The organism is Novosphingobium sp. MD-1 (assembly GCF_001014975.1).
In the GTDB taxonomy this organism is placed as follows: domain Bacteria; phylum Pseudomonadota; class Alphaproteobacteria; order Sphingomonadales; family Sphingomonadaceae; genus Novosphingobium.
In genome coordinates this window covers 1-57,671 of the sequence record NZ_BBXA01000033.1, presented here as the reverse complement: position 1 = coordinate 57,671, position 57,671 = coordinate 1, and the positions used below count along the sequence as shown (strand labels likewise).

Annotated in this window: 38 protein-coding genes and 2 pseudogenes (1 of these 40 running past the window's edge); 24 read left to right on the top strand and 16 right to left on the bottom strand. The window is 64.8% G+C overall.

All coding sequences use genetic code 11. The annotated features are described in order from the left end of the window. The 8 genes from NMD1_RS17970 to NMD1_RS17935 form a co-directional block, all read right to left on the bottom strand. Nucleotides 1–1,031: the 5' portion of an aldehyde dehydrogenase gene (locus tag NMD1_RS17970; RefSeq protein WP_125956173.1), read on the bottom strand. Its footprint begins 460 nt before the window's first position; 1,031 of the gene's 1,491 nt are visible here — the first part of the coding sequence; its start codon is at nt 1,029–1,031; its stop codon lies off the left edge, out of view. Then, nucleotides 1,028–2,659 (bottom strand): GMC family oxidoreductase, encoded by a 1,632-nt coding sequence (locus NMD1_RS17965; RefSeq protein WP_233497784.1) that lies wholly within the window; start codon nt 2,657–2,659, stop codon nt 1,028–1,030. The genes NMD1_RS17970 and NMD1_RS17965 overlap by 4 nt, the downstream gene beginning before the upstream one ends. A 29-nt stretch (nt 2,660–2,688) precedes the next feature. Next, nucleotides 2,689–3,159: a hypothetical protein gene (locus NMD1_RS17960; RefSeq protein ID WP_125956171.1), complete on the bottom strand. Its 471-nt coding sequence runs from the start codon at nt 3,157–3,159 to the stop codon at nt 2,689–2,691. Continuing rightward, complete coding sequence (locus NMD1_RS17955; protein WP_124809610.1) at nt 3,159–3,557, bottom strand: cytochrome c; 399 nt, start codon at nt 3,555–3,557, stop codon at nt 3,159–3,161. The genes NMD1_RS17960 and NMD1_RS17955 overlap by 1 nt, the downstream gene beginning before the upstream one ends. A 17-nt stretch (nt 3,558–3,574) precedes the next feature. Next, nucleotides 3,575–5,116, bottom strand: coding sequence for an FAD-binding oxidoreductase (locus NMD1_RS17950; RefSeq protein WP_125956168.1), 1,542 nt, complete (start codon nt 5,114–5,116; stop codon nt 3,575–3,577). A 155-nt stretch (nt 5,117–5,271) separates the two neighbouring features. Further along, nucleotides 5,272–6,006, bottom strand: coding sequence for a sulfite exporter TauE/SafE family protein (locus tag NMD1_RS17945; protein WP_125956166.1), 735 nt, complete (start codon nt 6,004–6,006; stop codon nt 5,272–5,274). Continuing rightward, nucleotides 6,007–7,284: an MFS transporter gene (locus tag NMD1_RS17940; RefSeq protein ID WP_125956164.1), complete on the bottom strand. Its 1,278-nt coding sequence runs from the start codon at nt 7,282–7,284 to the stop codon at nt 6,007–6,009. Between the two features lie 189 nt (nt 7,285–7,473). Then, nucleotides 7,474–9,033 (bottom strand): FAD-binding oxidoreductase, encoded by a 1,560-nt coding sequence (locus tag NMD1_RS17935; protein WP_158454002.1) that lies wholly within the window; start codon nt 9,031–9,033, stop codon nt 7,474–7,476. Between the two features lie 209 nt (nt 9,034–9,242). Here NMD1_RS17935 and NMD1_RS17930 point away from each other — a divergent pair, with 209 nt between their 5' ends. The 3 genes from NMD1_RS17930 to NMD1_RS17920 all read left to right on the top strand — a co-directional run bounded on the left by NMD1_RS17930 (nt 9,243) and on the right by NMD1_RS17920 (nt 11,944). Next, nucleotides 9,243–10,691: a 4-hydroxyphenylacetate 3-hydroxylase N-terminal domain-containing protein gene (locus tag NMD1_RS17930; protein ID WP_124809615.1), complete on the top strand. Its 1,449-nt coding sequence runs from the start codon at nt 9,243–9,245 to the stop codon at nt 10,689–10,691. Between the two features lie 76 nt (nt 10,692–10,767). Continuing rightward, nucleotides 10,768–11,289, top strand: a complete 522-nt coding sequence (locus NMD1_RS17925) for a flavin reductase family protein (RefSeq protein WP_158454001.1) — start codon at nt 10,768–10,770, stop codon at nt 11,287–11,289. Then, nucleotides 11,282–11,944, top strand: coding sequence for a TetR/AcrR family transcriptional regulator (locus tag NMD1_RS17920; protein ID WP_158454000.1), 663 nt, complete (start codon nt 11,282–11,284; stop codon nt 11,942–11,944). The genes NMD1_RS17925 and NMD1_RS17920 overlap by 8 nt, the downstream gene beginning before the upstream one ends. An 80-nt stretch (nt 11,945–12,024) precedes the next feature. Here the strand turns inward: NMD1_RS17920 and NMD1_RS17915 are convergent, their stop codons facing one another. Then, nucleotides 12,025–13,500, bottom strand: a complete 1,476-nt coding sequence (locus NMD1_RS17915; protein WP_125956155.1) for a carotenoid oxygenase family protein — start codon at nt 13,498–13,500, stop codon at nt 12,025–12,027. 325 nt (nt 13,501–13,825) lie between these two features. Between NMD1_RS17915 and NMD1_RS17910 the strand changes: the two genes are divergently transcribed. The 5 genes from NMD1_RS17910 to NMD1_RS17890 all read left to right on the top strand — a co-directional run bounded on the left by NMD1_RS17910 (nt 13,826) and on the right by NMD1_RS17890 (nt 20,761). Further along, nucleotides 13,826–16,177: a TonB-dependent receptor gene (locus tag NMD1_RS17910; protein WP_233497783.1), complete on the top strand. Its 2,352-nt coding sequence runs from the start codon at nt 13,826–13,828 to the stop codon at nt 16,175–16,177. A gap of 268 nt (nt 16,178–16,445) precedes the next feature. After that, a complete protein-coding gene (locus NMD1_RS17905) occupies nt 16,446–17,336 on the top strand; it encodes a fumarylacetoacetate hydrolase family protein (RefSeq protein WP_125956150.1) in 891 nt (296 codons plus the stop codon). Between the two features lie 2 nt (nt 17,337–17,338). After that, nucleotides 17,339–18,286: a cupin domain-containing protein gene (locus tag NMD1_RS17900; RefSeq protein ID WP_125956148.1), complete on the top strand. Its 948-nt coding sequence runs from the start codon at nt 17,339–17,341 to the stop codon at nt 18,284–18,286. 40 nt (nt 18,287–18,326) lie between these two features. Continuing rightward, on the top strand, nt 18,327–19,523 hold the full coding sequence (locus tag NMD1_RS17895; RefSeq protein WP_125956146.1) for an FAD-dependent monooxygenase: 1,197 nt from the start codon (nt 18,327–18,329) through the stop codon (nt 19,521–19,523). Nucleotides 19,524–19,525: 2 nt separating this feature from the next. Beyond that, entirely contained in the window at nt 19,526–20,761 is a 1,236-nt protein-coding gene (locus NMD1_RS17890; RefSeq protein WP_125956143.1) for a CaiB/BaiF CoA-transferase family protein, read from the top strand. A 56-nt stretch (nt 20,762–20,817) separates the two neighbouring features. Here the strand turns inward: NMD1_RS17890 and NMD1_RS17885 are convergent, their stop codons facing one another. After that, nucleotides 20,818–21,531 carry an IclR family transcriptional regulator gene (locus NMD1_RS17885; protein WP_125956141.1) on the bottom strand — a complete coding sequence of 238 codons (714 nt, stop codon included), beginning with the start codon at nt 21,529–21,531 and terminating at the stop codon, nt 20,818–20,820. A 114-nt stretch (nt 21,532–21,645) separates the two neighbouring features. Here NMD1_RS17885 and NMD1_RS17880 point away from each other — a divergent pair, with 114 nt between their 5' ends. Together NMD1_RS17880 and acnA are read left to right on the top strand one after the other, a co-directional pair. Beyond that, the gene (locus NMD1_RS17880) at nt 21,646–22,608 is read left to right on the top strand and encodes a hydroxymethylglutaryl-CoA lyase (RefSeq protein WP_125956138.1); all 963 of its coding nucleotides are present in this window, start codon (nt 21,646–21,648) and stop codon (nt 22,606–22,608) included. A 31-nt stretch (nt 22,609–22,639) separates the two neighbouring features. Then, the gene (acnA, locus tag NMD1_RS17875) at nt 22,640–25,177 is read left to right on the top strand and encodes an aconitate hydratase AcnA (RefSeq protein WP_125956136.1); all 2,538 of its coding nucleotides are present in this window, start codon (nt 22,640–22,642) and stop codon (nt 25,175–25,177) included. A 46-nt stretch (nt 25,178–25,223) separates the two neighbouring features. On the opposite strand, the gene NMD1_RS17870 is transcribed toward acnA, so the two are convergent. Both NMD1_RS17870 and NMD1_RS17865 read right to left on the bottom strand, forming a co-directional pair. Continuing rightward, nucleotides 25,224–26,276 (bottom strand): amidohydrolase family protein, encoded by a 1,053-nt coding sequence (locus NMD1_RS17870; protein WP_125956133.1) that lies wholly within the window; start codon nt 26,274–26,276, stop codon nt 25,224–25,226. Between the two features lie 28 nt (nt 26,277–26,304). After that, on the bottom strand, nt 26,305–27,735 hold the full coding sequence (locus tag NMD1_RS17865) for an NAD-dependent succinate-semialdehyde dehydrogenase (RefSeq protein WP_125956131.1): 1,431 nt from the start codon (nt 27,733–27,735) through the stop codon (nt 26,305–26,307). A 117-nt stretch (nt 27,736–27,852) separates the two neighbouring features. Here NMD1_RS17865 and NMD1_RS17860 point away from each other — a divergent pair, with 117 nt between their 5' ends. Next, entirely contained in the window at nt 27,853–29,298 is a 1,446-nt protein-coding gene (locus NMD1_RS17860) for an aldehyde dehydrogenase (RefSeq protein ID WP_125956129.1), read from the top strand. A gap of 113 nt (nt 29,299–29,411) precedes the next feature. Here NMD1_RS17860 and NMD1_RS17855 read toward each other — a convergent pair whose 3' ends face one another. Further along, complete coding sequence (locus tag NMD1_RS17855; protein WP_125956126.1) at nt 29,412–30,875, bottom strand: phosphotransferase; 1,464 nt, start codon at nt 30,873–30,875, stop codon at nt 29,412–29,414. A 490-nt stretch (nt 30,876–31,365) separates the two neighbouring features. Here NMD1_RS17855 and tehA point away from each other — a divergent pair, with 490 nt between their 5' ends. The 4 genes and pseudogenes from tehA to NMD1_RS21780 form a co-directional block, all read left to right on the top strand. Continuing rightward, complete coding sequence (gene tehA, locus NMD1_RS17850) at nt 31,366–32,364, top strand: dicarboxylate transporter/tellurite-resistance protein TehA (protein ID WP_125956124.1); 999 nt, start codon at nt 31,366–31,368, stop codon at nt 32,362–32,364. Between the two features lie 148 nt (nt 32,365–32,512). Then, complete coding sequence (locus tag NMD1_RS17845) at nt 32,513–34,129, top strand: serine hydrolase (protein ID WP_158453998.1); 1,617 nt, start codon at nt 32,513–32,515, stop codon at nt 34,127–34,129. Nucleotides 34,130–34,139: 10 nt separating this feature from the next. Further along, nucleotides 34,140–34,925, top strand: a complete 786-nt coding sequence (locus NMD1_RS17840) for a transcriptional initiation protein Tat (protein WP_125956119.1) — start codon at nt 34,140–34,142, stop codon at nt 34,923–34,925. A gap of 274 nt (nt 34,926–35,199) precedes the next feature. After that, nucleotides 35,200–35,598, top strand: a pseudogene (locus NMD1_RS21780) (ATP-binding protein); the annotation flags it as partial. An 82-nt stretch (nt 35,599–35,680) separates the two neighbouring features. Here the strand turns inward: NMD1_RS21780 and NMD1_RS17830 are convergent. Next, a complete protein-coding gene (locus tag NMD1_RS17830; RefSeq protein WP_125956116.1) occupies nt 35,681–36,400 on the bottom strand; it encodes a cysteine hydrolase in 720 nt (239 codons plus the stop codon). Between the two features lie 441 nt (nt 36,401–36,841). On the opposite strand from NMD1_RS17830, the gene NMD1_RS17825 reads away from it, so the two are divergent. The 7 genes and pseudogenes from NMD1_RS17825 to NMD1_RS17795 all read left to right on the top strand — a co-directional run. After that, nucleotides 36,842–37,354 carry a hemerythrin domain-containing protein gene (locus NMD1_RS17825; protein WP_125956114.1) on the top strand — a complete coding sequence of 171 codons (513 nt, stop codon included), beginning with the start codon at nt 36,842–36,844 and terminating at the stop codon, nt 37,352–37,354. A gap of 549 nt (nt 37,355–37,903) precedes the next feature. Continuing rightward, on the top strand, nt 37,904–38,569 hold the full coding sequence (locus NMD1_RS17820; protein WP_125956112.1) for an NAD(P)H-dependent oxidoreductase: 666 nt from the start codon (nt 37,904–37,906) through the stop codon (nt 38,567–38,569). Nucleotides 38,570–38,745: 176 nt separating this feature from the next. Beyond that, nucleotides 38,746–39,684, top strand: a complete 939-nt coding sequence (locus NMD1_RS17815; RefSeq protein WP_233497781.1) for a metallophosphoesterase — start codon at nt 38,746–38,748, stop codon at nt 39,682–39,684. 47 nt (nt 39,685–39,731) lie between these two features. Further along, the gene (locus tag NMD1_RS17810) at nt 39,732–40,094 is read left to right on the top strand and encodes a cytochrome c family protein (protein WP_233497780.1); all 363 of its coding nucleotides are present in this window, start codon (nt 39,732–39,734) and stop codon (nt 40,092–40,094) included. A 22-nt stretch (nt 40,095–40,116) separates the two neighbouring features. Further along, complete coding sequence (locus tag NMD1_RS17805; RefSeq protein ID WP_125956109.1) at nt 40,117–40,713, top strand: sigma-70 family RNA polymerase sigma factor; 597 nt, start codon at nt 40,117–40,119, stop codon at nt 40,711–40,713. Then, nucleotides 40,710–41,474: an anti-sigma factor gene (locus NMD1_RS17800; RefSeq protein WP_125956107.1), complete on the top strand. Its 765-nt coding sequence runs from the start codon at nt 40,710–40,712 to the stop codon at nt 41,472–41,474. Before NMD1_RS17805 ends, NMD1_RS17800 begins: the two co-directional genes overlap by 4 nt. 68 nt (nt 41,475–41,542) lie before the next feature. After that, nucleotides 41,543–41,647 (top strand): annotated as a pseudogene (locus tag NMD1_RS17795) (IS5/IS1182 family transposase); the annotation flags it as partial. Between the two features lie 5 nt (nt 41,648–41,652). On the opposite strand, the gene NMD1_RS17790 reads toward NMD1_RS17795, so the two are convergent. Next, a complete protein-coding gene (locus NMD1_RS17790) occupies nt 41,653–43,443 on the bottom strand; it encodes a hybrid sensor histidine kinase/response regulator (protein ID WP_125956105.1) in 1,791 nt (596 codons plus the stop codon). A gap of 35 nt (nt 43,444–43,478) precedes the next feature. Beyond that, entirely contained in the window at nt 43,479–44,060 is a 582-nt protein-coding gene (locus tag NMD1_RS17785; protein WP_158453997.1) for a response regulator transcription factor, read from the bottom strand. Between the two features lie 304 nt (nt 44,061–44,364). Here NMD1_RS17785 and NMD1_RS17780 point away from each other — a divergent pair, with 304 nt between their 5' ends. Both NMD1_RS17780 and NMD1_RS17775 read left to right on the top strand, forming a co-directional pair. Continuing rightward, entirely contained in the window at nt 44,365–46,104 is a 1,740-nt protein-coding gene (locus NMD1_RS17780) for a ShlB/FhaC/HecB family hemolysin secretion/activation protein (protein ID WP_125956100.1), read from the top strand. Nucleotides 46,105–46,114: 10 nt separating this feature from the next. After that, the coding region (locus NMD1_RS17775) for a hemagglutinin repeat-containing protein (protein WP_158453996.1) at nt 46,115–57,671 on the top strand (11,557 nt) is incomplete at its 3' end.

The window sequence follows — 57,671 nt, the reverse complement described above, 5'->3', positions numbered from 1 at the left end:
GAGATCAGCGGACCAAGATGGACGCCATCCCGCGTGCCGGGGCCGACCACCAGCTTGGCGGCGAAGGCGGCCAGGCCTTCGAGGAACTGGTCATAGACGGCATCGTGCAGGAACAGGCGCGATCCGGCTGCGCAGACCTGCCCGCTGTTGCCGAAGATGCCCATGGCGACGCCCGGGATCGCCTTCGCCAGATCGGCGTCGGCAAACACGATGGACGCCGACTTGCCGCCCAGTTCGAGCGAGACGCGCTTCAGCGAACCCGCGCTTTCGCGCAGGATGGACTGGCCGGTGGCCGTCGAGCCGGTGAACGAGATCTTGTCCACCCCCGGATGCGCCACCAGCGCCGCGCCGGCCTGCGTTCCGAGACCGGTGACGACATTGACCGCACCATCCGGAAAGCCGGCTTCGGCGACGAGTTCGGCAAGGCGCAGGCCCGACATCGGCGCCAGTTCGGCGGGCTTCAGCACCACCGTGCAGCCCGCCGCCAGCGCGGCTGAAACCTTGGTGCAGGTGATCGCGAACGGGGCGTTCCACGGCACGATCAGCGCGGCCACGCCCAGCGGATCGTGCGTGGTGTAGCCGTGCCAGTTGCCGGGGACCGAGACGGGCGTGGTCTCTCCGTTCAGGCGGCGCGGCCAGCCGGCGTTGTAGCGGATCGAACTGATCGCGGAGCCGACCGCCATCTGCCGCGCGATGGCATAGGGCATGCCATTGTCGAGCGTTTCGATCGCGGCGATCTCGTCCTGATGCTGTTCGACGATATCGGCGAGGCGGAGCAGCAGCCTTTCGCGCTGGGCAGCGGGCATCGCGCTCCATTCCGGGCGTTCGAAGGCAGCGCGCGCGGCGTTCACGGCTGCATCCACTTCCGTCGCGCCGCCGGACGCGATTTGTCCGATCACCGTTTCGGTCGCGGGATCGATCACGTCGATCGGGGCGGCGTTTCCACGCTGCCAGGCGCCGTTGATGAAGTGCCCGGAAAGCTGCCCGATGCGCGCGGCGGCGCGGTCGAAGACAGGGGAAAGCTCGTTCATTGCACGGACTCCGGCGCGTGATTGCCAAGAATGAGGTCGGCCGCCTTTTCGCCGATCATTACTGCGGCGGCATTGGTGTTCGCCCCGACCAGCAGCGGCATGATCGAGGCATCGACCACGCGCAGACCCTCGACGCCGTGGACGCGCAGTTGCGGATCGACCACCGCGTCCGGTCCGGTGCCCATGGTGCAACTGCCGACGGGATGGTGGACGACGCCGGCCAGATCGGCCTTCATCGCATCGAGCTGGGTATCGTCCTGCACATGCGCGCCGGGCAGGATTTCCCGCAGCACGTAGTCTGCGATCGGACCGCCCGAGAATATCCTGCGCGAGATCGCGAGGCCCTTCTTCAGTGTCGCCCAGTCGTTGGGGTGTTCCAGCAGGTTGAGCTGGATGCGCGGGGCGGATAGCGGGTTGCGATCGCGCAGCGTAACCGAACCGCGGCTTTCGGGGCGCAGCAGGCAGATCGAGTTGTAGAAGCAATCCTGTTTCGGCTTGGCGAAGCCGGGAAACCAGATGTTCGCATCGACCCTGACCGGGCTGGACATGATCTGGAGATCGGGCCGGTCGAGATCGGGTTCCGACCGGGCGAGAATACAGCCGGCGGCGATCTGGTTGGCGAAGCGGCCCGTGCCGGTGAAATACCAGCGCAGGAACGAAACGGTCGCGCGGTCGAAGCGCAGTTCGCGCGCGAAACTGTGGGGCGGAGCCGCGTCGTACTGGTGGGCAAGGCGGACGTGCTCCTGCAGGTTCTGCCCGACGCCAGGCAGCTCGTGGACCGGAGAGATGCCGTGGCTGGCTAGCTCTCCGCCCGGCCCGATGCCCGACAGCATGAGGATCTGTGGCGAGCCGTATGCACCGGCGCAGAGCAGTACCTCGCGTTCCACAGTCGCCTGCTGGCGCACTCCATGGCGTTCGAACTCCACGCCGGTGGCGCGCTTGCCGTTGAACAGGATGCGGTGAACATGCGCGCGCGTCATCACCTTGAGGTTGCGGCGCGAACGGATGGGCTTGAGGTACGCCGCCGCCGATCCGCAGCGTTCGCCGTTGCGTAGCGCGATCTGCACGTCGGCGCAGCCTTCGTTGCTCTCGCCGTCATAGTCCGGGTTGTAGGGATAGCCGCAGAGTGCTGCCGAGGCGCGCAGTTCGTCCGCCATCAGGCGCGAGGTATCGACCGGCTGGACCGAGATCGGCCCGCCGCGCCCGCGCCAGCGGTTGCCGCCGGTCCAGTGGTCTTCCGAGCGCTTGAAATAGGGTAGCACGCTGGCATAGTCCCAGCCGGTGCACCCCGCCGCCGCCCAATCGTCGAAATCGCGCGGATGCCCCCGGAAATGGACCATGCCATTGATCGACGACGATCCGCCGAGCATCCGCCCGCGCGGCAAGGGAAAGCTCTTGCCGCCCACATGGGTTTCGGGTTCGGAGGCGAATTGCCAGGCAAGGTCGGAACTGCGCAACGCCTGGAGGAAACCCAGCGGCATCCGCACATAGGGATGGTTCGCCTCGCCACCCGCCTCGAGCAGCAGCACGCGCACGGCGGGATCGGCACTAAGCCGGTTGGCGAGTACCGAACCGGCCGAACCGGCACCGATCACGATGAAATCGAATTCCAGGGTGTCCACGGCCACAAGCCTTTTTGTTGAAAATGCGAAACCGGTCAGGCCAGCCAGAGAAAGCTGGTCGCCCGCGTGTTTTCGCGCCACGGCGCCGGACCCAGCAAAGCGTCCAGCGTGCGGGTGGGGCGGTTGCCGCCGTCCAGGGTGGTTTCCATCTGCGCCATGCCGTTGAGGGAAACGGCATGGCGCACGGGGCGCGATGTTCCGCGCAGGACATCGCGCGCCAGCACGAAATCGGAATATCCGGTCAGCCCCACGATCATGCCATTGGCGGACAGCCAGCGGCCATGCGGGGCAAGCAGCAGCGCCACGACTTCGCCCTGCGGATCAGCCAGCGTGTGTCCGCCCGCGCGGGCCTGCGCGATCAGGCGAGGGGCTTCCGGCAGTCTGCCATCGACGATGAAGCGCGGATCGCCGGAGAGATCGAGTGCAGACGCCAGGCCGGGCAGGCCCGCAAGGCCGGCCGCCCCCAGCGTCACGCCGCCTTTCAGGATATCGCGACGAAGCGGCATCACGATTTCTTCCGCGCGAGATAGGCGGCGATCTTGTCGAGTTCCGCGTCGGTCACTTCGACCCGCGAGAAGGCCGGCATGTTCATCAGCCCGTTGCGGACCACGGCCTTAACGTAGTCGGCGTCAAGGTCGGTGCGGTGGATCAGCTCGGCCTTGTCCTTGCCCAGCCGACGGCCCAGCATCATCGCGCCGGTGCTTTTGCCGACATGGCAGAAAGCGCATTCCTGTCCGAACAGGCGTTCGCCCTCGTCCTTCGATCCCGACCCGAACAGCGCGGCGGCGATCGGGGACGCGGGCTTCGGCGCGGGCGGAGGAGGGACATCTCCCGCCGTGCCGCACGATGCCGCCAGCAGCGCGGAGAGCCCGGCCAGCGGCAGGAGCGATCGCGAAAGTTTCATGGGCGTTCTCCCTCTGCTCAGCGGCGGGTGCCGATGCCGTTGCGGCCGGGCGCGATGATGTTGTTGGGATCGAGCGCGGCCTTCACCTTGTCGTTGAGCCTGCGCAGCGCGCCGCCCCCGAAACTGTAGGTTTCCGCCACAGCATCCATGTAGGAGATATGGCCGCGATATTCGGCGAAGCCCTGGCTTGCGGCTTCGGCAAGCAGGTGGCGATAGAGCTTGTCGGCGCGGGCGACCATCTCCGGTTCATCGCGGTTGTAGAGAATCAGGCTGACGTTGTTGATGTGCCGCCGGCCGATGGTGAAGCTGGCGTAATAGTCCTGGCCGATTTCCTCGTAATAGGCCTTGATCTTCTTGGCGTAATTGAAGGCGAGCGTGCCGTCTTGCGGCAGCACCGGCGCGAAGCTGAGGTGGCCGCCGCGTCCGCCGTACCAGTTGACGCACTGAAGCCCCATCGTGGTGGGAACGCCCTGGGCAGACTTCTCCTCGGGATCGCCCTTCTTCCACAGCTCGAATTCCAGCGGACGGCCCAGCTTCGGCTCGAACAGCTTGCGGATCAGGTCCACTTGCGCCGTCACCGTGCCCTCGTGGCCGAACAGGCTGATCTTGGCGTTCCACCAGCCGAGTCCGAGCTTCTTCATCATGGTCTCGCTGACCGAATCCGGCAGCGCCCCGGGGCCGTCGTACCAGTCCGCCCGTTGCGACATGGTGGAGGCCGCGCGCACCGGCGATCCGAACACGATATTGTGCTGGATCACGTCACGCCGGCGCAGGTCGCACAGGATGTCGATGGCCCACGCGGCATCGTCGAAATTGGGCAGGGCCAGTTCGATCTTGGCGGTCATTTCCGGTTCCGGCTGGAGCCAGACGCCGGCCTTGGTGACTACGCCTAGGTTCGACTGCATGAACATCTGGTCCCAACCGGGGCCATATCCGTACTTGTAGGCTTGCCACCCGGCGGAACCCTGCATCGCGCCCATGCCGGTGCGGACGACCGAGCCATCGGGAAGCACCACTTCCATGCCGCAGATCTGTTCGCAGTGATCGCCATAGGGTGTGTAACCGATGCCCCGGTCGAGCGCGTTGCCGATGACGCTGCCCCAGGAGTTGCCGGGAACGGACATCCACAACGGATGGTTGTTTTCCTTGAGGTGGCGGAACAGGTCGAAATAGCCGACGCCCGGTTCCAGCAGGCAATAGGCCTGCTTGTCGTTGACCTCGAGCACGCGGTTCATGCGGCTGAGATCGAGGATGACATCGCCCTTTTCCGCCGGCGAGGCCGCGCCATAGCCCAGGTTCTTGCCCCGCCCGACGGGCCAGAGCGCGACCTTGATTTCGTTGGCCACGCGCACGATCGCCTGCACTTCCTCGACCGAGGCCGGCGCCACGATCGCGGAGCAATCGTGATCCAGGCCGTCGCCCATGGCATAGGGATCGATATAGGACGCGCGGTCCTCTTCGCTGTCGAGCACCCACTGGTTGCCGATGGCGGCGCGAAATCCGGCGAGGGCTTTCTGGAACCCGGTGCTGCCTACGCCCTTGGGGAGCAAGGAGGCCATATCCACTCCTGATGATTTGCTTGCACGCGGCGGAGGCAGGCTCCAGTGCGCGAGGAATATTCTGTCTGACGGATCGATATTCTATAAAAATGCGTATGGCAGTCGCCGGGGCCTGTCAACGGTCATGGCGGTGCCAAGGACAGGAAGGGGGGCTGTCAGGCGGTCCATCCGATCGTTCCCTTCTGCATGAACCGTATGCCGAGCACGCTGATGAACAGGCGCAAGGCCGTGCGGAAAACATGGTCCGGAATGATCGGTGTAGCGCGCTTGCCGAGGTAGGTGCCGGCCAGGCCCGTGACCGTCGCAACGAGGATTTCTGGCACGTATTGCCGGTAGTCGAAGCCCGCTGCGGAATAGCCCACCGTCCGCAGCACCTCGAGCACGATGATGCAGGTGGCGAAGGTGCCGACGATCGCGGTGCGGGTCAGCTTCGTGCGCAGCAGCGCGGGCTGCAGGATCGCGCCGAGGCCGAACAGCGTTCCCACCACGGCATGCAGGACGCCGACCGAGAAGAACGACTTGCCGGGCGAGATGCGCAGCCGGAGCGGCGGCAGCCATGCCAGCACCAGCAGCAGGACGCCCAGCAATATTGCCAGCAGGTTTTCCGGCGCGCGGCTGAACAGCCACATGCCGCCGGCCACGCCGGCCAGCGAACCGGCGGTGAAGGTGCGCACGATCGCCCAATCGATATCGGCCCAGAAGGCATGGGTACGCGAGAACAGCGAACCGAACGACAGCACCGATTGCAGCGCGATCGCGCTCGGCAGCGGCAGAATCCACGTCGTCGCGCCGAACAGGATGTAGCCGCCGCCGACCGAAAAGCAGGCGCTGAGAAAGGAGGCCGCGAAGCTTGCCCCGGCAAGCAGCAGCAACCGCGTTGGTTCCTGCACCTAGCGCTCCGTATAGCCGGCCCAGTAGCGGGGTTTGAAGCTGAGGGCGATGAAGGCGGCGGCGAAGGCGATGCACGTCACCACGACGAACGGCAGGGTGAAGCCGCCGGTAAGGTCGACGCCGAAGCCAATCGCCGCGATACCCGCCGAAGCGCCGAGGTGGAACGCGGCGCTGAGCAGCGAGATGACCTGCGGCAGCGATCGCACGCCGTACATGTGCCGTGCGAGGACGGGGGCCTGCACGATCACGCCGCCGTGCGACACGCCGCGCACGATCGTGAACATCAGGAACGTGGCGAGGCCGGCCAGCGGGAAGGTGAGCAGCGCGGCAACGCCGCACAGCGCCCAGCACAGCGCCACGCCGCGCGTGGAAAGGCGATCGAACACCCAGCCGAACAGGATCTTGCCGAGGCCCGAGATCACGATGACGATGGTGAATCCCAGCGCCGCGACATAAGCGCCAAGGCTGGTGTGGCGTTCGATGAACAGCGGGATGTATTCGTTGATACCGTTGCTGATCACGCCCGACATCGCCGCGGCGACGATCAGCAGGATGAACTGGCGGCTGCGCAGGAACGAGGAAAACTCCGGCCCCGGATCGGGAGCCTGCCCCGCAACTCCGGGCTTGCCGGGAGCAGCCTTGCCAGGGTCCAGTTCGTCGGCGGTGTAGCCGTAAGCTTCGGGCGTCTCGTGGACGAGGAAGTTGACCGCGAGCGACAGTACCACCAGCACGATAAGGCCCGCCATTCCGGCGGTGGCATGCCACCCAAGCTGGCGCAGGCCCAGGGTCGTCGCCATCGGAACGACGGTACCAGCAACGGCGCCGCCCAGCATGGCAATCCCGGTGATCCGGCCAAGGCTCGCCGAATACCAGCGTGCGAGCGTGACCTGGATGGCAATCAGGGCCAGGATCGAGGCGAAGCCGGAGACGGCGGCAAGCGCATAGTAGACCGGCAGGTTGCGGACGAAAAAGAGCAGCGTGGTGGCGATGCCGATCGTGACGACCGAGGGCATGAATACGCGCTTGAGGCCGAAACGCACGAACATGCCGCCCGCGAACAACCCGCCCACCGCCGACACGGCGGACTTGATCGCCATGAAGCTGGTGGTCTGCGCGACGCTCCAGCCCATGTCTTTGGCGATCGTGTTGTACATGATCGGCATCATCATCGAGACGCCGGCCAGCGCGATGCCCCAGATCAGGAAACCGGCCACGATATTCATGCGCGCATAGCGCCGGACCTGCGCGATCGCGATCCGCTCCCCACCCGTCATCATTGTCTCCTCGTCACCGTGTGACGCCCTGGTGGCGCGCCGGTCGTGATGTCTCCGACGATCCGTCGTGCAGATCGTTCTTTCATACAGAACATCGTTCTTTTATTTTTAGTGCGCAGACGAGTCAATCCGACTGGAGGCAAAAGGCTCCGACGCAGGGGCCGGAGTTCCGCCGACAGGGGACATGGCCGGTCAGCCATCGCGTGATGACTGGCCGGCGGGCCAGATGCCGTGGTTGCCCGGCGAAAGGATACCTGCCGGATCGAACGCCTGCTTCAGCCGCGCGTAGATCTTACCGAGCGCGTGATCGTTGAAATCGAACTTTGCGGCGACGTGGTCGACCAGCGAAACGTGCGCGCGATAGCCGGTGCAGCCCCACTCGGCGGCGCGATCGTACATCTCGCGCACCGCGTTGCGGGTGGTTTCCACCTGTTCGGCATCCGCGGTGTCAAACAGGATCATGCTGGCGCTGACCATGCTGCGGCCGGTCAGCAGCAGGCCGAACGGGCCGACCAGTCCGTACCGGTCCAGCGTTTCGCGCACCAGCGCTTCGGCTTTCAGCGCCGCTTCACCGGTAAAGGGCAGGACCGGCGAGAAATCCATGTGGCCGATGCGCGGGCCGAAAATGCCGTGCAGGCGTTCGAGCAGGACTTGATTGGGAATGCCCGCCGAAATCAGGTCCCGCGGTTCCACCTCGTCCGGGCCGGCCTCGCCGGAATAAGTGCGCAGTTCCAGTACCGCGCCGGGCAGGGTGGCGCAGGCTTCTTCCAGAAGGGCGCGCCGCGCTTCGACCATGCGGGCGGGGCCATAGAGGCCGATGCGCGCGTTCCAGCGGCCCGGGCGCAGTACCTGCCGCAGGTTGCGCATGGTGAAGGCGCCGTTGCCGGCTTCCTCGCTTTCGGTATCGGCGGGCGTGCCGACGATCATGGGCACGCCTTGCAGCACACCTTCGTGCATCAGTCGGCGCAGCATGTCGATCATCGGCACGATATCGCCGTCACCCTCGCAGCGGACGGTGCCGGTGACGATCGTTTCCGGGCGCGGCATCAGCCACAGGCCGGCCTTGGTGACCACGCCGAAGTTCGATTGCTTGAACAGTTCATCGAGCGAAGGACCAAAGCCGCGTCGATGACATGACCACACCGGGCTGTTGCTGATCGCGCCTTGACCGGTGCGCAGCAGCGTGCCGTCGGCCAGCACAGCCTCCAACCCGCACAGCGCCGAGGCATGATCGCCGTGGACGTTGTAGCCGTAGCCGTGTTCGAGCGCATTGCCGATGATGCTGCCCCATCCGAGATCGGGAACCGACATCATCAGCGGGGCGTCCTGCGCGCGCAGTTCCTCGTAAAGCCGGTGAAAGGTGACGCCTGGTTCGATCAGCGCGAAGCCCTGCTTCGCATCGATGTCGAGGATGCGGTTCATCCGGCGCAGGTTGAGCACGATGCCGCCGCTGACGGCAGGCGCCGATCCGCCGTAGCCGAAGTTGCGGCCCATCGATGATGTCCAAAGGTGGACGCCCAGTTCGGCGGCGATCTGCACGGCCGCCTGCACCTGTTCCACCGTTTCCGGCTGGATGACGAAAGATGGCTGGTGTGCCGTCGCCGCGGGGCCTTCGAACGGATCGCGGAATTCGGCGAGATTGCGACCTTCGCGATGGACCGCATCGGTTCCCAGCAGTTGCGTGAAGCGGTCGGCCGCGCGTTCGATCAGCGCGGGGGAGGGCGTGACGGCAGGAACGGCTTGCATGGGCATGGATCGCATCTCCCGTGGGTTTTACGGCCGGGGCCGGTTTCGCCGGAGCCGGGCGCGGACGCATTCTGTTATGAAAAATAACATTCTATTTTTACCTCTCGCCGCCTGCATTGGTCAATGCCAAAGTTCTGATTGACAGAATGACGTTTCATTTGCATCTAGCCAGTTGATTCGTGAATACATGTGTTTTCGATTGGGGAGAAGAGGCTATGGCAGTCCGGACTGGCGACCAGTACAAGGCAGGCTTGAATGACGGCCGGGTGGTTTGGCTCGGCGAAGGCAAGGTCAGCGTCGCGGAAGACCCGTTGCTGGCGGGCTCGCTGAACGGCATGGCCGGCTATTTCGATTGGCAGAACGAATACGCTGACGAATGCCTCATCGACGATCCGGAACGCCCCGGCGAGAAGATGAACGTCAGCCTGATGCTGCCCAAGTCGAAGGAAGACCTGATGGTGCGCCATCGTGGTCTGGAGCGACTGGCGCGCTATTCCAACGGCATGCTCGGTCGCACGCCCGACTATGTGAACGTCGTGCTGGCGGGTCACACCGCGCGCGCGGACATATGGGCGAAGGGCAAGCCCGAGGGGTATGAGCGGCTGAAGAACTTCCATCGCGAAGTCATCGACGGCGATCTTTCGATGACGCACACCATCGTTCACGCGAATATCGACAAGGGCGCGCCGCCGCTGGCGGGGATGAACTCTGACCTGACGCTGCGCGTAGTCGGCCGCAATGAAAACGGCGTGATCGTGCGGGGCGGCAAGGTGCTGGCGACGCTCGGCCCGATTGCCGACGAGCTTTACGTCTATTCCTCGGCCCCGATCCCTTCGGGCGCGGAACAGTATGCGCTGATCTTCTCGATCCCGGTCAGCACCAAGGGCGTGATCCAGATCTGCCGCGATCACTATGGCGTCGATCGCAGCGTGGCCGACGCCCCGTTCTCATCGCGCTTCGACGAGCAGGATTCGTTCGTGATCTTCGACGATGTGGAAGTGCCCTACGAGCGGCTGTTCTGCGATGGCGACCTCACGGTCTATAACACGCTGAACCAGGGCGTCTCGCCGGGCAACACGCTGCAGCAGACGGCCATCCGCGCGATGGTGAAGCTTGAATTTGCCTATGACCTGTGCAGCAGCATCGCCAAAGTCACCAACAGTCTGCATGCGCCCGACGTGGCGGTGCAGTTGGGCGAGATCTATTCGTACCTGTCGATGACCCGCTCGATCATCCATGCCGCCGAAGAACGGGCCCACGACTGGGGCGCAGGCGCGTTCTTCCCGCACCGCGACCTGTCGGTGCTGCGCTGCGTAATGCCAGGCTGGATGACGCGCGTGAACCAGATCATTCGCGCGATCGGTTCGCACAACCTGCTGTGCACGCCTTCGCTGGCGCTGTTCGATAATCCCGAGATCGGCGACTTGCTGCGCAAGTATCTGCCCGGCTCCAACGGCATCGCCGCCGAGGAGCGCGCACGGATCATGCGAATGGCCTGGGATTTCGCCGGTTCGGCGCTGGGCAGCCGTATCGAACTGTACGAAATGTTCTACCTGACCAGCCAGACGCGCGCGCGCATTGGCGACCACATGATCGCGCAGCGCGACTACGAATGGAACCAGGTGCAGGAGTTCATGCAGAAGTCCGGCATCCTGCCGGGCTGATCGGAGCATCTCCGTCATGCCATCGGAAGCGGCCGCCGGGCAACGGGCGGCCGCTTCCTGTTTTGGGGAACGCACCATGACTGTCACGACATCGCACGCCAACGTCTCGGCGCAACCGCCGCTCGACGCCTTGTTCAAGGGCGCGATGCGGCGCCTGGCCAGCGGGGTGGCGCTGGTCACCACGGCGGATGCGGCCGGAACGCCCTATGGCATCGCCATGACCGCGTTCATGTCGCTGAGCATGGAGCCGCCGTCGATGCTGCTGGCGATCAATACCGGCGCGTCGCTGTGCGCGCCGCTGCTGGCGCAGGGGGCGTTCGCCGTCAACATTCTGGCATGGGAGCAGCGCGAAGGCTGCCAGACGTTCGTCTCGACGCCGGCCGACCAGCGTTTCGCGACGATGCCCTGGCGGATGGAGCGGGGTGTGCCGGTTGTGTCGGCCTCCGTCGCCACTATCATCTGCGCCGTCGATCAGGCAGAGGCCTTCGGCAGCCATACCATCGTGAAAGGCCTGGTGGAGCGCGTGATGCTGGGGGATGATACCGTGCCGCTGACATATCTGGACGGGCGCTATGGCCGGGTTGGCTTCGATGTCTGAAGAGCCGCTCCGCGCCATCGAGGCCGCAACGGACGAGGCCCCGCGTGAAAGCTCCAGCCGCCAGCGTTTTCTCGAAGCGGCCGATGACCAGTTCATCGCCAATGGCTATGACCGCTGCACGATCCGGGCGATCGCCGCGCAGGCAGGGACCAGCCTCGCATCGCTGAGCCGGAACTGGAGCAGCAAGCGCCATTTGTTCGAGGAAGTGTTCAAGCGGCACTTCGACCCCATCCACGCCGCGCAGAACGCCGGCTTCGACGCCATCGAGGCGAGCGGGGACATCACCGTCCGCGCGATCGTCGCCGCATTCTTCGGCGCCGCGCTGGCGCGGGAAGAGGCCGCCTTGCGCAAGAGCCATCGCGTCTATTGCATGGCGCTGCTCGATCCGTCTGACGAGGCGCGTGGCATCACGCGCCCGTTGGCCGCACCGGTCCGCGCGCGCCTGATCGCCTTGCTACGCCGCGCGCTGCCGCAACTGGACGAAAAGCGCTTTTTCCTGGCGATGAACGTGGTGCTGGGCGCCTATATGTATCCGCAGGCGCATGGCGAGCGGCTCGCGGGAATCATGGGGTTCGATCTCGCGTCGATCGACTGGAGCGAGGCGGCGGACATTCTGGCGGACATGATCGGCCACGGATTGGCCGCAAAGCCCTGACTGCAGCAGACTGGAGAATCGAAAAGAAGAAAGCTCGGGAAGCGAACTTCCCGGGCCTTTCTGTTTCCGGCGGAGCGTGGTCAGGCTGCTTCGCTGAGGGTGTGGATCTGCGCCGCATCCGCCCAGTTGCCGTGCAGGCCGAAGCGCAGGCGCACGGGAATGTTGATCGTGGCGATCGGGCCTTTGGCGATTTCGGTGGCGTCGAAGATCAGCAGGTCGCTGCTGCGGGTTTCGAGGCGATTGCACACCATCACGATCCACCCGTCGCCTTCCGCCGCGTCGGGCGAACGGGGCACGAAGCACGGTTCCTGGATGCTGGAGACGGGGCCGGCCCACCACTTCTGTTCCTGGCCAGTCTCGAGGTCGACGAAGCCTAGTGTGTTCATCACCCAGCCGCCGGCACTGCCGCCCTTCAGCTCGACCGGCTGGCTGGGATCGATCACGACCATCCAGCCATAGCGGTTCTTCTGGCCGGTGAAGCGATCGTCGATCTTGGGGAATTCGCCGATCATATCGGACAGGCGGACGGCCTTGAACTCTTCCTCGTTCTGGCTGAGATCAACCGTCCAGCGCGTCAGGAACGTGCTGCCGGCGACGGGATCGAACGGCGCGTCGTCGATGTCGGGGAAGAACGGCATCATGTTGTTGGCGGCTACCGGCAGGTCGAGGTGCAGCCTGGTGCCCTCCTGGAACGCGTTCATGACGTGCGCGGTGAAGCAGTTTCCGCCCTTGAACCAGCGGATATCGGCGGCGGTGGTGCCGGGCTTGCGCGGCATCACGGCAAGGTAGCTCGGCAGAGAGGTGTCGAAGCCGAAATGCGGCTTGCCGGCTTTCAGGCGATCCCAGTTGCTGGTCATGCCCATGACCGAGAACAGTGCGTAGTCCGGCGTGATCGCGAAATCGTGCATCATGCAGTAGTAGGGTGTTTCGAACCACACATCGTAGAGCAGCTCGCCTTGGGGGCTGATCTCGTAGTAGGCCATGTCGCGGGTGAGGATGCCCTTTGAGGCATAGCCGAAGCCGCAGAGATTGCCGGTGGCGGGGTCGGTCTTGGGATGCGCGGTGAAGGTCTCGCCCTTCATCTTGCCATCGAAATCGGTGTAGCCGGCGGTTTCGAGCGTGACGGCGTCCATCACCAGGGCCGGGGAATCCTCCTTCAGCGCATAGAGCCGGCCACCGTGAATATAGGCATTGGTGTTCGCCGTGCCGCGGATTTTGCCCTTCACCGCTTCGTCGTCGGTCAGCGGATTGCGATAGGCGCCGAACACCGCGCGCCCGGCTTCGTTTTCAAGCTTCCACTTGTCGGTCTTGGCCCAGCGCTGGGTGAAATCCACCCGGCCGTCCTTGAACCGGAACATGGAGATCATGCCGTCGCCGTTGAACGCGATGTCGTCGCCCAGCTTGGGCGGGAACTGATGTTCCGGCTGCACGCGATAGAACGCGCCGTCCATTTCCGCGGGGATCGTGCCGACCACGTTGAGGTCATGCACATTCGCCTCGACGCGGGAAGGCGTGTTGAAACCGGTGAACGCGGGAACGTCAGGAAAAGTCGTCATTCATCATCTCCCAGAGGCCGCGTGGCGCCGTTGGTGCGAATCTGGGCCTCCGCGCCTGATCCACGCAGCAATAAAACAGAACGATGTTCTATGTGATGGATCGACCTTTGTCCAGTGACTGTGAAGCCGCAAAAACGGCATCCCTGAATCGTTCAATATCAATCGGATGAACAGGATCGAGAGACGGTGGCCGCCTGTGCCGGCCCTATGCGTTGACAAGCACCGCAATTCTGGATTAAAAGAACGTCGTTCTGTCTGGAAGAACCTCTGCATCGGAGGGCTTGCCGGACTTGTTCCGATAACTGACGATCAGGGGAGGACATCGATGCGTCGACGCGATTGCTTCACGAAATTCATGCTGAGCGCTGCAGCCTGTGCGCTGCTGCCGACGGCTGCCATGGCGGAAACGGCGACCGCGGAATCAGGGGCCGAAGCGGGGGGTGCCGAAGATCAGGCAGCGGCACCGTCCGACGGCGAAATCGTCGTTACCGCGCAGTTCCGTCAGGAAAGCGCGCAGAAGGCCGCCGTTTCGATCGACGTGCTTTCGGCCGAGACGCTGGCGCGTGCCGGTGTGGCGCAGGCCACCGATCTCGCGCGGCTTTCGCCCGGCGTGCAGATTACGCAAGGCGGCAGTTCGCTGCAGATATACATCCGCGGCGCCGGCGATTTCTCGACGACCGCCTACAGCAACTCGGCCGTTGCGCAGAACTATGACGGCGTGTTCGCCGCGCGCAGCCAGTACGTGGCCGGCGTGTTCTACGATCTGGAGCGCGTCGAAGTGCTCAAGGGGCCGCAGGGCACGCTCTATGGCCGCAACGCCACCGGCGGCGCACTGAATATCCTTCCTGTGCAGCCCAAGCTGGGCGTGTTTGAAGGATACATGTCGGCCGGCTTCCAGAACTACAACGGCTTCTCGGCCGAAGGCGCGCTGAACATCCCACTGGGCGACAAGGTCGCCATCCGCGCGGCGTTCCAGGGGGTTTCGCGCAACGGTTATATCAGCGACGGCACCGACGACGACAAGCACCATTCGTTCCGCTTGCAACTGAAGGCGGAGCCGACCGAGGATCTGACCCTTCGCCTCGGCTTGAACTACCAGCACCTCGGCGGGCGCGGTCCCGGCAAGGTGGTCTATGAGCCGACCGCGCCGACCGCGCCGGGCCTGACCAACAGCCAGCCGATCATCCCCGCCGATCGCTGGACATCGATCAATGGCACGCTGAACAGCCTGATCTCGAAGGTTGTCGCGCCTCCGGGCATCTATCCGCTCGATACCAGCAAGACCTACCAGAACATCGATATCTGGGGCATCAACGGACATCTGGAATGGAATCTTGGTCCGGCCACGCTGACCGTCATCCCGGCCTACCAGCACGTCAAGCTGGATTCGCTGGTGATGCCGGCGCTCTATTTCAGCACCACCAACTACTTCACCGGCGCGCCTTCCACGTCTGATGCGGAAACGGTTGAAGTCCGTCTCGGCAATGCGAACGAGAAGCTCAAATGGGTGCTGGGCGGCTATTTCTTCAACGAGGATCAGGACAGCTTCAACGCCGTCCGCCTTGGCCGCGCGTCCGACACGGCTTTCGTGGCCACGCTCAACACTCGCGCCTACGCCGCCTTTGCTGAGGCGACCTATTCGCTGACCGACCGTTTCCGCCTGACCGGCGGCATCCGTTACACCGACGAAACCAAGAGCGTCGATGGCTATCGCTATGCCATCGCGGGCAGCCTGGCCTGCCCGAATGGCGGCACGGCGATCGGCGGCAGCTGTGAACTGAAGACGGCGGCGGGCACCAACGTGCGGGGCACCTATTCGGCGCATCGGGTCAATTACAAGGCTGGCTTTGAATTCGATGCCGGGCCGCAGAGCATGATCTACGGCAGCGTGGTCACCGGCTTCAAGTCGGGCGGCCAGTCGAACGCCGACATCGATCCCTACAAGCCCGAGGACGTGACGGCCTATACGATCGGCGCGAAGAACCGCTTCTTCGGCCGGCTGCTGCAGCTCAACCTCGAACTGTTCTGGATGGACTACAAGAACCGCCAGGAAAACTTCTCGCAGCTCGATCGCGGCGGCGCGCAGGTTTCCTCGCTGTTCAACGCGGGCAAGGCCGTGGCCAAGGGCGTCAGCGCCGACGTGACGCTGCGTCCGACCGCCAACGACAGCCTGCGGGTGGGCATCGAGTACACCGAGAGCAAGTACAAGGAATTCAGCTACCGGAACTACAGGGCGGGCAATCCGTCGGCCTCGACAGCGTGCGATGTCACGGCGATCACCGGTGGCAACGCCCAGATCGGCTTCTGGAACATCAACTGCAACGGCTTCCAGTTGCCGCGCACGCCGAAGTGGTCGGGCACGGTGGGTTATACCCACACCTTCGATCTCGCCAACGGCGCGAAGATCGAGTTCGCGCCTGACATGACGTTTGCCTCGTCGCGCTGGTTGAGTGCCGAATTCGTCGAGAACGCGCGCGCGCCGGCCTATGCGCTGGTGAACGCCAGCCTCACATACCGTTCGCCCGAGGACAAGTACTCGGTCCAGCTGTTCGTGCGGAACATCGGCGACAAGGCGGTGTACACCGGCACGCAGCAGTATCCGTTCATCGCCAACTACAACGGCCAGGACATCGCGCCGCCCCGCACGTGGGGCGCCCGTTTCCGCGCCCGTTTCTGATGGGGCAGGCCGGGGGGCGATGAGGCCGCCGCCCCGGTGCGGGGTTCCGGCAACGGGCGCGGAAGGCAGATGTCGTCCGCGCCCGTCGTGTGTCCGCGCCTCGGGAAATTCCGCGGCACGATGCGGGACGGCGAGCCGGATGAACGGGAACGGCGGGACGCTTCCGATTCCGAAAAAATGCGGTCTCAGCACGCGAATACAATTGATTTCACATCTGGCTGTGTTAATAAAAGAACGATGTTCTGTTAAATAGAACGAGGAAGAGATTATGCGGCTCGCGAGATTTGATGGTGGCAGGATCGGGGTGTGCCTTGGCGACGAGATCGTCGATGTCACCGATGTCTGCGGCATCGATCCTGCGGAATGGCCGGCGGTCGGTCCGCTGCGGCTGATCCGCGATTTCGAAGCGCTGCGCCCCAAGATCGAGGCGGCGCTCGCCGCCGCTGCGCGCAAGCCGCTGGCCGATGTCCGGCTGGAAACGCCGGTGCCGTGGCCGAACAAGGTCATCGCCTATCCGGTGAACTATCACGCGCATGGGCGCGAAATGCAGGCGCAGTACCGTGCGACCAACCAGGGCTTCTTCCTGAAGCCGTGCTCGTCGCTTTCGGGGCCGTCCGATCCGGTGGTGCTGCCGCGGGTGCCGGGGCGTGAAGTGCACCACGAAAGCGAACTGGGCATCATCATCGGCAAGGAAGTGCGCGGCCTTCCGCGCGAGAACTGGCGCGAGGCGGTGTTCGGCTACACCTGCCTGCTCGACATGGTGGTGCGCGGGCGCGAGGAGCGCGTGTTCCGCAAGGCATACGACAGCTTCTGCCCGATCGGGCCTTGGGTGGTGACCGCCGACGAAGTGCCCGATCCGGCGTCGCTCGACCTGAAGCTGTGGGTCAATGGCGACCTGCGGCAGTCCGCCAATACACGCGATCTGGTGCTCGATATTCCGGGCATGATCGAAACCGCCTCGGCGGTGATGACGCTCTATCCCGGTGACGTGATCGCGACCGGTACGCCTGAAGGCGTCGGTCCCGTGGTGGACGGTGATCGCATACGCATCGTGATCGACCGGATCGGCGAAATGAACGTGGACGTGGTGCAGGGCGATCTCGGCATGACCGAAGTCTTCGCGCAGCCCTACGTGCCGCCGATCATCAAGCAGGCCTGACCATGGCGGCTCCGGAAGCGGATTCGCTGGAGGCGCTGTACGACGCCTTCGCGAGCATGAACATGGAGGGCGGCTGGCACCGGAAATTCCCGGCGCTGTGGCCCGAGCCGCGGCGTAATTTCCTGCCGCACGTCTGGCGCTATGCCGAGGTCAAGCCGATCCTCGACCGCGCCGGGCGGCTGGTCGATACCGCACAGGCGGAACGCCGCAACCTGACGATGTTCAACCCCGTGGAAGGCAACGTCTATTCCACGGTGCGCACGATCGTGGCGGCTTACCAGATGATCCGGCCGGGCGAGGTCGCCCGCGCCCATCGCCATACGCCCAACGCGCTGCGGCTGATCCTTGAAGGGCGCGGTACTTACACCGTGGTCGACGGCAGCCAGGTGGAAATGCGGCCGGGCGACGTGCTGCTGACGCCAAACTGGGCCTGGCACTCGCACGCCAATGGCGGCGGCGAGGATTGCTACTGGATGGATTTCCTCGATGTGCCGCTGGTGCATCTGATGGAGCCGATGTTCTACCAACCGCATCCGGCAGGGCTGGAAGCGGACGTGACCGAACTGGCCGAAGCGCCGATCGCGTTCCGCTGGGAAGACACGCTCGCCGCCCTGGATGCGGAGCAGGCGCGGGTGGGCGAGGGCGCGCCGGCATCGGTGACGCTGGGGCCGGCGCAGCTCGATACGATCGCCCTGCGCATGATGCGGATACCCGCGGGGGTAGAAACCGCGTCCCTGCGCACGACCGCGAACAACATCTTTGCCGTCGTGCGTGGCAACGGCACGACCGTGGTGGACGGGCAGGCGATGGAATGGCGCTTCGGGGATACCGTGGCGATTCCGGCGTGGCGCCCGTTCACGCACCACGCCGCCGAAGATGCGGTGCTTCTCCAGGTCACCGATGAACCCGTCCTCGCCAAGCTTGGCTGGCTGAGGACCGAAACGCCGTGATCGCGCGGCATCGCAACCAACTTTCATTCCGGAGCATGGCATGACCAAATCGCCCAAGATCCTTATCGCCGGTGGTGGCATCGGCGGCATGGCGGCCGCCCTTTCCCTGCTGCGGCGCGGCTATGACGTCGAGGTGTACGAGCAGGCGCCCGAACTGGGCGAGGTGGGCGCGGGCGTTCAGATCAGCCCCAACGGCGCGCGGGCGCTCGATGCGCTGGGCGTGTTCGAGACGCTGAAGGCCGCGTCCTGCGCGCCGCGCCGCAAGGAGTTCCGCCTGTGGAACACCGGGCGGGCGTGGCCGATGTTCGATCTGGGCCAGATGGCGATCGAGAAATACGGCTATCCCTATCTCACGGTCTATCGGCCGGACCTTCTGGGAACGCTGGTCGATGCGGTGCGCGCGATGGCGCCCCAAGCGATCCATCTGGGCGCGGCGGTAGAGAACGTGACCAACCGGGAAGACGGCGTGGCGCTGCACCTGGTCGGCGGCAAGACCGTGGAAGGCGATATCCTGATCGGTGCCGATGGCGTGAAATCCACCGTGCGCAAGTGCCTGTTCGGCGATGACGAAGCCAATTTCACCGGCATGATCGCCTGGCGCGCCGTGATCCCCATGGAGTGTCTGCCCGAACATATGCGCCAGATGGTAGGCTGGACGTGGATCGGGCCAGGGGGCCACATGGTCAACTATCCGCTGCGCGGCGGCAAGCTGATGAACATGATCGGCACGATCGAGCGCAACGACTGGCAGGTCGAATCCTGGTATACGCAGGGCAGCATTGAGGAATGCGCCAACGATTTCGCCGGCTGGCACGAGGACGTGCAGACGCTGATCCGGTCCGCGCCGACGGTAATGAAGTGGGCGTTCATGGAACGCACGCCGCGCCAGAAGTGGAGCGAGGGCCGTTCGACCCTGCTGGGCGACGCCTGCCACGCCACGCTGCCGTTCCTGGCACAAGGTGCGGTGATGTCGATCGAGGACGGCGTGGTGCTGGGCCGTTGCCTTGACCAGTACGACGATCCGAAGGAAGCCCTGCTGCGCTACGAGGCCGCGCGCGTCGACCGCACGAGCCGCATGGTGCGCGGGGCCAAGGAAAACACCGCCCGCTTCCACGAAACCGCGCTGGCGACCGAGGAAGGCGCGGTGAAGTACATGGAAAGCGAATGGAGCCGTGATCCGATCAACGATCGCTACGACTGGCTCTATCGCTACGACGTTCTGACCGCCGAGATCTGAGCATGACGGAGGCTGCCGCTTCTGCCGTCCGTCCGCCTGCCGACCTTCTGGCGGGCGTGCGGGTGCTCGATCTAACCAACGTGCTGTCCGGCCCCTATGCCACCTATCAGATGGCCATGCTGGGTGCGGAGGTCATCAAGGTCGAGAATCCGAAAGAGGGCGATCTTGCGCGCAAGCTCGGCGCGTCCCCGGCGCTCAATGCGATGATGCTCGGCACCTCGTTCCTGGCGCAGAACGCGGGCAAGAAGTCGGTGACGATCGATCTCAAGCATCCGGATGGCAAGGCACTGTTCCGCGATCTGCTGGTGACGGCGGACGTGGTGGTCGAGAACTTCCGGCCGCGCGTGATGGATCGGCTGGGTTTCGGTTACGAGGAAGTGCGGGCGATTAACCCGCGCATTGTCTATTGCGCGATTTCGGGCTTCGGGCAGGAAGGGCCGCTCAGCGCCAACCCGGCCTACGACCAGATCGTGCAAGGCCTGTCGGGGGTGATGAGCATTACCGGCGATGCGCAGTCCGCGCCGCTGCGCGTCGGCTATCCGTTGTGCGATACGCTGGGCGGGCTGGCCGCGGCCTTTGCCGTGGTGAGCGCGCTGTTCCGGCGCCAGCACAGCGGGGAAGGGGCCTATATCGACCTCGCCATGCTCGATGCGACGATTTCGGCCATGGGCTGGGCGGTATCGAACTACCTGATCGCGGGTGTCGAGGCGCAGCCGATCGGCAACCAGAACACGACGGCTGCGCCTTCCGGCGCGTTCCGCTGCGCCGACGGCCAGATCAACATCGCGGCGAACAAGCAGGAACAGTTCGAGCGGTTGTGTGATCTGGTGGGGCTTTCCGCGCTCAAGACCGATCCGCGCTTTGCCGAGCGCGAGGCGCGCAAGGCCAATCGCGCGGCGCTCAACGCGCTTCTGGACGACGCGCTTGGCGCGCAGGGGGCCGCGGAATGGGAGGACCTGCTCAACGCCAACGGCATTCCCGCCGGTCGCATCCTGTCCATTCCCGAAATCCTAGCGCACCCGCAGATCGCGGCGCGGGGCCTGATCCATGAAATCCCCATGGGCCAGCCGGGGCTCGAAACGGTCAAGGTCTGCCGCGCAGGTTACAGCCTGGGCGACAGCCAGCCGGCCGCACGCTCCGCACCGCCCCTGCTGGGGGCCGACAATGCCGAGATATTCGGCGCGCTGGGCCGGGACACGGCGGTGCTGGAGACGTTGAAGGCCGGAGGCGCGATTTGAGAGCTTGCGCCAAGGTCGGCGTGGCAGCGGCGGGAAGTCCGCCGTCCCATCCCGGATCAGCCCGCGCGAACCTGCGCGAAGCGGGCGGGCGTTTCGCCCAGATTGATCGAGAGCCGCGCGGCGGCGTCGATCGCGATCGGGCGCAGCTTTTCGACGTAATCGTCGGTGAAGCGCGCGCTGGGGCCGGAAAGCGTGATTGCGCCCATCAGTTTGTGCCCGGCGCCGAACACGGGGACGCCGACCGCCGCCATTTCCGGATCGACGCTGCCGATCGAGATGACGCAGGCATTGTCCGGCGTAAGCGGGGCATAGGGCATTGCTTCATAGTCGCGCAGGATGGTGGACGCGGCGCTGCGGTTGAGTTCGCGCCGGTCGCCTTGGCGGATCGAATAGTCGCGCACGGTATGGCGCCCTTCGGCGCGGAACAGGCAGACCTGGTATTCGCCGTCGCGGATGAAGAACGATGCGCCTTCGGCAGTCTGCGCCACCAGATCGTCCAGCACGGGATCGATGAACTGCCGCAGGTCGAAAGCGTCCTGGAACACGGTGGACAAGGCCAGCAGGCCTGCGCCGAGCTGATAGCTCCCATCCGCGCGCTGCCAGACGAAGCCGTACTTTTCGAGCGATCCCATCAGCCTGAGGATGGTGCTCTTGTAGAGGCCGGTAATGCGCGAGATTTCCGCAAGGGTGAGGACCGGTTTGTCGTGCCGGAAGGCGTGAAGGATATCGAATGCGCGGTCGACCGCCGCGACGCCTGCCTTGGAATTCATGATTTTGGGATGCCCCGCCTAAGCCTTATTGGTTGTTCTATTTAGCAGAACGTCGGTTCAATCTGTCAATGGCTATTTGCGGCGAAAACAAATGTTCGGTGAAGGAACCAGCACATGACCGATCTGCCCTCGCGCGTGTTTATCAAGGAAGAAGGGCCGCGAGAAGGCTTCCAGATCGAGAAGCGCCTGATTCCGACCACGGAAAAGATCCGGCTGGTCGATGCGCTTTCGGATACTGGGCTGGAGTATATCCAGGTCACTTCGTTCGTTCATCCCGGCAAGGTGCCGGGCATGGCTGATGCGGAAGCGGTCGTCGCCGGGATGACCCCGCGCGAGGGAGTGCGCTATGCCGGGCTGTGGCTGAACCAGCAGGGGCTGATCCGCGCTATCGCTACGGGCAGGCTTTATCTGGAGGGCAAGCTGACGCTCTACGCGTCCGACGCTTTCCTCAAGCGCAACCAGAACCGGGATCCGCAGCAGCAGCTTGCCGCCCAGCCGGAACTGGTGAAGATGTATCAGGCGCATGGAATTCCGGTGCGCACCGGCTTCGTGACCGCCGCGTTCGGCTGCAATTTCGAAGGCGACGTGGCCCCGGCCAAGATTGTCGCGCTGGTGAACGAGATGCGCGCGATCGCGCGCGATCAGGGGGAAGACCTTTCGCTGATCGGGCTCGGCGACACGATGGCCTGGGCCACGCCCGAACGCATCCGTCGCGTGGTTGGCATGGTGCAGGACGCCAACCCAGACGTGGACCTTTCGCTCCACCTCCACGATACGCGCGGGCTGGGCCTCGCCAATGCCTATGCCGGGCTGCAGATGGGCGTGCAGCATTTCGACGCGGCGGTAGCCGGGCTGGGCGGTTGCCCGTTCGCCGCGCATGCCGGCGCGGCCGGCAACATCTGCACCGAGGATTTCGTGCTGATGTGCGAGGAGATGGGTATCGAGACCGGCGTCGATCTGGAAAAACTGGCCGAATGCGCAAGGCTGGCGGAAGAGATCGTCGGCCATCCGCTGCCCGGCAAGGTCAAGACCGGCGGTAGCCTTGCCGCGCTGCGTTCGCGCATCGCCGCGTCGTGATGTTCGCCTGATCCTCGCGAAAGCCCGATCGATGAATGCCTGCCTGACGCCGCTTTCGCGGCTTTCCGCCATCCGCAGCGCCGCGCTGGCGCACTTGCCGCGATCTCTGGTCATCCTGCTCGAAAACGTGCTGGCGCACGAGGCCGAGCCGGCGCCGCTGGTCGCGCGGTTCGAGGAATGGCTGCAACGCGGCGAGGCGATGGCGGAACTGCCGTTCCGCCCGGCACGCATCCTGATGCAGGATACCGCCGGTGTCGCGGCGATGGCCGACCTGGCCGCGTTGCGCGATCATGCCGTGGCGCACGGCCATGCCCCGGGCGAGGTCGACGCCGCGATTCCGATCGATCTGGTCATCGATCATTCGGTACGCGTGGATTACAGCGGCACACCGGAAGCGACGACTCGCAATCTGGCGCTCGAATACGCCCGCAATGGTGAGCGTTACCGCTTCTTCAAATGGGCCGAGCACGCCTTTCCCAAATTCCGCGTGGTGCCGCCGGGGCAGGGCATCTGCCACCAGATCAACCTGGAGATGCTGACCAACGGTGCCGTTCCCGCGCCGGAAATGCCCGGCGGCTGGATGGCGGAGACTGTCATTGGTACGGACAGCCACACCACAATGGTCAACGCACTGGGCGTGCTTGGCTGGGGCGTGGGCGGGATCGAGGCGGAGCAGGCCGCACTCGGCGCGCCGGTGCCGATCCCGCTGCCGCGCGTGTGCGAAGTGGTGCTGACCGGCGCCCGGCCCATTGGCGTGACGGCGACCGATATCGCCCTGCACGTGGCCGCGCGGTTGCGCGCGGAGGGTGTGGTCGACCAGATCGTGGAATTCGATGGCGTTGCACTTTCCTGGCTTTCGCTGCCCGATCGAGCGGCCATCGCCAATATGTGCCCTGAATACGGGGCGACGGCTGCGCTGTTTCCCGTCGACGAGGAAACGCTGGCCTATCTGGAGACGATGGGCCGCGATGCCAGCGTGCTGGCGGCCTATCGCGCCTATGCGTTGGAAACGGGGCTATGGCGCGGGGCAGGCCCGGCGCGACGCTATTCGCGCTCGCTTGCCATCGCGCTGGACGAGGTCCGGCCGGTCATGGCGGGGCCGCATCGTCCGCAACAGGTACGGACCTTGTCCGAGGTCCGCGCCAGTCTCGAAAGCCGGTTTCCCGCGCTGGCGCCGCCGGTCGACCGTGCCCATCCGGGCAATGGGGCGGTGGCCATCGCGGCGATCACCAGTTGTACGAACACCGCGAATCCCGAGGTGATGCTGACGGCGGGGCTGGTGGCGCGCAAGGCCATCGCACGAGGACTGTCGGTTCCCGGTTGGGTCAAGACCTCGCTTGCGCCAGGCTCGCGCCGTATTGCCGCGCTGCTGCTGCGGGCGGGGTTGCAGGACGCGCTCGATGCGCTGGGTTTTCACGTCGTGGGTTTCGGCTGCACCACCTGTGTCGGCAATTCGGGCGATCTCAAGCCCGCATTGACCGGACCGGACGCGCCGGACCTTTTGGTCTCGCTGCTTTCGGGCAACCGCAATTTCGAGAACCGCATTCACCCCGCGGTCGGCGCGAACTATCTCGCCTCGCCGCCGCTGGTTGTGGCCGGAGCGCTGGCGGGCAACCTCTATGCCGATCTTTCCGCCGATCCGCTGGGGCATGACCGGAACGGCCAGCCGGTGTTCCTGCGCGACATATGGCCCGATCCGGATGAGATCGCGCACGCGATGACGCACTGGCGCGATAGCACTGCCGAAGCTGGCGACACGGAAGCCTGGGCAGCGCTGGACGCTGCTTGCACACCGCAATTCCCCTGGGATGCGCTATCCGCCTTCATTCAGCCACCGCCTTTCTTCGACGAACCACGCACGGGGCTGTTGGGGGACATCGTCGATGCACGCGCCTTGCTGGTGCTGGGCGACAACGTGACCACGGACCACATTTCCCCGATCGGGCGCATCCAGCCCGATACGCCGGCCGCGGCCTATCTGCGATCGACCGGCGCTGCCGAGGGCAGCTTCGGCAGCTATGGCGACCGGCGGGCGAACCATCACGTTATGCTGCGGGGCACGTTCGACAACGCGCGACTGGAAAACCGCCTCGTCAGCGCGCCGGGCAACCGGACGATCGGGCCGGACGGGGCGGAATGCGCGATCCATGACGCGGCTATGGCGTTCGCGGCGCTGGGCGTGCCCGTGGTGGTGCTGGCGGGCGAGAACTACGGCACTGGTTCCGCGCGCGACTGGGCGGCCAAGGGAACGGCGCTGCTGGGTGTTCGCGCGGTCATCGCCCGCAGCTTCGAGCGCATCCATCGTGCGAATCTGATTGCGCTGGGCGTGCTGCCGGTAGTCGTTGAGGCGGATCTTTCGGGCGTGAGCGCCGGGGCGAGGATCGCGCTGCGCGGCGTTGCAGCGCTTTCGGAGGCGGACCGGACGCTGGTGGCCGAAATCCTCGAGCCGGGGCAGGACGAACCGCTGCGCCTGGATGCGCGGGCCGATGTCTGGTCGGACAGCCAGTTCGCCATGCTGCGCGATGGCGGCCTGTTCGCAGCGTTCCGCAAGCGGTTCGGCGGCATGTGACCCGCCGCCCCCGGAGCCGCGTCGGGCGCCGGAGGCGACAGGATTTTCAGAGCCGGAATACGCGTTCGGCGTTGGTCTGCATCAGCTTCTTCTTCGCGCCGTCGGCTATGTCGAGCAGGTCGTGGATGCGCACCTCTTCGGGCACGTACTGGTAGGGATAGTCCATCGCGTACATCACGCGGTCTTCGCCCAGCACATCGAGGCACAGCTTGATCGCCGGTTCGAACGGCATCCCGCTGGTGGTCACCAGCACGTTGTTGCGCATGTAATGGAACAGGTCGTGCCGCAGCGGCTTCAGGCATGCGTAGCGTTGCGAACGTACGCCCGCGCCGTGCATGAAGTTCAGGCGATAGAGCCAGTAGGGCAGCGCTTCTCCCGCATGGCCGACGATGATCTGGAGATCGGGATAGCGATCGAAAATGCCAGAGGTGATGAGGCGGAGCAGATGCAGCCCGGTCTCCACGCCGAAGCCGAACACCGCGCCGTCCAGCCCGGCTTCGAGCATCGGGCCGATCATGCTGTCGGGCGGCGTGGTGGGGTGGATGTAGAGCGGATGGCCGGTGTCGGCCAGCGCGCGGAAGATCGGATCGAACTTCGGATGATCGAGATATTCGCCATGGGTGTGGCTGTTGACGAGCACGCCCCGGAAGCCGAGTTCCGCCCCGCGCCGGATTTCCGCCGCGCTCCATTCCGGGTCCTGCGGCGCGATCGCGGTCATGCCCACGTATCGGTCGGGGCGGGCAGCGACAGCTTCGGCCAGGATGGCGTTGGATGAGGCGCTGACACGGCGGGCGTCTTCCACGTCGACGTAGGCCTGCACGCCGGGGCTGGTCAGCGAAAGCACGGCCACGTCGATGCCGCTGGCGTCCATGTCGGCGATGCGTCCCGCGCCAAGATCGAGCAGGCGATCGAGCGTCTGGCGCGCGCGACCGTCGCTGTTCATGCCGTAGAAGCCCCAAAGCGAGGTAATGCCCCGGTCGGCCTTGCCGTCCTTCACCAGCCGGATCAGCAGATCGACCTGTTCCTGCGTGGCGAAGGCTTCTTCGGTGGCGATGCGGAGATAGCCGCGGTCGCCGCCGGTCCTGAGTTCGTGAGACATCGTGTCTATCCCGGTTGCAGCGGCTGGATCAGCCTTCGTGGACGGTCTTGGTGACGAGGCAGGCGGCCAGGCCTTCCGGGCCGTCCTCATGGCCATGGCCCGACCATTTCACGCCGCCGAACGGCGCGTCCGCCCCGCCGATGGTGGTGGTGTTGAGCGCCAGCATTCCGGTTTCGAGCCGGTTCTGGATCGTCTTCTGCCGCTTGGCGTTGCTGGTCCAGCAGTAAGCGGCAAGGCCGTAGGGCAGGCGATTGGCCTCCGCGATCATGGCTTCTTCACCGGCATAGCGGTTGATGAGCGCGACGGGACCGAACGGTTCCTCGTTCATGATCTCGGCCGAAAGCGGGGTGTCGGACAGCACCGTCGGCGCGAAGAAGAAGCCCTGGTTGCCGATCCGTGCGCCGCCGGTGTGAAGCGTGGCGCCGGCCCGCACAGCATCGCCGATCAGCCGCTCCATTGCCTCGGGCCGCCGGGCGTTGGCCATCGGCCCCATCTGTACGCCGTCCTCCACTCCGTTGCCGACTCGGATCGCCTGCGCGCGGCGGACGAAGCCTTCGAGGAAGCGGTCGTAGATGCCTTCCTCCACGATGAAACGCGTCGGTGCGACGCAGACCTGCCCGGCATTGCGGAACTTGTGCGGGACCACGGCGTCGAGCACCTGATCGACATCGACATCGTCGAACACCAGCACCGGGCCATGTCCGCCAAGCTCCATGGTCGTGCGCTTGAGGTCTTCGGCGGCGAGCTTGATCAGCAGCTTGCCGACCTGGGTCGATCCGGTGAAGCTCAGCTTGCGGATCACCGGCGAGCGCAGAAGATAGGACGAGACTTCCGCCGGTTCGCCGAACACCGCCTGCGCGACCTCCTGCGGGAGGCCGGCGTCATAGAGGCACTGCAGCACGCCCAGCGCGGAGGCAGGGGTTTCTTCCGCCGCCTTCAGGATGACCGAGCAGCCCGCCGCGATCGGCGCCCCCAGCTTGCGCCCCGGATTGCCCAGCGGGAAGTTCCACGGAGCGAAGGCGGCAACCGGACCGACCGGTTCGTGGCTGACCGTTGCGCGCAGTCCCGACGGACGCACGAGCGCGCGGCCATAGAGGCGGAACACCTCGCCGGCATAGAAACGAAACAGGCCGACGTTCATCATCACTTCGATGCGGGCTTCGGGCAGCGTCTTGCCCTGTTCCATGGTGGCGATGCGGGCCAGGTCCTCGCGCCGTTCCTCCATCAGTCGCGCCGCGCCTTCCAGCACTGCGGCACGTTCCTGTGGGGGCGAATGACGCCAGCGGGCGAAACCGCGCGCGGCGGTATCCAGCGCCCGGTCGAGATCGGCCTGCGTGGCGAGCGGCAAGTCGCCGAGTTTCATGCCGGTGGCCGGATTGACGACGGGAAACGTGTTGCGTCCGCCGCCGGTGACGCGCTCTCCGTCGATCATCATGTGGAGCGCGGGATACTGGGTCATGTTCATCCTCGGTCTGAATTTTGTTCTGTCAGATAGCACATAATTCTATTATGGCAACGAGCCCGAAGGCCGGCGCGCTCCATACGCCGGTTCCCCACAATCGATCCGGAGGATCAGATGGACGTGAAGTTGTTGATCGCGAACCGGGACGTGGCGGCCGCCTCGGGCGCCATGTTCGAGCGCGCAGGGCCGCTGGGCGGGGTGGCGAGCCGCGCTGCGGCGGGGCGTGCGGAAGATGCGATCGCGGCGGCCGAGGCGGCGTCACGGGCCTTTCCCGGCTGGGCCGCGCACGGGCCGAACGCGCGGCGGCGCCTGCTGCTGGCGGCGGCCGACATCATGGAGGCGCGCGGGGAAGCCTTCACCGCCGCGATGGCTGCTGAAACCGGCGCATCGGCGGGGTGGGCGCACTTCAACGTGCATCTGGCCGCAAGCATGCTGCGCGAGGCGGCGGCATTGACCACGATGGTGCGAGGCGAGACGATTCTCTCCGACCGACCTGGCTGCCACGCGATGACGGTGCGCCGCCCGGCCGGTGTGGTGCTGGGCATCGCGCCGTGGAACGCGCCGGTGATTCTGGGGGTGCGCGCGGTGGCCGCGCCCCTTGCCTGCGGCAATACCGTGGTGCTCAAGGCATCCGAGCAGTGCCCCGCGACCCACCGGCTGATCGGCGATGTGTTCCGCGATGCGGGCTTCCCGGAAGGCGTGGTCAACGTGGTGACCAATGCCCCGGCCGATGCGGCCGAGGTAGTGGCCGCGCTGGTCCGCCACCGCGCGGTGCGGCGGATCAATTTCACTGGATCGACCAAGGTGGGCCGGATCATCGCGACGCTGGCGGCCGAACAGTTGAAGCCGGTCCTGCTGGAACTGGGCGGCAAGGCGCCGATGATCGTGCTGGACGATGCCGACCTTGATGCAGCGGTTGCTTCGGCCGGTTTCGGCGCGTTCATGAACAGCGGTCAGATCTGCATGTCGACCGAACGGATCATCGTGCATGAGGCCGTGGCCGATGCTTTCATCACGAGGTTCCGCACCCGTGTGGAGGCCCTGCGCGCCGGCGATCCGCGTCAGGGCGCGGCACCGTTGGGGTCGGTGATCGATACCGGCACGGCGCAGCGCATCCGCCATTTCATCGAGGATGCGGTGGGGAAGGGCGCAACGATGCTGGGCGAGGCGGGCGACGACGCCACGCTGCTTTCCGCCGTAGCGCTGGTCAACGTGACGCCTGACATGCTGATCTATGCCGAGGAATCGTTCGGTCCGGTCACCACGATCCTGCGCGCGAAGGACGATGACGATGCGGTGCGCATCGCCAATGACACCGAATACGGGCTGACATCGTCGGTGTTCGGCCGCGACATCGCGCGCGCGCTGACCGTGGCAGAGCGGATCGAGGCGGGCATGTGCCATATCAACGGCCCGACCGTGCATGACGAGGCGCAGATGCCGTTCGGTGGCACCAAGGCTTCCGGCTATGGCCGTTTCGGCGGCGAGGCGGGCATTGCCGAATTTACCGAACTGCGCTGGATCACCATCGATACCGGCAAGCCGCATCTGCCGATCTGATGCCGGCGCGGCGCGCCTTCTTTTCGATCAGGGTCCCGCCTCTGATGCTGACACTCGCGTTCCTGTTGCGACTTCCCCGAAGCGGCCATCCATTCCGTATGATGGCCCGTGGCTCAAGATGCGAGGCAGCCCCAGTCAATCAGGGCCGACACATTGCGTTCGACTAAAGTCGAGAGCAGGCGGTCTTCCAAATCTCCCGGTGGGATTGCGAGAACGGCGCCGACCGAAAAATGCAGCGCAATCGGAAGAGAAGCCTTGAATTCCCGGCGGGCTTGATCGAGCGAGTATGCCGGATCACAAACGGCAATCGCTGCCTGGTGCGCCTTGATCATGCCTTCTTCAACCGCGCGTCGGTCTGCAGGCTCCAGAGAACCCGATAGAAAGTAGGCCAGATCAAACATCGGGCTGCCAAGCGAGGCAAACTGCCAGTCGATCAGCCAGGCTCGCGGGCCGCTGGGCAGGTCCTCGAACAGCACGTTATCGACCCGCGGCTCTCCATGGATCAGCGCTTTGCCCACCGGCAAGTTCAGGATGTCTTGCTTAGCCCGCCGCGCGAAATGGTCGATCGCATCGAGACAGCCACTTGTCACGCGATTACCGAAACGATCGCGGAACGCTGCCGCGGCCGCAAGCTGGACGTCTGCGGAGTGGCTGGCACCCCGCTTGCGATCGAGCAGCCACGCGGCCGAGCCCAGGTCCGGATGATCCCAGTACGCGGTATGGAGCCTGGCGAGTTCGGCACCGACCGCCACAGCTTCGGCCGGGCTGCATCCTTCGACCTGGCTGACAGCCCGGGTTGTTTGTGAAAGATCCTGCAACACAAGGTTAAGCGTCCGCCCATCAGCCCCGGCCTTGCTCCAATAGCATCGGGGTGTCGCAAACTGGGTCTGCGCACCAAAGAACGCGTAAGCCGATGCTTCGCGCCGGTAGACATCTTGCGTGGCAGCGATATGGGCGGCGGCGGCGATGTCGGTGGTTATCTTACAAACGACCGACCGGATCCCCTCTTCGGCATTGGCATTGTAGGTGATCGCAGTGCGCCCGGTGACCGACAGGTTGCCGTGCCCGATCGGCACCGAACGGCTCAGCGAGATCCGCTGAGAGTCGATGCCCGCATGCTGGAATACCGCCTGCAACCATTCGGGAGTCACTTGATCAAGGCTGGAAATCATCGTGGGAGCCGGCAGGTTTTGCGGAACCGAAACGTCACCTTCGCGTCCCCATCGGCCCGCTACGTAGCTTGAGTTCCAGCAATCGGTGAACTTGCCGTCAACCGCCTTGAAGACTTCGATCCCGCACAGCTCGACCCTGCCACCTTTGCGGGTATGCATGTTCCATACCGAGGTGACATACGTATCGTCAGCCAGAAGCACCTCGTGTTCAAAATAGGGCTCCGCTGCTTCGCTTTGCTGCTTTACCCGGGCAATCTGGTCTTCGAGCGAAAGGGCAGTCGTGCTATTGGGATCATGGCGAATGATGGGATCAGAGCAAAGCTCGCGGATAAGGTCAGCGTTGCGGTTATTCCAAACCTCGGTCCAGTAAAGCTCGATCAGTTCACGCGGAGTGCGGCTCGCCATCCTCAACCTCAATCATTGATTTTAATTGCGCGATTAAGAGCAGCCTCTTTGAAATTGTTCAAGGTGCAACGAGCACCCGGCAAGCTCCGTCCGATAAGGGCATTGGCAATCCTCGCCGCGATATCCGACGTGCCGAACGTCCTTTGCGTTCGTCTAAGGCAGCCGCGCGTTCATTCGCGCAATCGTAAGCGGGGTTCCGGCGGCACCTTCCGAGATGTTGTGACCGGCGCTGATGGGGGTGAATGGACGACACCAGGCTTACGACCGCATCGGACACCGTCAGGCGCGTGATTGCGAGCCATTCCATTGCTCCTTCCCGGTCCAGACCACAGGTGGTGGACGAGTCTGTCAAAAAGCGGGGCGGATCGGGCCATACCAGCGTGCAGATTGGAGACGGACGCCTGAGAGCCGATAGTGGACGCGCACGGCTGTGCGCGCGGTAGGAAGCTAGCGCTCGAAGATGGCCTGAGCTTCTGGAAGGAGATTCCTCATGGTGCGGCTGTCCCGCTCGGGCGGTTACCCGTCCATCCCCGCGTCGTTCTTCGGCATAGTTCTGGGGCTTTCTGGCCTGTCTAACGATTGGCGTGCGGCTCACGCCGTATGGGGCCTGCCGGTGACTGTCGCGGACGGGATCCTTGTCGCGGCGTTCGCCGCGTGGCTGTCGGTGAGTTGCCTGTACGCTCTAAAGTGGGTGTGGGCGCCAGCTTCCGCTGCGCAGGAAGCCGAACATCCGGTGCAGTGCTGCTTTATCGGGCTGGCTGGCGTGAGCACGCTGTTGATCGCACAAGGATTTCTGACGGTGTCGCGGACTTTGGCGGTCGTTCTTTTCATTCTCGGGGCCAGTTTCACGTTGTTGTTCGCACTCTGGCGCACCGGCATCCTCTGGCGCGGCGGGCGCAGCGATGCCGCGACGACGCCGGTGCTCTATCTTCCGATGGTTGCCGGCGGCTTCGTGACCGGGACGGTCGCCGCCGCATTGGGGTGGCGGGAGTGGGGACAGATTGCGTTCGGCGCGGGGTTCTTCACGTGGCTCGCGGTGGAATCCGTCCTGCTTCTGCGCCTTTACACAGCTGAGCCGATGCCGGCTCCGATCCGTCCGACACTCGGAATCCAGCTCGCACCGCCGGCAGTCGGGGCGGTTAGCTATCTCGCGGTCGGTCCAGGCGCTCCTGACCTGGTGGCGCACATGTTGATCGGATACGGCATTCTTCAGGCGATGTTGCTCTTGCGCCTGTCACGGTGGATCGCGGAGCAGCCCTTCGGGCCCAGTTACTGGGCTTTCACCTTCGGAGCGACGGCGCTTGCCGGAGCCATGGTCAAGCTGGTGCCAGCCGATTCAGGAGGTGCCATCGCTATTCTCGCTCCTGTCGTCTTCGCTTTGGCCAACATCCTTGTTATCGCCATCGCCATTGGGACGCTGGTCCTGCTGATGCGCGGACGTTTGCTTCCGAGCGCTCAGCCGGTCGCGCAGTCCCCAAGCGTGAATTGACAATCACCTACCCTCGGCAGGGTGGACCCTACCGAAGTGTGGATCCGGCCCGTCGAGCGTCCAATAGTTCGTCCGAGCGCGTCTTGCGAAAGTCCTGCCATCGAATCCCGGCGCCGGATGCGCCGACAACATGCAGGGAAGGACGATCATGCGTCTCGGACAAAATACTCGGCTGATGCTTTCGGCGGCGGCCGTTCTCTCGGTCTCAAGCATGGCCTTCGCGCAGACGGCGCCGACACCGGTGCTGCCGATCGTTCGGGGTGATTACCGGCTCGCCACCTATGGAGAGACGATCGACAAGCTGGTTGCCGACTTCATCGAGAAGCACAAGCTTCCGGGCCTGTCGATGGCGATCGTTCAGGCACCCTACATTCCCCGGTCGGCGGGTTATGGGAAGACGAGCCTCGACCTCGATGAGCTCGCATCGACCAAGACGATGTGGAACATCGGACCGGTAACGCAGGCATTCACGGCCGTGGCGGTGATGCAGTTGAAGGAAGCGGGCAAGCTCGACCTTAGCGACCCCATCTCACGGCATGTACCAGGCCTGCCTGCCGCGTGGCAGCGCATCACGATCCTGCAACTCATGCAGCACAGCTCCGGCATTGCTGACTACAGAGCCCGCCTCGACGACGCGAAGCAATATAAGCCGACGGAGCTTCTGGATCTTGTTCGCGCTGAACCGCTCCGTTTCAAGAGCGGCACGCAGGTCGCGTTGAGCGCAACGGATGCGGCGTTGCTCGCGCTCGCGATCGAGCATGCGAGCGGTATGCCCTATCGCGAATTCGTTCGACGTCATCAGATCGACCCGATGCACCTCGATAGCACGATGTTCGCCCATGAGTTCGCGGCTAAGGCGAAGATCGACCGGCCTGCGTCCCATCCGGGCGACAATCAGCATTCGCGCTTCAAGGCCGAGGAACCCTTCATCAACCCGGTCGAACCGGCGACCGGTTACCGCATCGTCGGGGGACAGGCGATGCCCGTGCCGCCGGAGGCGTCGTCCAACCTGTTCGGCTTCGGTGATCTGTGGTCGTCCGCCGAAGACATCAGCAAGTGGGACATTGGCCTCGCCGGCTCGGCTTTGGTCAAGGAGCTGGTCGATCGCGACGTAATATACATGCCGACCAAGCTCGCCAACGGAACCGTCGTTCCGGCGATGCTGGGCTGGGAGTTCACGCATCATCCGGGTTTCATGGAGGTCAAGGGCGATTCCCCGGGCTTCAGTTCCTATCTCAGCCGCTTCACGGCTTCCGATGAACTCGTGTGCGTGACCTTGCTGACGAACAAAGAGGGCGTCGACCTTACTGTCCTCGCCCGTCAGATCGCTCAGGCATACAAGTCCAACCTTGGGCCGGGCGTGGATCAGGCGCAGATGGTCGTCCAGGAAAGCAAGTACGGTCCGGCCGAGACGGTCTCGCGGATCCGGAACGCGCTCACCGAAGCAAAGGTGCCGGTGTTCGCAACCGTCGACCACGCCGCAAACGCGCAACGTGCGGATCTCCAGCTTCGTCCGACGACAGTCATCACGTTCGGGAACCCCAAGGTCGGAACAAAGCTCATGGACAAGATCCAGGCGATCGGCCTCGATCTGCCGCTGCGAATGCTCGTCTGGGAGGATGCCCGCGGTCGCACCTGGGTCGGCTATTCAAACCTCGACACACTCGCGGCCCGCTACGGGATCGAAGACTCTGCCACGATCGCGGCGATGTCGATGTTCATGGACGGTGTCGCCCGACGGGCGGCGAACGTCTACGCTTACTGAGGTGGCGGCGATGCTGGAACAATCGCTCGATCGGCGCCGGGCTTTCGCGGTCCTGGGAGGCACAGCTGCGCTTGCGGCACTTCCTGGGGTAAGTCTTGCTCAAGATGCCATGCGGCGACCGGATGCGGTGGCCTCCGGGGCTGGCGCATTGGCGGACCTCGCCCGCAGGCTCGCCGCCGCACCGAGGCGACGCGGTTTCGACAAAGTCCCTTTCATGATCGACCACGCAGACCACTGGGATCATGAGGCTTCAGAAATCCTGTTATCCTTTCGGGGCGACAAGAAGCAGATGTGGGAGGCGTCGGACATTTCTTCGGCTTGGCTGAACCTGATGCGGGAATCTCTGAATGGTCAGGTATTCGCCCACCGGCATCCGGATTTCCTCGCGGTCGCGGCGGTGCACGGGACAGCGCATCTCACGTTGTTCGATCAGAGCATGTGGGATCGGTATGGGCTGGCGGCGAACGCAGGCGGCAAGTTTGCGGCGAACACATTCGTTGCCGAGCGGGAAGGGGTCGCCCCGACCGACGATCGACAAAAGATCGACGGCTTCTACGGCGTCGGCAACAACAGCATCCGGACTCTGCAACGGCGTGGGGCTGTGATGATCGCCTGCCACGACTCGATCCACGCGATCGCCCGCGGAGTGGTGGCGAAATCGGGCGCCGGGGACCCGGACATGGTGGCGGCCGACCTTACAAACAATCTCATCGAGGGCGTGGTTTTGGTCCCCAGCGTGGTCGCCTACATCGTCGAGCTGCAGAATGCCGGATTCACCTATGCGAAGGCTGCGTAAGCGCACCGACGTTCTCACAAACTGACGCTTGGCTTGCGCCGCACCTGTCGCCGGACAGCGGCATGCGTCGTGCAGCGGACGCGAGAGAGCGACATTGCCGGCGGGCTTAAAACGCCGGCCGGAGAGATGCGAAATCCTGAAACTGGACACGTTCTCCCAGTGCAGGGTCGTCCGGTGGAACTGCGGCAAGTCGCCGGCAACGCGTCGACGCGATGCGCGATCAAGTTGTGCCATGGCCTATCATGCATGAGAGGTAGTCCACGGTGAGGCGGTCTGTGCCCGTATCCTCGATAGTGGACCGGGTATCCTCGATGGCGACCTCGAAAAGCCGTTCGATCCGTTCTTCACCACCAGGGCCGCAGGAAACGGAATGGGGCTTCACATCTGCCGTTCCGCAGGCGAAGCGATGGGCAGCTACCCGAACGTCCCCGATCGTCAAAGACATCGACGCGCAGGGACCAGCTTCTCGTCTGACCTGCCGTTTGTCCAACCGCAATGGATGTCGGCTGCTGAACCCTGTTGCTGCTCAGCGTCATTGCGTGGCTTCGCTGATCGCAGTCGGACGATCACAACGGCAGAAGGATATGAGAATGCCCCGGAGCGTCGCTCCGGGGCATTCAATCATGAGAGCGCTTGGAACGGCTTGATGCGCTCGACCATCAACGCTCGATGAAGGCGGGGATGTCCGGGTCAGGGACGTGGACACGGACCGTTGGCATACAACGGGAGCAGCCAGACGGGACGGAGGCAGCCGCTTATGCAGCCGCCCCCAAGATTGAGACCGCCTCGTTGGTCGACCACAGCGCGTTTGCGAACCAGCGGAAGTTGAGGAGGGCGGCCGCGTAGGCGTCACCTTCCGGGATCTTGCTGCCGGCGGTGGCGTCGCGGACGACGGCGACTTCCAATCCGTGCTCGGCGAAGTCGCGCAGGTGTGACTCGACACAGAAATTCGCCGCCATGCCTGCAAGGATGACTTGCGTGGCACCCGCCTTGCGTAGCTGGAAGAGCGTGTCGTTGGTCTGCGGACCGGCAATCTTGTGCGGCGAGCACACGATGGTGCGTCCGTCCTCGATCACATCTTTCAGCACCGGGAGCCAGTCGGCGCCGGAGTCTTTGAAGCCCTCGATGGAAAGCGGGTCTTGCCGCTTAAACATGCCCAGCTTGTGCATGAGGCTTTCGCCAGGAGCGTTGAACTGCCACCGATCGTCGTGCGGATAATAGTAGTGAGGGGAGATAATGATCGGGATGTCGGCGTCACGCGCCGCGAGCATCAGTCGACGCAGGTTCGGGACAGTGCCTTGCTCTGCGATGCTCTCGGCAAAAACCCCATAGGCGGCTCCGTTCTCGCCCAAGAAGTCGATTTGCGGATCGGTGATCACGAGCGCGGCCTTGTTCCTGTCGAACACGAAGCTGCTCGGGGGAAGCGCGGGGTCGGACGGATCGGCATAGGCCGGGTTGCTAGGCGTGTAGGACATCGCTTTCCTCGTTCAGGTTTGCTGACGTCGGGATGCGCCTTGTCGCGATGCCCCACCATTCTACCAGGGATGGCGCAACTACATACGATGGTCGGTTGATGCCGCCGATCTGAACCGCCCCGGCTTTTCCGGAAACCACAACAACTGAGTCACGCGACCATATCGAGGTCTCTTTGGCTGCATGGCTGCCATCCGGCGCTCCAGGGCACAGACGCCGCGGACTGAAGTGGAACTCGCTTCGGCGTCCGCTGATCCCGCGCCGTCCGATTTTTGCTGTGATGCATGTTAGTGAAGAGCGCTCACGCGCAACCCATCCCAGGTTGAGTTGTTCATGGGTGGTGCGCGACCCCGAACCGCATACCCGCGGTTGGCGCGACGCTGGAGGTCAACTGGCCAGCGTCTGCGGACTCCGCGATTGACACGTCTGCAAGGAGACATCGTATGCCGGACCAAACCTATACTGACGCTATCGCCTTGCTGAAGGCAGACCATCGCACGGTCGAAGACCTGTTCGCACAATATGAAGGGGCGAGCGGGGCAAGGGCGAAGAAGAAACTCGCACACCGGATCTGTGTCGAGCTTAAGATACACACCGCGCTCGAGGAGGAGATTTTCTATCCCGCCTTCCGGGGGAAGATCGAGGACGACACGCTCGATGAAGCCTATGTCGAGCATGACGGTGCCAAAGTGCTTATCAACGACATCGAGGCCGGGGCGCCCGGCGACGATTTCTACGACGCGAAGGTCAAGGTGCTGTCGGAGGAAATCAAGCACCACGTGCACGAGGAGGAGATGCCAGCCGAAGGCATGTTCGCCCAGTGCCGCAAGGCCGATGCCGATCTGGTCGCACTGCGCGACGCGATGCTGGCGCGCAAGCAGGAACTGATGGCGCAGGCGGAAAGCGCCGGCCTGCCGCCTGCCGAGCCTCATGCGATCAATCTGCAACCGGCCTGAGGCCGATGCGCGCCGTTCGCGAGAAGCGGGTACCTTCGGGTACCCGCGAAGGCGTGGTCACGCCTGGCGTGGCGTTGCCGCGCGAAGAATTGCGGGAAGGGACGATGCGGCCCCTAGCGGGCCTTTTCTCCCTTTTGGCAGAAGCGATAACCGGCGGCTATGTTGCCGCATGACCGGATAGGCGGATTGCGGTGCAGGGATGGAGATAGCCGCCGACAGACGCCCCTTCCTTGATCCCGTCCTTCCCGCCCGTCGTCAGAATTGGCCACCTGTAACCCTGGGCCTTCGGCATGCGAACGAAGGATATGGTCGGGGCTGAGATCGCCCTGCCGCATCGGGAACAACAAGCATGACAACGATCCGCACCGCCGTCGCGCTCGGGCCATTCTCTTTTGGAGGGAGCGCTGACGCTGGTTTCCGAATTCAGGGACACCGGCCGCATGCTCTGTCCCTGATGCCGTCGGTTCCAGCCGCCAGACTGCTTTTGCCGATCCTGCGCGGAGTTGGATGTTTCCTGCTCGATCAAGCACTTTGGAGCGCGCAGCCGGCATGAAAGTGCTCATCGTTCACGCCCATCCCGAACCGACCAGTTACAACGCGGCCATGACTCGACAGGCGGTGCAAACCTTGCAAGGCCTTGGCCATAAGGTGGTGGTGTCGGATCTCTACCGGATGGGCTTCGATCCCGTTTCCGATCGCCGCAACTTCCTGGGTCAGGTCGATCCGGTGCGTCTGAAGATGCAGGCCGAGGAATTGCATGCCGCCGCCATAGCCGGCTTCGCTGCCGATGTGCAGGAGCAGATCGACCGTCTGCTGGATTGTGATCTGCTGATCCTGCAATTTCCGATATGGTGGCTGGGAATGCCAGCCATTCTCAAGGGCTGGATCGACAGGGTGTTCGCCTGTGGCATAGCCTATGGCGGCGGGCGCTATTTCAGCACTGGTGCGCTCAGCGGCAAGCGCGCCATGTGTGCGCTCACCCTTGGCGGCCCGCGCGAGGTCTATAGCGCCGACGGCCTGTATGACGAGGTCGAGCAGATCCTGTTCCCCATCCATCGCGGCATCTTCGGCTTTACCGGCTGTACTGTGCTGGAGCCGTTTGCGGTCTATGGCCCCAATCGCATGGACGAGGAGGGGCGACGGGCTGAGCTGGCGCGCTATGCCCACCACCTCGAACACCTCGATGCGGCGCGCATCCTGCCCATGCCGCAATGAAATACAGACTGATGGGCCTTGCCTCAGCAGCAAGAGCCATGCCGCGGGCCATCCGAACCATTCGGCCCAACGTATTCCAGCCATCCAACGCGCTATGACGAGAATTTGTGCGGGCACGGGAATAAATCGATCCGCCGCACCGTCTGAACAGGGAACAGCGACGGAGCATCCCTCAAATGACCGCAGATTCCCTGATTGCCCCTCTTGATCGCCGCAAGGCCCTGCGTTGCATGGGTTGGGCCGGAACCGGCGCGCTTTTCACGCTGAGCGGCGGCATCGCCCATTCGCGGGTACTGGACGGCACGTCCAGCGCCGGCAACAGCGCTGCGGCCTTCAGCTTTGTGCAAATCAGCGATACCCATATCGGCTTTTCCAAGGCCGCCAATCCCGATCCGCTGGCCAGCCTGCGCCAGACCATCGCGCGCATCCGGGCGCTGCCCCGGCAGCCGGATTTCGTCCTTCACACCGGCGATGTTACCCATCTGGCAACAGCGGCTCAATTCGATACCGCGCAACAATTGCTCTCCGAAATCGGCGTGCCGGTCTTTGCGGTGCCGGGTGAGCATGACATGGTCGACGGTGCTGATCCGCGCGCCTTCAACGCGCATTTCGGTAAAGGCATCGTCGGGGATGGCTGGTTCAGTTTCGACCGGCATGGGGTGCATTTCATTGGCCTGGTCAATGCGGCGCTGCTCGGTGCCAGTGGGCAGGGCACGCTGGGGCGTGCGCAACTGGACTGGCTCAAGGCCGATCTTGCGGGCTTGTCCGCCTCCATGCCCGTTGTTCTGATGTCGCATTTCCCGTTGTGGCCCCTCTACCCGGACTGGGGCTGGGGCACCGCCGATGCCGAAGAGGCCTTCAGCCTGCTGCGCCGCTTTGGCTCGGTGACCGCGCTCAACGGCCACATCCATCAAATCCAGCGCAAGGTGGAAGGTCATTTGCTGTTCCACGCGGCACGCTCCACCGCCTATCCCCAACCCGCGCCCGGGCAAGGGGCTGGGCCAGGCCCTTTGGTCGTGCCCGCCGCTGAACTGCCTGCCCATATCGGCATGACCTCGCTGAGCGTGACTATGGTGGATGCGCCCATAGCCGTCACCGATCTGGCACTGGGCTGAGGGAGGGGGCGATAGTGAAATGGCAAATTCCAGCCAGAACCCTGGTCGTGCTGCTCACGCTGCTGCCGATAGCGGCGTATGCGGACAATACGGTGGCCGCCCGCAAGGAAACAGCAGGCGACTTCGCTCGCGGCATGCATCTCTATCAGGCGTGCATGGGATGCCATTCGCTCGACGAAAACGATGTCGGTCCGCGCCATCGCGGCGTGGTGGGGCGACGGGCTGGCACAGTCGCCGGCTATGCTTATTCGGGCGCCCTTAGCGCGTCTGGGTTAACCTGGACGCGCGCGAATCTCGACCGCTGGCTGGCCGGACCGCAAGCTTTCGTGCCGGGGACCAAAATGTATTACACCGTGCCCCGGTCGCAGGATCGGGCCGATCTCATTGCCTATCTGGCCCGCCAGAAATAGCACTGGACCCAAGGGCCTCCCGATGTTCAGCCGCCGGTCTATTCCCCGCTTGCGCATACCGCAGAGGCCTGATGCGGCTTTCGACAGTCCGCAGCCCGATCAAGCCGCGCGGTTTCGCGCCGCGATCGTACCGCATCTCGATGCCGCCTACACTTACGCGCGCTATCTTACCCGCGATACCGCGGCGGCAGAGGATATCGTGCAGGAAGCCTTTGCCCGTGCCCTGAAAGCGATGAGCGATTGCCGGGGCAACGAGAAGGCATGGCTCATGGCGATCCTGCGCCGTTGCCATCACGACTGGCGGCGCGCGCGGCGCTTCGAGCTTCCTGCCGAGTCCGAAGACGAGCATGAAGATGTCGCCGCGATGCGCGCGATGGAGAGCCATGTCACGGTGGGCGAGGTCCGCAACTTGATCGAGCAATTGCCGGAACCCTTCCGTGAGGCCATCGTGCTGCGGGAATTGCAGGAGTTGTCCTATCGCGAGATCGCCGACATCACCCAGGCCCCGCTGGGCACGGTAATGTCGCGCCTTGCCCGCGCCCGCTCGATGCTGGCGGACCTTGTGCTCAGGCCTGATGAAGCGCCGGGACGCCTGACGAGGCAAGAGAAACGATCATGACCGACGCCGCTTGCCCTGACCGTATCCTTGCGCTGCACGCCATGCTGGATGGGGAACTCGATGCCATCGGGGTTATCGGGTTGGAAGACCATCTGCGCCTTTGCCCGGCCTGCCGTCGCGAGTTCGACAGGCTGGACCGTCTGCGCGGCTTGTTGCGCGCGCCGGAGCTGCGCGATGCGGCGCCCAAAGCCCTCTCCGCGCGAACGGAGAGGCTGGCCGTGTCCGCGCGGCCGTCGCAACCGGTCCGCGCATGGCTGGGCGGAGCCTTCGGGGGGGCGATCGCGGCCAGTCTGGCCTTCTGGCTGATCATGCCTGGCGCCGAGGGGCCAGCGCTGCGTCAGGCATTGGTGGACAGCCATATTCGCTCGCTTCAGGCGGGGCATCTTACGGATGTTTCCGTTTCGGACCGGCATGTGGTCAAGCCGTGGTTCAACGGTCGCCTCGCTTTTGCGCCGCCGGTGCCCGACCTGTCCGCCGACGGCTTCGCGCTGAGCGGTGGGCGGCTCGATGTGATCGAGGGGCATGACGTGGCGGTGCTGGTCTATCGGCGGCATTTGCACACGATCAATTTGTTTGTGCGGTCTGGCCCATCGTCCTCCGCCGCATGGCGCGATGTTCCCCCTCAAGCGGGCTTTGGTATCAAGCGCTGGCAGATGGACGGGCTGGAGTTTCTGGCGGTATCCGATCTTGATCCGGCCGACCTTGTCCACTTCAGCGAGGCATTTGTCCGCGGCGTGCGTTCTGGCCATCCTGAACGCTAGCGCCGCAATAACGGTCGTTGAAAGCTGCGGGCAGCGCCGTCGAAACCGGTCATAGGTTCAGACCGAGCATGAGCGATCTGTATTGGCTGACGGACGCGCAGATGGCGCGTCTGCCGGCCTATTTCCCCAAGAGCCACGGCAAGCCCCAGGTTGATGAGCGGCGAGTGCTGAGCCTAAGCTATTTGTTCTCGGCAGCTGCATGCATGGGAAGAGGAACTGAAATTGAATTGCCTATCGTTTTGAGCAGCAAATCGGCGGGCACCGGCTTATGCAGCACGATCAAATCAGCACGGGCTGCCTCGGCGAGACGCGTGGGATGGGTATCGCCGGTAATCAAAAGAACCGGGAGTTCCTGGCCCGCTAGAGCGCGGAGCCGGCGCGTAGCCTCTATCCCGTTTTCACCATTGCGCAGCCGGAAATCGCAGATCGCAAGATCTGGCGCTTCTCGCCGCGCTGCCTCACAGGCTTGCGCAATGGTTTCACAGCCGACCGCATCGAAGCCGGCATCGGCAAGCAGGGCGCACAAGCCTTGGCGCACTGCCTCGTCATCCTCCAGGATCAGTACGCGGCCACCCGCTCGCCTGAACGCAGGCACTGCTGCCGGCTGGAGAGGCGTTTCGAGAGTATACGTCGCTACGCTTGCCGGAAGCTCGAGTCCGAACACGCTTCCCTGACCGGGCTTCGAGCTGAGCGTAATCCGTGCACCGATCAGGTCTGCGAGCCGGCGCGCGATGGCAAGGCCCAATCCGAGACCTTTGCGACGGTCACGTTCTGGATTCGACAATTGCAGAAAGTCAGCAAAAATGGCCTCGTGGTGATCCGTGGGAATGCCGATGCCGGTATCCCACACCTCAACCCGCACCATCGTGCCGCGCCGGCGGCAACCGACGAGCAGGCCTCCGGTGACCGTGTAGCGGATCGCATTGGTCACGAAATTTTGCAGGATCAGTTTGACCAGGGTCGGGTCGGACCGAACCCACAGATCGCTGTCGCGCGTCCGGTAAAACAACTGCCGATCGTCAGCGGTGCTTCCGGTCTCTTCCTCGATTTGGCGCAGGACCGGGCCGATGGCAAAGGACTGCCATTGCGGGACAATCACGCCCGCTTCGGCGCGCGAGAAATCGAGCAGGGCGTCGAGCATCTCGGATGACGCCCGCAGGGCGGCAAGAGCCTGATTCATCGTGTCGCGTTGCAAGTCGTCAAGCCGGCTGCGATCGAGCAAGGCGAGGAACAGGCCGAGCGCGTGAATCGGCTGCCGCAGGTCGTGGCTGGCCGAAGCCAGGAAGGTCGATTTGGCCGCATTGGCGGCGTCCGCCTCGACCTGCGCGCACCGGGCATGGTCCACCTCGCGCTCGAGGCTGCGGGCAAGTTCAGCGTTGCGGAAACTCAGCTCGATGGTGCGCTGGTACGTTTGCCCCGCCACCGTGGTATTGGAATAAGTGCCAAGGCAATAGATGATCATCAGCAGAGGCATGTAGGTAAAGTAAGGGTTGCTGCCTGCCGTCAGCCACAGAGCCATGAACGAGACCAGTTCCACCACGATGAACGTGCAGATGTAAGCCAGGTGCACGCGCGGCAGCGGGCTGTACGAGGTGATGCCGCCGCTCAGCACTCCACCGATCGCCATGACCACGAATATGAACTGGTCGGGCTGGGCCTTGGCCGCGGCAATCCACAGCAGCGCACCCCATCCCGCGGCGTGGAGAGACTGGGTTACCATCAGCCGCCGCACCATTCGCTCGGGATGCGTGGCGATCGCCTCGTCACGAATGAACCAGCGAATCTCGATCTGCTCGCCCAGCTTGAGCAGCGTTTGCGTGGCCAGCCAGATAGCGATCGGCATTCCCAGCTGGCGCAGCACCCAGGCGACGAACAGCGATAGCGCCAAGGTGGACCATGACGAGCGGCCGAGCACGCCATAGATCAGGCGCACCTGTTCCACGAGCACCGCGCGTTGCGGGGAAGCCATTAGGTCCTGGTCCGAAGCCGCAGCGATACCTGGCGTCACAACAAGCCCACCGCGCGCGCCCGGAACACCGCGGCAGTGCGGTTGGTTACGCCAAGCGATTTCAGGATCAGCTGAACATGCCCGCGCACGGTGAATTCGGAAAGGCCCAGGGTCCGGCCGATCGCCTTGTTCGACAGGCCCTGGCTCAGCAGTTTCAGCACTTCAACCTGGCGCGGACTGAAGTCCGGCGAGCTGGCGGCCTCGGGCTGGATTCCAGGCACCTGCCGCCGTAGGACCGAGACAAGTCGTTCGGGCGATTCTGATTTGGCGACCATGGCCTCGACGCCGCTGGCCATAGCGCGCGCCAGCACCGCCTGGTCCTGCTCGGAGGTGACGAACACGATGCGGCAGGCGGGCCACCGCAGCCGCAGCATCGGCACGGCTTCGATGCCGCTTATGCCTTGCAGATTGATATCGAGCAGCACGACGTCGGGAATCGCCTCATTCCATTCCAGCGCCATCCCGAGAGCCGCGAACGAAGCGAGCCGCGCGCCGGGAAAGCCTTGCCGGATAATCAGTTCCACTCCCGAACTGAACAAGCCGTGGTCGTCAATCAATAGGAAGTTGGGACTGGACAACACTCGCCCCCGCTCGAACTGTAACCCCGACGGCCCCCTCGCCATCGATGCGACCTCATCATCGAAAATCCGTTTGGCGACAAGCCTTCGAATTTCCCTAACGCAAGTCCAGACAATCAAAACGGATTCGCCCGATCGCCTCGTAGTTTGGGGTGAGTGTCGATGGCCCTGAGCGGTTCCCCAGCGAGTACTGTCCCGCGCTGGGAATTACACCCTACATTTTGACTAGTCTCAGTGCCTGAGCGGTCAAAATGTCGTGATTTCCTGCACTTGTCGCGGGGTGTATCCGAAGTGGATGCGGGGGATGAAGATCGGGAATGGCGGGCCGCTGAGCTCGCTCGGGCTGGCCTTGGCGTTGCACGCGGGCCTTGGTGCGGAACCAGCGGCGGCCCAAGCAGCGCCGCCTGCGCCCCCCGTGGACGCGGCAAGGCAGGGAGAGGTCCTGCAGCGCCAGCAGCAGGAACAGATCCAGCAGGATGTCACCCGCATCCTGACCAGCCCGCAGCCGCAAACGGTGATCGAGGTCCCGACCCACGAAAAGGCGGTCGCCAGCCAAGGCTCCTGCCGCGAGATCAAGGCGATCGAATTCGAACATAGTCCGCTGCTGGACGAAGGCCGCCGCCGCGAACTCACCGCGCCCTACATCGGCCGCTGTCTCGGGCTTGGCGACGTCGAGAACCTGTTGTCCGACATCACCCGCTTCTACATCGAGAAGAGCCGGCCGACGACGCGGGTCTACATCAAGCCGCAAAGCCTGCAGCAGGGCGTGCTTGTGCTCGATGTGGTGGAAGGCAAGGTCGAGAAGGTCGTGCTTGACGACAAGGCCAAGGGCACGATCAATATGACCGGCGCCTTCGGCAATGTGGCCAACAAGGCCTTTAACCTGCGCGTGTTCGAACAGGGGCTCGACCAGGTCAACCGCCTCGCCTCGAACCATGCGACGCTCGACATCCTGCCGGGATCCCAGCCCGGGTACAGCGTGGTGCGCATATCCAACCGCGTGGGATCGCGCCTCCACGTCAGCGGATCCTACGACAACACCGGACAGCCTTCCACCGGCCGCAACCAGGCAACCGGGACGGTCATCCTGGACAATGTGCTCGGGATCAACGACCTGATCAGCTATTCACGCCGGCAGACCGTGTTCCCGGGGGGACCGAACCGCGACTCCCGCTCGAACAGCGTGCTGTTCTCGGTGCCGCGCAACGCCCTGACGCTGAGCGGGGGCTATAACGATTCGGACTATACCTCGCAGACGGTGACCGGCGGCGGCACGGTGTTCGTGCTGACAGGGCACAACGCCACCGCCTTTGGCCGCGCCGATCTCCAAGTATACCGCGATAGCCACAACAAGGTGGAACTGTCGGCGCAAATCACCAACAAGCGCAACCGCAACTACATAAACGGCATCTATCTGCCGGTCAGCTCGCGCGTGCTTACCGTGCTTGAATTCGATGCCAACTGGTCGATCCTGGTGGGACGCGGCTCGCTGAAGCTCGGCATGGGCGCGGTCAAAGGGCTGAAGGCGCTTGGCGCGCTGGACGACGCCATTGCGCAGACCGGGCCGGGAGGCCCGCGTGCGCAGTTCACCAAGCTTACCGCGCATGCCTACTACTCGATCGCGCTTCCCGCGGGCCGCACAAGCCTGGTCTTCTCGAGCGAGGTGGAAGCGCAATACGCTTTCGATCCGCTCTACAGCAGCGAGCAGATGGTGATCGGATCACCGTTCACGGTCCGCGGCTTTCTCGTCGGTAGCCTCGTAGCCGATCGTGGCGCCTTTCTGCAAAACGACCTGACAGCGCTGCTGCCCGTGCAGATCGGCCCGCTGCGCGGGCTGATCCGTCCGCACCTGGGGCTCGATGGAGGCTTTGTCGGCTCGGCCTCGCCGGGCGGACCGAGTGGCACCATCGCGGGCGTCTCCGGCGGGGTCGGCGTCAGCGCCGGGCCGGTCAATCTCGATTTCACCGCGTCGCGCGCGATCGCTCGCGGGCCGCTTCCCGACGAAGGCACGCTGGCTTTCGTCAGGGCCTCACTCTCGTTCTAGGATGCGAACCATGCGCGCGTTGACGGCAACCCGCAGTCCCTCCCGCCGCCTGCGTTCGGCCAGCTCGGTCTCCACGCTGGCGCTGGCAGCAATGCTGGTCTCCGCTCCCGGAGGCCAACTGCTGGCGCAAGTGGCGCCGAACAGTGCCGCCACCCAGGTCCGCAATGCCGATAACGGGGTGCCGGTGGTGCAGATCGCCAATCCCAATGCGGCGGGGATCTCGGTCAACACCTACGACGCCTTCAACGTTTCCAGCCGGGGCGTCATCCTCAACAACGCCACCGCCGCCGACGCCAATGCCGAAGGCCGGGTGACAACCCAGCTGGCCGGGCTGGTCGACATCAACCGCAACCTCACCGCGCCGGCCCGGGCGATCCTTAACGAGGTGACCTCGACCAACCCAACCGTGCTCGCCGGCTACCTGGAGGTGGCCGGGCAGAGGGCGGACGTAATCGTTGCCAATCCCAACGGGATCTCCTGCGGCGGGTGCGGAGTGATCAACACTGCCGCGTTCACGCTCACCACCGGACGTTCGCGGATCGACGGCACAGGACAATTGCTCGGCTTCGACGTGACCGGTGGGACGATTGCGTTAACCGGAGCAGGGCTCGATGCCCAGACAACCGATTATGCTGCGCTGCTTGGCCGCAAGATCGCGCTTGGCGGGCCGGCTTATGGGAAGGTGCTCGATGTCGTCGGCGGCGCCCACCGCTGGGACTACCAGGCACGAACCGCCTCCGCGCTGGCCGGCGTTGGAGCGGCGCCCGACTACGCCATCGATTCGACCGCTGTCGGCGGAATCTACGCCAACCGCATCCGGCTGATCGCGACCGAGGCCGGGGTCGGCGTTCGGCTGCTGGGCGATGCGGCCGCGGTGGCAGACGATTTGACGATCACCGCCGCGGGCGATCTCGAATTGCGTGCCAGTATCTCCGCCGCGCGCGACCTCGCCATCGCTGCCGGTTCTGCTGGCGTCGGTGACCTGACCGCGAGCGATACCAGCCTCACCTCAGGACGCGACCTGGCGCTGGCCGCAGCGGGCAAGACAACCCTGACCGGTGGCGCGATCATCGCGTCTGGCAACCTGTCTCTAACGTCTGCGGCTTTGGCCGATACCACTTCCGCCACGGCGCTGGCCAACGCCAACCAGCGCTATGCCGGCGGCGCAATGTCCTTCGACATCGCCGGTGCCGCGACGCTGGGCGGTACCAGCTATGGTGCGGCAGGTTCGCTGACGGGGCTCGTCGGCAGCTTGGCTACCACCGGCAGCGGGTTCGTCTACAGCAACGGCGGCGCCCTCACGCTGACCGCGGGCACGGGCAATCTCGATCTCGGCGGCTACGCGGTAACCAGCCCGGGCGCGCTGACGCTCGATGCCGCGGGTTTCGTCAGCAGTGCAGGCAATGGCACGGTGGTCAGCGACAACGGCGCGGTGACGGTCCGCGCCGGGGCAGGCCTCAACAATGCGGGCACGATCGCTGCCAATGCCGGAGGAATCGCGCTTCAGCTCGGCGGCACATCCGCCAACAGCGGCACAATCGTTGCGCAAGGCGATCTGACGTTGGCCGATCGCAGCGGCGGCGGTGGTGAGGCGTTCACCAACGCCGCTGGCGGGCGCTTGCTCACCTCCGGTTCGCTGACGATGAAGGCGGCCGTGCTGCGCAATGACGGGACCGTCCAGGCGGCCCGGACTATCGCGACCGCCGATACTCTGGCCAACACCGGACTGTTCATAGCCGCGACCGATCCCGCCGCTGATGCTGCGATCACCGTAGGAAGTCTGACCAACGTCGGCACGCTCCAGGCTTCTCGCGATCTGGCGCTGCACCTGGCGACCAGCTTCGCCAACAACGGCACGACCAGCGCCGCGCGCGGGCTGACGATCGACGGTGGTGCCGTGGCAACCAATGCAGCGGGCGCTGCCATCTCGGGCGCAACGGTCAGCGCGGTGCTAGCTAGCCTCGACAACGCGGGCACGGTTGTTGGCGGCAGCGCATTGACCCTGGCTACCACGGGTACGCTCACCAACCGCGCCACCGTCGGCTCCAACGGCACGCTGGTTGTGACGGCGGGTTCGCTGAGCAACGCTGCCACGGGCACGCTGCAATCGGGCATGGGCGGCAGCGTGTCCGCCACCGGCGCGCTGGTCAACGCAGGCGCGGTATATCTCGCCAACGCCAGCGGAAGCGGCACGATCAGCGCAGGCACGCTCGACAACCAGGCCGGCGGGCAGATCGTCTCGCAGGCTGATCTCGCGCTGCGGATCGGCGGTGCCACTCTGGTGAACGCGGGCAACCTGCTCGCGCAGGGCAACCTGGCGATCACCGGCACCGGCACCGCGCTGGCGGTGACCAATGCCGGACAGGCGTTCATCCAGGCGGGGTCCGCTGCAGGCAAGTCTGTGACCATCGGCGGCACCGCGGTCAATTTGACCACCGCGACCAATTCGGTGCTGACCGGTAACGGCATCGCGCTCACCCTTGCGTCGCTCGACAATGCCGGCGCGCTCAACGCCAATGGCGCGCTGGCGTTCACCGCCACCGGCGCGGCCAGCAATTCGGGCGTGCTGATCGCGGGGACCACGGTGACCGGCACGGCGGCGAGCGTTGCGAACAGCGCCTCGGGCGGCATCCAGGCTGGTGCCGGCGTGACCCTTTCGGCGAGCGGCACACTGGAGAACGCAGGCACGATTCTCACCACCAAGGGCAACGGCGGCGCAATCACGCTCGGCGGCGCACTCGACAACGCCGCGGGCGCGATCGTGCAGTCCGATGGTCTGCTTTCGCTCACCCTCGCCATGGCTGGCTCTCGCAACGCTGGCACGCTGCTCGGCGTCGGGGGTGTGGCGCTTCACGGTGGCACCAACGCGGTGACCCTCACCAACGCGGCAACAGGCGTGGTCGCCGCACAGGCGGCCACGGGCGCGGCACCGGCCACGTTGACGAGCGATGGTGCACTCTCGCTGGTAAACATCGCCGGCGGCGTGCTCACCGCCGATCGGCTGGCGCTTGGGCTTGCGTCACTGGACAACGCGGGCGCGATCGGCGCGACAGCAGGATCGAACACGATAAACGTGGCCGGCACGCTCGCCAACAGCGGCAACCTCGTGCTCTCGGCCGATACCGGAGGGAGCGGCACGGTCACGGCAGCTTCGCTGACCAACAGCGGCAGCCTCGCCTCGAACGGGGCGCTCACCGTCAATCTCAGCACGATGCTGGCAAACAGTGGCGCTTTGCAGGCGGTGGGCAACCTTTCGCTGATCGCGGGCAGCAACGCCGCTGCGTTCACCAATTCCGCCGCCGGACGCATTGTATCTGGCAGCGCGTTGTCAATCAGCGGTGCCAACGCCGCTTTCTCCGACCAGTCAGGCCAAGTGACCGGGCAGACGGTGGCGGTCACGCTCGCCAGCCTGGCCAACACGGGCACGGTCGTGGCGAACGGCAATCTCGGACTGACCGTTTCGGGTGCGCTGGCGAATAGCGGAACGATCGGCGCCAATGCCACGCTGACACTGGCTGCGGGCAATCTGGACAATGCCTCGGCAGGGCAGATCCAGTCGGAAATCGGCGGCGCAATCACGATCGCGGGTCTGCTGGACGATGCCGGGCGGATCTTCCTGGCCAACTCCAGCGGTAATGCCGCGCTTACCCTCGGGTCGCTCAAGGTGCAGCAGGGCGCGCGGCTGGTTTCGCTGGGCAAGCTGGCGCTGACCTTTGCCGGTGGCGCACCCACGCTCGACAACGCCGGCCTCATCTCGGCGCAAGACGACATCACGCTTTCCGGCACAGGCCTCGCGCTTACCAATCGCCTCACCGGCACGATTCAGACGGCGCCCGCCAGCCCCACCGCCACTGGGCGGATCACGCTAGATGGTAGCGGCACCGTACTGATTAACCAGGGCCTCGTGCTCGGCAACGGGCTCGACTGGAGCTTCGCCTCGCTCGACAACCCGGGCACGATCCAGAGCCGCGGCAACCTGGCGCTGGCCTACAGCGGTGCGGGGCAGAACGCGGGAACGATCTACGCGCAAGACGGGACCGCCGCGATCACCGCGGCTGGGTTCACCAACCTGGCCGGCAGCGTGTTCCAGGCTGACAAGGGCACCACATTCACGCTCGCAGGGGATCTGAACAATGCGGGCACGCTGATCGGATCGACCGACGGCGCGGGAACGCTGCTGGTCAATGCGGCGAACTTGGCCAACAGCTCGGCCATCCAGTCCGGCAAGGACGCCACTTTCAACCTTTCGGGCAGCGGTTTCGTCAACAGCGGCACAGTGATCGCCGCGGGCGACCTCGCGATTCATGGCACCGGCGCGACCCTTTCCGTTTCCGCGACAGGTAGCGGCGTGATCGCCGCACAGGCCGCCGCAGGAGCCGCGCCGGCCCGCCTGACCATCGATGGGCCTGCCACTGTGCTTGCGACCGATGCGGGTGCGGCAATCGCCGCCGATGCGGCCAGCCTGACACTCGGTTCGTTCGTCAATGCGGGCCGCTTCGTCACCGGCAGCGGCGCGACCAACCTGACGATCGCTGGCACGCTGACCAATACCGGCAGGGTCTTCACCGGCGGCACGCTGGGTTTGACGGCGGCTTCGCTCGACAACCGGCTCGGCGCGGTCTTCGCGCCCTACAACGGCACGATCACGCTCGGCACCGGCCTGACCAACGCCGGCACGGTTTATGTCGCCGGCAACCTGGCGCTGCGCGCGATCAACGGCGACAACCGCGCGATCGCCTTCGACAACCGCTTCACTGCGGGGCCGGGCGGATCGACCGGGACCGATGGGCTATTCCAGGTGGTCGGCACGCTCGATGCCAAGGCGGGTGGGCTGGCGTTCGGCATCGGTGCGGGCTCGACTCTGCTGGCCGGGCGGCTCGACCTCGGCATCGCCTCGATCAGCAACGCGGGAACGATCCAGGGCGATGTGGGGTCGTCGATTGGGCTTTCGGGCGCGTTGCTCAACCAGGGCGCGATCTACTTCGTGCCAGCAGCGAGCGGGATATTCCCTGCCGTCACCATCAGCGCGGACACGATCACCAACGGCGGCACCGGCGATATCGAGGCGGCGACGGGACTAGCCCTCAACGGCACCAACGGCATCAGCAACGCGGCGGGCGGCAAGATCGTGGCCAACGATGCGCTGACCCTCGCCACACCGGGCAGTGGCGCGCAGGTGATCAATGCTGGCCTGCTGTCCGCCGACACGATCCTCGCCAACCAGGTTCGCCAGTTCGTTTTCCAAACCGGCGGACGCAGCACTTCGCGGCTGTTCACCATGCGGCCCAACGATTCGGGCCTGAGCGGAACGTTGCTGCAATTGGCCGACGGGGCGCAGATATCCGCGTCGGATTCGTTCCTGATCGGGGTGGACAGTCTCGCCATGCAGGGGGCGGGTTCGAGGTTAGTGGGCGGCAGCGGGGTGTCGGGCCTCACCACCTTCGGCCCTCTGACGGTAAACGGACTGATTTACGGCGGCGGCGGGCTCAATCTGGAGGTGCGCAGCGATCAGCCTCTGGTTGTGTCCAGCACAGGGGCAATCGCGTCGGGTGGTGCGACCACGATCGTGGCGCGTCCAGCCTTTGTCAGCCAGGTTGGGCAGGTCATCAACTCGGGCGAAATCTACGGCGCCACCGCGGTCAACATCACGGCTGGCGGCGCGATCATCAACAAGGGCACAAGCGACGTCGCCTCCGCCTCGGCGGGCTTTGCCGGATCAATCGATTCCGGTGGCTCGATCACGTTGACGACCAGCATCCCCACGTATGGTTTTGTTGGTACGATCGCCAATTATAGCCAGATCAACGCGTCGGGCGACATCACGATCAACACCACGAACTTTACAAACTCGACCCCGGGCGACTGGACCCGGACTTCATCCTCGCAGACGATCTCCGATCCCTCCACCGTTGCCAGCGTGGGGGCAAGAAGCTGCACCAACGCAACGCCCTCGGTCTGCAATGACCAGCAGATCTTCCGGCGCCAGATGTACCGCTTCGATGTCCAGTCGTTCGCCAACGGGCTGTCGGGGCCGTCCTATGCGCCGCAGGTCGTTTCGGGCGGCTCGCTGTCGGTCAACGGATTCAGCCGGGTGGAAAACGTCGGCGGTACGCTGTCCGCCGGCACCATCAACCTCAACGGTGCTAACCCCTCATCCACTTTCCTCTCGGATTCGCTGGCCCTGCAGACGAAGGAGACCCGGTTCTACTTCCTCGATGTCGTCAGGCACACGATCACCTTCGCCAACCCGAACAGCACCATCGTACTGTCCGATGTCACCACCACGGAGACAAAAACGTGCTTCAGCGTTGCCGACGATCCCGCCTGCGGTCAGAATTTCGGTGATATCAACACGTATTTTTCTAACCGCGCGGCCGCGACCAATCCTGGCATTTTCGCAGGAACGCTCAACGGCAACAATTTCGGGCTGACCAACATCGGTTCGGCCCGCACGGTCAATGCCAACACGATGACCGCAACGGCCACCGCGCCGGGGGCCTCGTCGGGCACGGCCACCGGCACTGCCGCCCCCACCGCCGGCGGCGTGGGCACCACCGGCGCGACCGGCGCCACCGCCGCGACCGGGACCGGGGCGGGCAGCGGCGCCGCGCTGGCGGCCGGCACCTCCACGATGATCGCCGGGGTAACCGGGGCGATGACGGGCGCGATCGCCGTCACCGGCACCGGCCCGACCGCGATTGCCAATCCGGTCAGCGTCACCACGGTGGGCGGCAAGCCCGCGGTTTCGTTCGGCGGCACCACGGTCACGCTGCCGACCAATCCCAATGGCCGCTTCGTGACGGTGCCGGGCTCGTCGGGGCAGTTCCTGGTCGAATCGAACCCGCTGTTCACCATGCCGCTCGCCGGCCTGAGCTCGGACCTGTTGGCACAGAAGCTCGGGATCGGACCCGATGCGCTGGGCAAGCGGCTGGGCGATGCCGATTACGAAGCGTACCTGATCAGCCAGCAACTGCTCGGCGCCACCGGGCGCACGCTGCTGTCCAGCTATGCCAGCCTCGATGACCAGCTTTCCGCGCTTTATGACAATGCCGCGAAGTACGCGCAGGCCAACGGCCTTACCATCGGCCAGCCGCTGACCGAGGCGCAGGCCGCCGCGCTGCCCGGTGACATCATCTGGCTGGTGCGCACCTCCGTGGGCGGCGAAAGCGTGCTGGCGCCGGTCGTCTATCTCTCGCCCGCAACCAAGGCCGCGCTGGTGACCGGCAGTGGCATCATCGCAGACAACGTCAACCTGCAGCTGACCTCGCTCACCAACGACGGCGGGGCGATCACCGGCACGAAAACCAACGTCATCCGCGCCTCCGGCAACATTCTCAACACCAACGGCGCGCAGATCACCGGCGGGCAGGTCTATCTCAAATCCGCCACGGGCACCGTTTCCAACCTGGCGAGCACGATCCAGGGCACGCAATCGGTGGCGATCGTTGCGGCTGGCGACGTGATCAACACCGGCGGAACCATCTCGGCGGACAGGATCGCGCTGCGGTCCGACAACACGGCGGTCGACCTCAAGGGCGGCACCATCGCCGCGGGCACGGCGCTTTCGGTTGACCAATACCAGGGCATCAAGGTCGACGGGACCAACAACCTCTACGGTAAGAACCTGGCGCTGACGACGCGCGGCGGCAGCATCGAGGTCGCCACCCAGACGCAGACGGTGCAGAACGGAACAACCGTAGCCACCCAGGTTGGTCCACGCGCCGCGATCGTGGCGAGCGAGAGCCTGACACTGAACGCGGCGAAAGACATCAAGGTCCAGGGCGGCACGGTCAGCGCCGGGAAGGACCTGGTGCTCAACGCAGGTAATGCCATCGACATCGGCACGGTGACCGCCACCGAAGCAAGCGCATCGAAAACCAAGCAGGGCCGCACGACCACCACCAGCCAATCCACCAGCACCACCAACATTGGCTCCAACCTGAGTGCGGGCGGCAACCTCGTGCTCAAGAGCGGGGGATCGACCACGATCACCGGGAGCAACGTGAACGCCGGGGGCGATGCCGCTATCGTGGCCGGCGGGGTGGTAACCATTGCCGCGGCCACCGACACGAGCAGTTCGAAGACGACCGAGAAATACAGCGGCGTCTTCCAGAAGCGGACCACCACCACCACCGTCGACACCGCTACGAACGTGGGATCGAACGTCACCACCGGCGGTTCTCTCTACGTCAAGTCGGGCGGCGACACGAACATCACCGGCGGCAGCCAGATCAAGGCCGGCGGCGATGTCGTTGTCGATACCTCGGGCAACAACCTCAACATCCTTGCGGGCAATGACAAGACCACCACGACGGTCGATTCGAAAAAATCGGGCTTTGGCGTGGGCGGCGGACTTTACGGCAGCGAATCCGTTCGGACGACGGACAAGGAAACGCGCAATGTTTCGTCGGGGATCGCCGCCGGCGGCCAGCTCGCGCTGGTCAACAACAGGAACGTGACGATCCAGGGCTCGAACGTCAGCGCGGACAAGGGCGGGCTGATCCAGGCCACCAACGATGTCAACATCGTGGCCGGCGCCGACACGAGCGAGGTGACCAGCCACAAGGAAACCAGTTGCATCCTGTGCGTAAGCAGCAGCAGCACTGGCACGACGTCTGCGGGCGCGAGCGCCTTCGCGAAGAAGACAGGCGCTGGCGGCGAGGTTTCGGCCCAGGCCCAGGCATCGGCGGAGGGCAAGAATTCCTCCTCGCTCAACTTCTACAGCAAGACGGTGACCGACAGCCAGGCGAAGAAGTCCGACAGCGTCGCCTCCAACGTGACGTTCGGCGATAAGGGCGCGATCGTGGCGGGCAACACCCTGACCATCCAGGGCTCGAATGTGGCGACCACCGCCGGTGATCTCGTGCTCAAGGGCAAGGACGTGAACATCCTGTCCGGCGAGAACACCGAGACGAGCACGACGACGAGCAAGACCACATCGGTCGGCATCTTCGTCGATTCGCAAGGCAAGGCGAGCGCGGAGGCCAAGGCCGGCGCGATCGGCGCGGTCGCGGGCAAGGATGGCAAGGCCGCATTGGCAGCGGGCGGCAATGCCAGCGCCAAGGCTTCGGCTGAAGGATCGAGCACGGTGACGATCGGCGCGCGAGTCACCAGTTCGAAGGACACCACCGACAAGCTGACCAACGTGGGCAGTCAGATCAGTTCGGGCGGCAACCTCGTGATCGTGGCGGACAACGACATCACCACGCGCGGCGCAAACCTTTCGGCGGCGGGCAAGCTGGTCGAATCCGCAACCAACATCAACAACCTGGCGGCGACCGATCACGACATCACCACGTCGAGCAGCAGCCAGACGACTGCCGGACTTTACCTCACGGCCGGCGGCAAGGCCGAGGCCGAGGCTGGGGTCGAAGGTTCGGTGCAGCTTTCGCCGGACAAGATCGCCGCACAAGCTGGCGGCGCGGGCAGCCCGGCCAAGTTCGGGGCCACCGCCGGGGTCAAGGTCCAGGTCGATGCGAGCGCGGGGGTCCGCGTCGCCAACGAATCGCAAAGCTCGGTAGAGGGCAGCACGCACGCGGTCACCACCACGCTTTCAGCTGGCACGGACGTCGTCCGCGTGGCGAAGAACGCGATTAATGATCAGGGCACGCAGATCGCCGCAGGCGGAGATATCCTGCAAAGCGCGACGACGCTGACCGATCGCGCCGCAGCGGACACGAAGTTTTCCTCGACCTCCAGCCGCAGCGATGTCTTCGAGATCGGGGTCACTGCCAATGCCGGCGTCTCGCAAGGGTTGACCACCGACGCCCAGCTTGGCGCGGGGGTGAAGCAGGGCTTTACCCATAGCCAATCCGCAGAAAGCGAGAGCTCGAGCAAGGCCGTCACATCCAGCTACAACGCGGGTGGCCGCGTGGTTTCCGTCACCAGCGGCAAGACCTCGCTCGAAGGCACGCAGATCAAGGGCGATCAGGGCGTTGCGATCCAGGCTGGATCGTTCGATTACCAGGCCGCGCAGAACACCGAGAACAAGTCCGGCAAGGAGATCGGCGTCGACCAGAAACTGAGCGTCGACATCATCGGCAAGACCGTGGCCGGGGGCGTTGAGGCCGAATACGGCAAGAGTTCGAGCGCCAGCAGCGAAGCTGTCGTCGGCAAGATCGAATCGGGTTCGGGCAAGGTCAGTGTCACGACTACGGGGGGCGATCTGCGGCTCGTCGGCACCGAAATCAGCGGCGCGAAGGGCGTGGACGTGGGTGCCACCGGGGGCAACGTGTTGCTGGAGGCTGCGCGTTCCACCTCGACCAGCACGGCGGAAACCGCCAATGCCGGCCTGGACTTCACCGTGGGCAAGGAAAAGAAGGCAAGCAACGGCGGCACGCCGGGGGACGTCAATGGCAACAGCCTGGAAGTGAAGGGCGGTTACCAGGTGGACCGCACCAACACGGTGAAGAACGAGGTGGTCAAGCTTTCCTCCAGCCAGGGCACCGTCAATGTCGCGGGCGACAGCGTCACCCTGCAGGGCACCCGTATCGATGCAGCTACCGGCGCCAACGTGGTTGCGACCAAGGGCACGGTAACGAACCAGGCGGTGGTCGATATCAACCAGAAACAGGGCGGCGGGTTCAACGTGGCCATCGGCCTGGAACAGGCACCCAAGGACGCCAAGCCGGGGACCGGCGGCAAGGATCCGGCGGCGGCCGGCAATGCACCTTCCAACGCGAACACGGGCGGCGTCACCGGAAACCGTGCCCGTGCGGACGCCAACGCCGCACAGAATGCAGTCCTGCAGACGCCATCAGGGGGCCGGGCGCGGGCCGATGCGAACGCCGCGCAGAATCCGGTGATACCGTCGCCGAACCCGGGAGGGCAAACCGATGGGGGCACTCCTCCCACAAAGCCCAAGCTTGAAACCGAGGGCAGCGGTTCGGGCGGATTCAACGTCTACAACCAGACCGACAAAAAGACGGTCGACACCCGCATCACCTCGCAATCGGGTCCGGCGTTTGTCGGCAACGGCGTTTCGCCGATCGTGCAGCAGGTGATCACCGGCCCCGGTGCTCAGCAAGTGGCAATCGATCCCGGCGTCGCTGCGGGCGTGGTCACCACACGGAACCAGGCCGACAGTCTCTCGCCCGAAGCTCCGCAGACGGGCGGGGCTAGCGCGGTAGCCACCGGTGGAACCGCGCTTCGACAAGGGGCGGCTGCTGCGGGCCCGCAAACGGCCGTGGGTCGGGCTACCGGGATTTCGGGAGTGCCCTCCAGTGCCATCACGGTTGCGCCCATAACGGCCAACCCGGGCGCGCGGGCGCAAGCGGTGTCTCCCGCAGCGGGGCTAAGCAACGCGGCGGCGCCCGCGGCCGTCGCGCCGGTCGGCGCGGCCATTCAAGCAGCAACCCCGCTTGCGGCCCCCGAGGCGCGTGCCGTTTCGCGTGCCGGTGACCTGCCCGCAGTGAGTCAGGCCGTCCTTCCGGTCCCGGCCAATCCCATCAAATCGGCCGCACCGGTCGCGATCGTGGCGACGCCCAAGATCACGTACATCACGTCCGAGCCGCAGAGCGACAAGCAGGGCGGCGGCACCACCATCACGGCCGAGCCGCAGCGCGACA

Excerpts from the sequence above, each read along its gene's own strand:
- NMD1_RS17960 (WP_125956171.1), bottom strand. The coding sequence starts at position 3,159 with ATGCCGCTTCGTCGCGATATCCTGAAAGGCGGCGTGACGCTGGGGGCG.
- NMD1_RS17955 (WP_124809610.1), bottom strand. The coding sequence starts at position 3,557 with ATGAAACTTTCGCGATCGCTCCTGCCGCTGGCCGGGCTCTCCGCGCTG.
- NMD1_RS17950 (WP_125956168.1), bottom strand. The coding sequence starts at position 5,116 with ATGGCCTCCTTGCTCCCCAAGGGCGTAGGCAGCACCGGGTTCCAGAAA.
- NMD1_RS17940 (WP_125956164.1), bottom strand. The coding sequence starts at position 7,284 with ATGATGACGGGTGGGGAGCGGATCGCGATCGCGCAGGTCCGGCGCTAT.
- NMD1_RS17935 (WP_158454002.1), bottom strand. The coding sequence starts at position 9,033 with ATGCCCATGCAAGCCGTTCCTGCCGTCACGCCCTCCCCCGCGCTGATC.
- NMD1_RS17930 (WP_124809615.1), top strand. The coding sequence starts at position 9,243 with ATGGCAGTCCGGACTGGCGACCAGTACAAGGCAGGCTTGAATGACGGC.
- NMD1_RS17925 (WP_158454001.1), top strand. The coding sequence starts at position 10,768 with ATGACTGTCACGACATCGCACGCCAACGTCTCGGCGCAACCGCCGCTC.
- NMD1_RS17920 (WP_158454000.1), top strand. The coding sequence starts at position 11,282 with ATGTCTGAAGAGCCGCTCCGCGCCATCGAGGCCGCAACGGACGAGGCC.
- NMD1_RS17915 (WP_125956155.1), bottom strand. The coding sequence starts at position 13,500 with ATGACGACTTTTCCTGACGTTCCCGCGTTCACCGGTTTCAACACGCCT.
- NMD1_RS17910 (WP_233497783.1), top strand. The coding sequence starts at position 13,826 with ATGCGTCGACGCGATTGCTTCACGAAATTCATGCTGAGCGCTGCAGCC.
- NMD1_RS17905 (WP_125956150.1), top strand. The coding sequence starts at position 16,446 with ATGCGGCTCGCGAGATTTGATGGTGGCAGGATCGGGGTGTGCCTTGGC.
- NMD1_RS17900 (WP_125956148.1), top strand. The coding sequence starts at position 17,339 with ATGGCGGCTCCGGAAGCGGATTCGCTGGAGGCGCTGTACGACGCCTTC.
- NMD1_RS17895 (WP_125956146.1), top strand. The coding sequence starts at position 18,327 with ATGACCAAATCGCCCAAGATCCTTATCGCCGGTGGTGGCATCGGCGGC.
- NMD1_RS17890 (WP_125956143.1), top strand. The coding sequence starts at position 19,526 with ATGACGGAGGCTGCCGCTTCTGCCGTCCGTCCGCCTGCCGACCTTCTG.
- NMD1_RS17885 (WP_125956141.1), bottom strand. The coding sequence starts at position 21,531 with ATGAATTCCAAGGCAGGCGTCGCGGCGGTCGACCGCGCATTCGATATC.
- NMD1_RS17880 (WP_125956138.1), top strand. The coding sequence starts at position 21,646 with ATGACCGATCTGCCCTCGCGCGTGTTTATCAAGGAAGAAGGGCCGCGA.
- acnA (WP_125956136.1), top strand. The coding sequence starts at position 22,640 with ATGAATGCCTGCCTGACGCCGCTTTCGCGGCTTTCCGCCATCCGCAGC.
- NMD1_RS17870 (WP_125956133.1), bottom strand. The coding sequence starts at position 26,276 with ATGTCTCACGAACTCAGGACCGGCGGCGACCGCGGCTATCTCCGCATC.
- NMD1_RS17865 (WP_125956131.1), bottom strand. The coding sequence starts at position 27,735 with ATGACCCAGTATCCCGCGCTCCACATGATGATCGACGGAGAGCGCGTC.
- NMD1_RS17860 (WP_125956129.1), top strand. The coding sequence starts at position 27,853 with ATGGACGTGAAGTTGTTGATCGCGAACCGGGACGTGGCGGCCGCCTCG.
- NMD1_RS17855 (WP_125956126.1), bottom strand. The coding sequence starts at position 30,875 with ATGGCGAGCCGCACTCCGCGTGAACTGATCGAGCTTTACTGGACCGAG.
- tehA (WP_125956124.1), top strand. The coding sequence starts at position 31,366 with ATGGTGCGGCTGTCCCGCTCGGGCGGTTACCCGTCCATCCCCGCGTCG.
- NMD1_RS17845 (WP_158453998.1), top strand. The coding sequence starts at position 32,513 with ATGCGTCTCGGACAAAATACTCGGCTGATGCTTTCGGCGGCGGCCGTT.
- NMD1_RS17840 (WP_125956119.1), top strand. The coding sequence starts at position 34,140 with ATGCTGGAACAATCGCTCGATCGGCGCCGGGCTTTCGCGGTCCTGGGA.
- NMD1_RS17830 (WP_125956116.1), bottom strand. The coding sequence starts at position 36,400 with ATGTCCTACACGCCTAGCAACCCGGCCTATGCCGATCCGTCCGACCCC.
- NMD1_RS17825 (WP_125956114.1), top strand. The coding sequence starts at position 36,842 with ATGCCGGACCAAACCTATACTGACGCTATCGCCTTGCTGAAGGCAGAC.
- NMD1_RS17820 (WP_125956112.1), top strand. The coding sequence starts at position 37,904 with ATGAAAGTGCTCATCGTTCACGCCCATCCCGAACCGACCAGTTACAAC.
- NMD1_RS17815 (WP_233497781.1), top strand. The coding sequence starts at position 38,746 with ATGACCGCAGATTCCCTGATTGCCCCTCTTGATCGCCGCAAGGCCCTG.
- NMD1_RS17805 (WP_125956109.1), top strand. The coding sequence starts at position 40,117 with ATGTTCAGCCGCCGGTCTATTCCCCGCTTGCGCATACCGCAGAGGCCT.
- NMD1_RS17800 (WP_125956107.1), top strand. The coding sequence starts at position 40,710 with ATGACCGACGCCGCTTGCCCTGACCGTATCCTTGCGCTGCACGCCATG.
- NMD1_RS17790 (WP_125956105.1), bottom strand. The coding sequence starts at position 43,443 with ATGGCTTCCCCGCAACGCGCGGTGCTCGTGGAACAGGTGCGCCTGATC.
- NMD1_RS17780 (WP_125956100.1), top strand. The coding sequence starts at position 44,365 with ATGAAGATCGGGAATGGCGGGCCGCTGAGCTCGCTCGGGCTGGCCTTG.